This window comes from Peptoniphilus grossensis, from assembly GCF_001940285.1.
Lineage (GTDB): Bacteria > Bacillota > Clostridia > Tissierellales > Peptoniphilaceae > Peptoniphilus_A > Peptoniphilus_A faecalis.
On sequence record NZ_MJIH01000008.1, the window covers coordinates 57,672 to 115,342 of the forward strand.

Genomic DNA, 57,671 nt, shown 5'->3' on the forward strand with positions numbered 1-57,671 from the left:
TAAACCCTATATAAAAATAAGCACAAAAAATAAGACCAGCCCAAATCTTTCTCAATTCAAGCCAGCCTTCTATTATTTTTTGTTAGTAAAAGCAAGGTATTACATCAAGTCATCATATAAATCGTCTACATCATTAGATTCTTCAATCTTATTCATATCTTCTTCTGCATTATCTATATCTTCTTCTATATTTATTTCTTCCTCTAAATCTTCATAACCTTCTTCTATTTCATTATTATCTTGAATTACTTCTTCTTCACCCTCATCTTCATCTTCAACTCCCATTTCTCCTATCTCATCTTTATTGTTTTGACGCTCAATGTTATCTTCAAATACATCTTCCCTATTATTGTCATACAATAGAAAACTTTCATCTTCTATGCCTTCTTCTTTATTTTGTTGGGTTAGATATACGAGAGGGTCAACACTTGTTTCTACCACTTCTTCAATTACTTCTTCTCCCCTATTAATTTCTTCATCATTTTTACTTCTATAAGACCTAATAAGTTTCTTAATATCTTCATTTAAGTCTTTTGGAATAAACTTGATTAAACCCCTACCAGGTGCTTGAAGGGAGTTTTGTTGTATTATCTTATAGTGAACTGTTCCAAAGGGTTGATATATCAAGTCAGAAGGAGAAAAAGACCTTTCAACTTTTTCAGTTTCTCTTATAGTTTCCTTGGCTGACTTATATGGGAATAAATCATACTTGTTTTGTGATAGGGAGATTTGTGTATCTCTTTTCACATATTCGCCAAACTCATCTGAATAATACTTGGCATCTAGGGCGTTCATACCTGGAAATAGGACTAGATTTCTAGCATTGGTAGATACAAGTTCAGTAAAGGCTTTACCTTCAAACCCACTATTCATCCCGATTAACCCCCTATTTTGTGTTGCTAGGGTCGAGGCAACCCTATAGGAACGACCTTGGGTAAGCATATCGGAGAAGCCAGGATTGGCATAGGTTTGAAATTCGTCTATATACAAAAAGTGGTGGACTCTGGAATCTTCATCACCAGGTCTACGGAATACTGATGATTGATAGTTAAGGATAATAAAGTAACCTAGGTATCTGGACAAATCTCTTAAAACACCTTGAGCTGTTGAAATAGCTAATATTTTCTCGTTTTCGATTACATCTGTAAAGTCTATATCAGATTGTCCTGATGGTGGATTTAAAATCCTTCTAAGATACTTGTTAGATACTAGCTTTTGGACTTGAGATCTTACACCAGAACAATGCTCGTAAGTCTTTGACTTTTCATTAAAGTAATCTCCCAAGAACCAAGAGGCAATTTCAGCATTTTCCTTTTCAATATCAGTAGATTCTGGAGATAGTTTTTGAAATTCAGTAATCATCTTCTTACCTATTCCATTAACATTCCAGATAAGATTATATAAGTTTATAATAATAGCATTATTGTCATATAGTCTTTTTAAGACTTTTACAGAGTTCCTAGTTAAGTTGTCATTCATATTGACAAAGTATTCAGAAGAACCAGGTGATAACATTTTAAGGGTGTTGGCAATATTTTCGATTACATCCACTTCATCGCCATACAAGGGATTAAAGTATGGACAATCCTTATGAGCTGGGTCAAAGAATATAACTTCTCTGTTGTAGATTTTACCCATAGCATAGACCTTTTCAGCCAAATCACCTTTAGGTTCGATAACTGTTATCCCCTTACCCCTCTTTAAATCTTGGTTAATCATAGGTAGGATAATTTGAGAAGTCTTACCTGAACCTGTCGGCCCTAAAATTAACATGTGGAGGAACCTATCTTCATCATACAAATAGACAGGTTCTCTATTTTCAGCGTTGTAGCATAATCTTACCCCATTCTCAATCTCATCTTCCCCACTCTCCCCATCCTCCTTACTCTTACCTAACATCTCCTTTAACCTTATAAAAAACATAAGAGCTTGTTCATCTTCTGAATTATATAGTCTTAAATATAAGCCATAAAATAAGATAGCTGATAGTCCTAATATAGGAAGGGGAGATTTATCCAAGGTAGATAGAGGGATAGATAAGGCACTTGTAAGTGTAGCCACCCAGATTACATCTAAGTAGTTTTTTGTTAAGTATTTATAAAAGATGACAAGTAAGATAGTGGTGTATATGAGGGAATAAATGGGGCTATTTATTAATCCAATTATAATTTGCATAATAACTAGAGCTATAATAATTACCCTTCTTTGGTTAAAAGAAGGTTCTTCTTCCTCTAGTATATAACCCATATCCCCACTCATATCATTATGCTCTAACCTATCCTTATCTTTAGCTTGTCTTTTAAAAATTTTCTTCAGCATTTATACCACCCTTTCTTGGTCTTGGTTCCTATAATAAAAGTCTAGGTAGTCTTTAACCTTTATAAACTTATCCTTATCTTTATCACTCTCAGGATAGATCCCAATTAATTCCTTCTTGTCATAGTCTATAGCTATCTTGAACCTAACTATCTCTCCATTATTTAGGAAAGAGAAGGTTTGATTGGTTGGATCTGAGGATATGGGAGCCTTGATGTCTGGTACTACTGAATCTTGATCTTGAGCGAGATAAGCCCTCTTAGACATAGGTAGAGATAAATAGCCATAAAATAGCATTTCCTTAGACTGTAGGTCTTTAAATAAGTCTTTACACTTTTTTAAATCTTCTAGGCTTTCAGTTGGAGAAAAATCCTCAATATTTGCCAATAAAACTGCATCATCTTGGATTGGTTTTAAAATCTTATTAAAAGCTGGAGATTCAGTTGAATTAAAGTTCTTAGATTTTTCAGAAATCTTTGCCTCAAGGTCTGTAAATTTAAAGCTATTAGCAAGTTTCTGAACCTCTCCTACAATAAATTGAGCGTCAGAATCTTCCATAATCTCTTTTTTTGGATTTGAGTAAAATTCTGTAGCTTCTTCCTTTCGCTTGGCTACTTCTTCTTCAGGTAGATAGCTTCCATCTTCTCTTACTGTGAATTTATCTGGTTCCTGTGGCTCTTTAGTGTTTGTCGTATGTGAGCATTTGACTAGTAAAAGAGATAAGAGGATAAGGAAGGTAAAGGATAAGGTCTTTATAAGTTTAGATTTTGTATTATTCAATATAATCACCTCAATAAGTTTTAACATCAACTAGATTAGCAAATACTACTAACCTTTGATTTTGGAAATCATAATCACAAGTGGACAGAGCTATGACTCTTGGATGTGAATGAGCTAACAAGTCAATATCCCTATTAAATCTGGAGTTTTGCCTTATGTTTATAAAATACTCCTGCATTTCTTGACTACTATTAAAGTTGAGAGTCCTATAAGGAAAACTAGCTCCTTTATTTAAAACTGCAAAGATTTCATAATGAAGAATACCCTTATCTGTGTAAATATAGACATCCTTATTGTTATCAAAGAAATCTTTCTTCTTAAACTTAATTAGATTTTGAAACATAAGACCAGATCTAACCCTATGTCCGTATATAATAGAATTATTGTCAGAAAAATCCTTCTTATTATTAACATCTAAAAAGATTGCCCCTAAGTTGTTCCTCTTTTTACTAAAGAGGTGTTTTAAATAGAAGTAATTATCCTTCCCTTGAACAATAGGTTCCTTTATATCCACACTTGGAATATGTATAATCCCTACTAGGTCATTATTTATCTTTTTAAGTTCATCTATCCTGTTCTTAAATTCTAGGTCTTTGTTTTCTTCTTGATTTTCAATAGTCTTATCTTCTGGTTTCTTATCTTCTAATATACTTTGAATCTTTTTATCTTCTATATGAGCTTCTATCCTTGTCTTTAATCTTGGAAAAAGAAGAATGGCAGAAACTATAAAGATAGCAAAGAAAAATAAACTAAATATTAAAAATATCTTCTTCAATTTTTCCACTCCTTTCGTCTAATATTAGTAGTAATCAAGAAAAGTTGGACTTCTATGCTAGGATTTACCTTGACAGATACCTACTTACATATAGACATTTACCAGCAAAAAGAAATGTTGTGCCTGCTTGGTTTGGCAGGGCTTAGTCTAGTCTTTTCTTTTTGCGATTTATCTTGATATGGCTCTGTCTAATATATTTTTAGGTGCTATTAAGGATAGCGTTTACATTAGGACTTGTCTTAAATATTAGAATTTATGATCAAGAAACTGGCGAACCGTGCCAGGAACTCCCTATCTTATAGGTGACTTTTAAAAAACCAGAAAAAACAGTAAGTAAATAGTCCTATTTGCCTGCCTTTGTAGTTAACCTATTTTATATTTTAGTTGACCAGTAAGCAGGGCTTCAGATTGCATATCAAACCAAGCAAACAAAAAAGAAGGCAAGCCTAAATTATTTCAGACAAGCCTTCAGATATACTTCTTTTTTGCAGTAGATGAAAAAAACTAGGTAGGACTTAGCCTACCTAGTTTAAATTCTTATATTTAATTACCTATCTCTATCAATTTTTGTTCCACAAGAAATGCAGAACTTATCATTAGCTTGTAGCTTTGCACCACAGTTTTGACAATATTTAACTTCTGTTTTATCTTCTTGTTTATTCGCTTGTTCATCAGTTTGAGCCTTTTCTTTTTTGGCTTGTTCTTCTGTTTCCCTAGCCTTTTGTTGTTCTGCTTTAATTTTTTCTTTTATCTTTTTGGATTCTTCCCTATCTTTTTTAGCTTTTTCTATATTGTCTAATATAGCCTTAGATCCACCCTTCTTTTTTAAGAAGTATAATAGGGCTAAAAGGCCAAGGGTTACTCCACCTATTCCAATATACTTAGTTATAAGAGCCTTATTATTATCTGCTTTTACTTCTTCAGCTCGTTCTAATATAGTTTTTTTTGATATTGGTTTATTATTTTCTTCTGAGTAGTTTATTTTCTTATACTTTTCTTCTACTTGATATATTGGTTGAAAATCTGACTTAACAATTTTCTTTAAGATAGTCTTGTCTATAGGATAAACTGTAGAATAAACAATTTTAAATGGTAACTTTTCATTTTTAGGATCTTTTTCTACTATTAAATATTTAGTTAAATGTTTTTTCTCAAAACTTTCATTATCAGTTGGCCAGTTAGAGTGAGCTATAGATACTGTTGATGTATCTTTAGCTTCTTCTTCTAGGTTGTATTTATTACCACTAATATTGCCCTCATCCTTCAAAATATCAACTCTCATAGAAGCATAAGATTTGTAAGTTGCTACCTCAGATATAGACATAATGTCTGAATAATCTTTATATTCCTCATAATATATTGAATAATCACCAAGATCTTCATCAAAAGTGCTAGTATAATAATTTAAAAGTTTAGTTTCTAAATTAAGCCAATGTTCAGTAGTTTCCCATGATACGTAATCGCCTTCATCATAAAATTGTCCTGATTGGTCGTTAAGTGCTTCCTCGCTAATCTTGTTTTTATAATATCTTTTTAAGAACTCATTAAAGGGTGTTATATCCAAGTTATAAATATGTATATTTTCATTATTGTTATACATTCTATTTTTCTCTTTTAAAATGGCTTTTTTAATAGGTTGGTAAATGTCTTTTTTTCCAAATAAATATCCTGGTAATTCAGAACTATTATAATAGTAAAATTGTCCTATTTGAGAAAGACCTGCTTGAAAAATGAAATATAAAATATCAGGACTGTCGATTGGCCCATTGTCACTAAGTTCAGATCGGCTTAGTAAAGGTAGCATAGATTGTTTTAGAATATTCATACTATCTTCATTTACACTATTAAAAAATTTATCATACTCTCCCATATCATGAGATTTCATATCTTGGTAATAGCTAAAATAAGTATTAGAAAATATATATTTATTTTCTGTAAAACTTTCATTAGACATTTCATAGTCAGCTGAAAAACCATCAACTATATCCTTATCTTCCCTAACTATTTGAAACTCATATTTTTTAGCTTTTTTAGGGATTTCAGAAACTTCTTCTGCTCCTTTTTCGGTTATTTTATAATATTTTTTATCTCTGAAAGAAATATTTTTTTCTCCTTGACCTTCAGGATCTTCTCTATTGTAGAATAATATTTCAATGTAATCTACTCCATCTTGGCTAAACATATTACATACAGCATCACTATATTCAAGACCCCTGTAATCTGGATGAGATACCTCTAAAAAACATTTTCCTTCATTTCCTGTCCTTCCATATATTTTATAAGTAAGTTCAGAGTCAGGTTTTCTCGTTCTTAGAGCAATATACTTCTTTTTACTATTTTCTAAAGAAAAATGGACAACTTGTTCTAAACAATTAAGATTACCTTCATTTTCCATTTCTTCCTTACTCTTAGTACCATAACAAGCCAGTCTGGTGTTATCAAAGGCTTCATCTTTAACTAGTGGATATATTAAACCTAAAGTAAAATCATCAAAATATCTGTAAAAATATTCTTTTTCCATTCTGTAATGATCTTTTAAACTACCAATCTTATTCTCATAATCTTCAAAAGAATAATTAGTAACATCTACTGTTGCAAAAGCTGATTGAGGTGCTAAAAGCAATAAAGAAAGAGATGTTAATAAAATTCTTTTCTTTAAACTAGTCATAATTCCTCCTATTATAAAATATTTAATATATAAACTATTTTATCATATTAAATAGGTATAAGGTATAGGCTAAATGCAATCATTTTCATTTAAGGTTAAAAAAAACCAAGAATATCTTTCAATTCTTGGTTAAAATCTTTATTTCACAATTATTTCTTTATAAGGTATCCCTACACCCTTAAACATATCTTCTACATCCCCTAACTTAATCTCCTTGTTATCCTTATTATAGTTATTTAGGATATAGGAGAAGGGTCTATTAAAGCCTTGGCTATAAATTCGCCCTAGTTTGTTCAAGGTATATATTAAAACAGCTGGGTCTTGATTGATAACAATATTGACTTCATGACAAGCTAGTAATCCCTTATATACAGCCTCTCTATTCTTATGATTTAAGCTAAGACCATCTAATAAGATAAAATCATATTCAGACATAGCCATAATCTCTGATAAAAGTGACCCTATATCTTCAAGATTTACATTCTCTTTAGTAATCTTCTTGTTGTTTTGATAAGAGAAGATGTCGTAAATAAATTCCTTCGAGAAGAATAAAAAGTCTAAATTATTATAGGCATTTTTAATAATTGACTTGTCTATATTTATCCTCATATCTATAGCATCTCTATTTTGCAAATTTAAAAAAATCTTATCAAGTCCATAAGAATCATTAAACAAATCTAACCTTATTGGTAGAGAAGGTGTTTCTTCATTGAGTTCTATATACAAAACCTTGTAATCCCTACTTAACTCTAAAGCCTCCCCAAAGCATAAGCTAGTTGTTCCCAACCCCTCACTTAAACCAAAATACCCAATTATCTTATTAACCCTAACTAAAGTTCTTAAATCTTGGTTTTGAGCAAGTTTAGGCTTAGTTTTCTTCTTTGGCTTTGGGCTTATTTTAGGTTTAGTAGGTGTGGCTACTATGGGAGCTTGGGTAAAGTTTGGTTGAATAGGAGGGTTGATAGGCTCTGGAATAGGCTCTGGAGGAGTCAAGACTGGACTAGGTAGATCTAGGTTTAGACTAACTTCTTTCTTGGGTTCTTCTATTTCTTGTTTTACTAGTTTTAACCTATCTATCCTATTGTTTCTTGGCTTGACTTCAATTTCTTCAGGCTGACTTTCTTTTTTAGCAAACCTAGAAGGCATAGGTGGTTTATCTTTTTTAATAAACTTCCTAAAACCCTCTAATATACTTGGTTTCCCGATTTCTTGTTTAGTTGAAAGATTTTCTTGAGTATCAACCTCTTGATCTTCTTCAATAGGAATGACTTGTTTTTTGCTATAAGTATCATCTTCTTCGATTTGATAAACTGGCTTTTTATTAAGACCAGTCCTAGCTTGTGGAAGATATTTAACTATATCTGCATAGGCATTGGGTTTTTCTACTAGACTTAAAATTTCTTTTAAGGTTAATGAATTTTCTGTAATTAAAAAATCGTATATACCAAGATTAATTAGAGAGTGGATAAAACTCTTATCTACCTTACTTCCATCTAAGATTAAAAGTACCCTTGTCTTTGAAGATAGGATCCTTACTTCCTGCATAGTTTTTAATAAATCTTCTGATACATTCTCTTGGTCATAGCCTGTTAAAGAATCTATGGTAATAACCAAGTCTATATCATCTCTTAATTTCATCTTCTCAATTAATCCGTCTTTATGTATTGTATTATCAACTACTTCAAAATCATCTAACTTGTTTATACTTTTATAGAGGGCTGCCTCTAATTGCTTAATACCAAGTGCTAACAAGACTTTTTTCATAAATAAACTCCTTTCATTATAAATAGGAGAGGAATCACTTATCCTCTCCATAGATTTCTTTCTCTCTTTGCCTAAATTGTTGATAAAAACTTGTTATCCTTTCTTGGTCAGTTTTTCTTAGGTATTCGTTGACTTTAAGTTTGTCAATTACTTGATTACCAGACCAAGAGAAGAACAAGTTGTAGAGGAGGATAGCAAATATTGTGATAACTGCCATACCTATTAGTTTTTTAACAATAAAGAAAATAGCAAGTATTACAAGAACAATTACTATAAACATACTAAAGGTATTTTCCATACAATCACCTCTTAATATCTAACCCATCTAACAAAATTGTCTAAAATATCTGGGGCAAATAAGATAATTGCATATAACAAACCACAAATCGCCATACATCCAATACCCTTTGGAACAAGTCTTTTATTAAATACTGAACCTGTAATAGCTACAATTCCACCGATGATAAACATAATGATACAGAAAGGTTGAGCAAATCTTTGAAGTATTTCTACAATTTCAAAGCCCTTCTTTTGTGACCATTTATTTATATCGTTAGATGTAACTTTAGGTATTTCTGCACTACCATCTCTACTTTGAGAATACTCCCAGTAAGGTCTTTTATTTGCTGTTTCAGTATTTGCAGCAAAAGTTGCAACTGGTAGTAAAGTAAAGATTAGTAAAAATATCATTACAAAAAGTCTTTTATTCATATTAAATCTCCTTTACTTCTAAGGGAAGTTTTTTAACTAACTTCCCAACAAGGTCAGATTTTTGGATACAACCAAAATATCTGGAATCCGTACTATCGCTATAATTGTCGCCTAGGATATACAAGCTATCCTTGGGAACTGTAAAATTTCTTTCAAGATTTTCATTCCAATAATCAGGTGGAAGAAAACCTACTAATTTATCCCCATTGTATATTTTCTTGCCTTTTTCAGTAATTACATCACCCTCAAGGCCTGCAATTCGCTTAATTAAAAACAAATTACCTTCATGAGCTATGACTATATCACCTAATTTGTATCTAACTAGGGGTCTACTTAACTTGTTATCTTTGATGTAAAATTTATAGTTCCCATTTTCCAAGGTTGGATTCATAGAGGAACCATCAACTTTACATACACCTAAAAATATATTAGCCACCAATAAACTGGTTAATATAATAATTGCTAAATTTATATCTTTTTCTGTAAAAAATTTGCCTTTCATGTAAAACTTCCTTTTTTATGTAATATTCAAACTAATCTTAACTGCCTTTTCTACTTCTTCTAAACTTTCTTTATTAAGACATCCTACCTTATCACCCATAATCCTAGTTTTGTCAATGGTTAGAATTTGTTCCGTTAATATAATACTTTCCTTATTTAATATGTCTGTTCCTACTTTTACATGAGTTGGAAGGTCATTCTTAGTCCTTGATGTAATAGGACAAACTATAAGGGTTGGAGCAAATCTATTTCCAGTATCATTTTGTATAATTAAGACTGGTCTGTAGCCTTGTTGTTCAGACCCCTTGCCTTGTAGTGAGGCATAGTAGATGTCGCCCTTTTTATATTTTTGCAATATTTTCAACTCTCCTTTCTTTAATAGGTAATCAATAAAAATATTGGAAATATACTGCCTTTACATTTACTGCAAAAAAGAAGTAGATTAGGAGGCTGGCTTGGATTTATCTAGGACTGCCCTTCTTTTTTGGTTTGGATTCTTAGATATGACCTTGAGGGCTTAGTTGTTGTTAATCTTTTATATTTTTAGGTTAACCAGTAAGGAGGACAAATCAAATAATATTTTATTTTTAGCACGGTGAGCCAATTTCTTGATTAGAGATTTCTAACTTTTAAGACAAGTCTTAATGTAAACACTCTCCTAGAACGACACAAAAATATATTCACTAGACTCATATCAAGGTAAATCTGCAAAAAGAAAAGACCTGCCTAGGTGTGTTAAGCCCAAGCAAGTCTTATATTTCTTTTTGCCAGTAGATGTGGCAAGTCTATATCAAGTTATCCTAACCCCTGTTGAAAATTTATCCCTATAATATCCGTCATTTAGACTTTTTATAATAACTCCAGTTGATGAACCAGAATGTATAAAGTTACCATTACCTAAATAAATTCCTACATGGGCGTTTCTTCCCACAGTATTAAAGAATACCAAGTCACCTGGAGCTAGGTTTTCTCTACTTATATGTGGCCCTCTATTTATTTGGTCTGATGTACTTCTACCTATATCAATACCTAGGGCATTTCTATAGACATAGGAAGTAAAGCCAGAACAATCAAAGGAAGTTGGCCCCTTAGATCCATAAACATAAGGGCTACCTATAACAGACCTTCCTACTGCTTCTAACTTAGCAACAGCAGAGGCATCCTTTGGTAAACTATCAACTGGATTAGCTCTTTTTTCAATAGCCTTGCCTAGAACTATGTCAGTTCCGTCAATAGGCTTCCCATTAAACCTGACTTCAAAGTGAAGGTGTGGGCCAGTAGACATACCCGTACTTCCAACAGAACCAACCCTCTGTCCTGCTTGAACAGTATCTCCAGTTTTTACTGAAACTGCACTTAAATGACCATAGATAGTTTGATAGCCACCACCATGGTCTATCATTACATAGATACCTAAACCATTTCCCTTAGAGCCTGCGTTCATTACCTTACCTGCCTTAGAAGCATAGACTGGTGTTCCAGTAGGTTTAGGTAAGTCAGTTCCAGAGTGGAATTTTCTGATTTTTTTTACGGGGTGAACTCTCCAACCAAAGGGTGAAGAAATCCTTGGATTCTTGTCATCTAGTGGAGGCAACCAACCACCTTGATTAGCAAAGGCTGAAAATCCACCTTCACCATCTCCGTTGATGTTCATAGCCATACCTGTTAGAAATCCCTCATCCCAAAGGCTAGTTGATGACAAGTCAACTTGTGAGAAAAGTAGCGTATCATCTAAGGCTTTGGCTTCTTTACGAATATCATTAACCTTATCTTCATATATGTTTAACTTATATTCAATAATTGGGTATTCGTCACTATCTCTCTTAGGAATCATACTTTCAATTAAGTTTGTAAATTTAATATTTACTCCTCCAAGGAAACTCTTAAATTTAGCCAAAGGACTCTGATTCTTAAATTTCTCTTGAAAATCCTTATTGTTCCCAGCATAATATTGCAAAACATTTGGTAAATAGCAAATATCTCCTGCAATCCTATTAGATGACTTCTTCAATTCTACTGCACAACGATAAGTTGCAGCTTTTGTTCCAGGAAATTGTGCAGATCTGACTTGTTCAAGATATTTTGGGTCTGTCCAAGAACCATCTTCCCAAGCCTCTGGGAACATCTTTTTAAGTCTGTTCATAGTTCCTGAGCCAAAGTTATATGTTTGGATAGCTTTAAGGACATCGCCATTGTGCATATCTAAGTTGTTCTTCATAAACATAGCCATCCACTTAATAGATATATCTGGATTCTTCTTATCTGCATTAGTTATATTTAAGTGTTGCTTATTGCCAGAAGCGTCTGTTGCTGATATAGAGTGTCCTGCTGCAAAGTTAATTTGTACTAAGCCATCCTTGTTAAGATTAGCATTACCACCCGACTCTTGAGCCACCATAGCAACTAATACATAAGGGTCTACACCAAACTCCTTCCCATACTTCTCAAATATTGGAAAATATTGCATAGTGTTTTTAAGTTTAGAAGAAGTTATAGCTGAACCAACTTGAAAATCTGCCCCGTGTACCTCAAGATTAGGAGAAGGGTTGTTTTCAGTCGATGGATTAATACTTTGACTTGGGTCATTTTGAACAAGTCCACCATTAGGAGCTTCTTCTGTAGGTATATTGCTATTATTTTCTTCAAAGACCTTAGATTCATAATCTATCTTGCCCTCTAGGTCAAAGATTTTTCTAGTATCTTCTGGCATATAGGCATTGAAGTATCTTAAATAGTCATATAAGTATCTCAACCCTTTGTCATCCTTTTTCATCTCTACTGGAACAGGCTTAACCTCAAGGACACCAGCATTAGGATCTTCTATATTTCTATACTTATAAAGAGGAATCTTTTTAGTAACTACTTGTTTTTCTCCCTTGTCATTAGTTTCTTCTACTTCTGCTTCGGTATAACCCTTTAAAATTTTATAAGAAGGGTCTTGTTCGCTAGTAGATTCTGTTTCTGTAAAAGAGCCTATCTTAACTGGCTCTGTGTTATAAGAAAATTCAGCCTCACCTGCAAAGCAAAGCACCTTATCTATAACATTTATTTCAGTTTCTGAACCTGGAATTGGTATTTCAAAATCTTCTGATATTGGTCTTTGTTCAATTTGACCCGTTTCTGGATTATAATAATCTTCTTTGTTATAGGTTCCCTTTAAGAGTCTATAAGTCTTGAATTTATTATATTTAAAAATCGTACCTAGACCATAATCTCTAACAGACTTGTCTTTTTCATTAAGTTTCTTATTATTATCATAATCTCGAACTTCTGACTCAGCCACGAGTAAGCCATTCTCATCTGTCAAATCTTTTAGTTTAAAATTTTCAAGGTCTGCATAAACTGGCTTGATAAATTGGTCTGGATACTTAAATTGGTTATCAAAGACTATCTTATCTAAGGCATATAACATATTTGGAGATAGGTGGAATTGACTTTCACGATTGTATTGGTCGTGTTTAGCGTCAGGGTTATCAAAGTCTATAAGTTCTCCCTTATCATTTATTTGCCATTGAGATTTAAAGGCATAATAAGTATAAAAATCTCTAATTATCCTATTTCTATCATCCATATCTTCATCAGAGCTTTTATATATTCCGTCATCATCCATTTCCACCCTATTTTCTATTCTTGGATTATATTCCTTTTCAGTACCTGTAAATTCAAAGACAACAAAGTAGGCTAGGGTTGCTAAAAGTATTATGGCACCTGCTATTAAAAGGGGTTTTAATAAAAAGGCAACAATAGCTGCCTTTAGTTTAGCCATAACAAACTTTTTAGCTTGCTTGTTTATTATTTTGTTAGCTGATTTTATATTTTTATCTTCAGAATTGTTATTTTGCACTAAATCACATCCTTTCAATGAAAGCTCATATATTTGGTAATCATAAAATATGTAGAGATTATCACTTCATCTACTGCAAAAGAATGTAAATAGATGAGCCTTGCTTAAAACTTCTAAGCCTAGCCCATTCTTTTGGAACATTAAAAAAAGAGTGAATCTACTTCACTCTTTTTCGGTACTTGCAATTAGATCGCACACTTAATTTTATTAAGTTCATCAAATATGACCTTTTTATGACCTCTACTCATAGGCATTTCAAAATCTTTAATCTTATTATTAAGATTTTCTTCTAAGTCTTTTATTATCTTGTCATCTAGTTTTAAATGTCCATTTTCTAAGCTTTCTAAGTTTTTAGATTCCTTAGTAAATAAATTTACACAATTTTTGAAGGTATCGAAGTCTTTTTCATAGGCTGTATATTCCTCCGAAAGCTTAGAATTTTTAGATACAATTTCTTCTTTTCTTAAAAGCTCAATGAGTTCCTTTAAGTCCTTTACTTGAAACTTGGGATTTAAAGCATAGATATAATAAAATCCAGATTGAGTTATAAGGTCAATCTTATTTATAGTAGTTGAAATAGTTTGTAGATTTGAAGATTTATTTTCAAGGATTTTATACATCCTATCTAAGGAAATACCTTCTCCATAGATAGATCTAGGACTGACTGATTTTACATAGACTAGGTTAACTTCTGTCTTGATGTAATTATCATCTTCCCTTGAAATCCCCATAAATATATGCCAAGTGTCAGTTGCTAGTTGTAATTTCTTAACCTTACTAACTTCTATTGGCATATAGGTATTTTTATCTTCATTAAAAGCATTTTCTAGGGTTTTAAAATCTTCCCTAATTTTATTGCCTTCTTCTTCATTGTTACAAAGATTAATAAAGGTTTCTTCATATAGGTTGTTATACAGCCGAGTAGTTATAGCCTCTATTTTGTAATCACTATAATTCTTACTATTTCTTGGAGCTGTGTTCCTAGTAGTCTTATCTAAGATACTTTCTAATATGCGATTTTCACTAATAAACAAGTCTTTTTTAATAACTGTGTCCACTATAAATTTTTTGTTTTGATAATCTAACTTATATTTATCTCTTGCCTCATCTTCGTAGAATTTTGATAAAAAATCATTATTCATCATCGTGTTACCTCCTATTTCTTGATAGTCAACTTTGTTTATATTTCTACTTTTGGTAATCTCTCTTAATTTAAGAAATATCAAAGAAGGCTTTAAAATGGGATATTCACTTGTGATTATTGAAATTCAACTGCTAGGGCAATTTGACCAGCTTGGTTGTAATATTCAGGCAATTTTGCATTATAATATTTTCTAAAATTAGTTGGGATTCTAAGTTCTAATACAGTATGATTATTTGTCATAGCCTTTGGATTAAAAAACTCACTTCTAATTTGAGTTTGACCAAAGTCACAGTTTTCTTCTCCAGCATACTTTTTATTGGCTGTAATATATTTTTCTGCTATACCTAGGTTAGGTTCTTTAAATAAGCCTTTTTCTAAATCCTCAAAGTAAATAGCAGGATATGTTGTTTTAGTGTTTATATTATCTCTAGTAAAGATTTCTTGAGGTATGTCTAAACCACTTTCTTTACATAGTTGATAAACTTCCTTACCTATTGTTTTTTCGCTTTTTATAATTGCAAAATCACAAGCTAGGCAATATTCCTCATCTCTTTTAGGAATTTTAAGACTTCTAATTCTTGAAGTTTCATCATCTAGGCTTTCTGCCCTAGCAACTACTTCTCCCTTTTTATTTAGTAGTAAGATAGATTCAGGATCAATGTCAATTACATTTTCAACAAGTTCCTTATTTCTTCTTACAAATTGGTTATATTCTCTATCTGTTGCAATAGTTTGATTAATTGCCCTATCGGCACTAATGTTATAAACAAGTTCTTCAAAATTGAAATCAATTAATTTATTTGCCTTGAGATACATTAAAATTCTCTTAATTTCACTTACTGCTCTTGAGATAACAGGTTGATTTTTTCCAAGGCTTTCTCCTACTTCACTTTGTCTAATATTTAGGAGCATACATCTTTGTAACTTGTCAATTTCTTCTGAAATGTATTCAGATTCAAAATTGTTATTTACATAATAAGCTAAGTTATCTATTGATTTTTCAAGGCTGTCTATATAGTATTTCAAAACCCTACCATATACCGTATTCCCATCCAGCCCCTTTTCCTTTACATAGCCATAAGCCATATAATAAGCAAGGACTCCATAATAATGAACGATATTTAGACTTTCCTTATTAAATATAAGGTCGACTAATTCATCATAAATTTTATCTGGGAGATATTCGTTTTTAGAAATATTTTGATATTCTTTAAACAAAACTTGGCTTTCAGGGTCGCTAGATATGTCTGCGTTAAAGACAAGTTCACCTAGAGTTTTACCTTCCCCACTATCATTACTATTGGCATTATATGTCATACCAGCTTCTTCTAGGGAGGTGAAGGTAAATTTTTGGTTAAGACCTGAACACTCATTAGCTTTAAACATTTCTCTAATATAGTCAGATCTTCTATACTTTATAATAGAAGAAATATATCTTCTGAAATCTATATAAAGGGCAGGATGAAGAATATAAGCGTCTAGGAAAGACCTCTTATTCTTTTCTATATAAACTCTCTTATTAAACTGACCTAAACTCTTTTCAATAGCAGCTTCAAGTATTTCGTAAGCCTCTATTCTCTTTTCTGGTTCAGGGGAACTTAGACTAATAGGAGAAGAAAACTCTCCATTGATATTTTTTGCAAAATAAGCAATAAAAGAATCTGAATAACAAGCATAGTTACTTTTAATATTCTCTTTAGCTACTGGATAAGGGTTATTCTTGTTGTAAACTTCTAGGATATATTTTTCAGGATCCTTGTAGGCTAATTTAGTTTCATCAGATAATCTATAAGTTAGAAGGATTTCCTTCATAACATCAAGGATATAATTGATTTCTTCTTCCCTAGTTATGTCATATTCATCATTAGGTTTATAAAGGAGTTCGTCTACATCATAATCGCTAGTTCTTTGCATTTTTTTATATTCATAATAGGAATATACCTTCATTACAGAAGGGTCTGCATAAATAAGCCTAAATAGGTGCTTTTCAAGTTCGGTAAAGCCAATAAAACCTTCCTTATTGGCTTTTTTACCTAAAGCTAAATTGCTAACATCTTCTTCAAAATCTAAAATCAGTTTATCTAAATAATCTTTATTCATATCAGAATCTCCCTTATCTAACTTGAACAATTACAGAGCCTGCTTCTACATCTCTAGTTTCTTTGATTTCTGCTGTTTTTAAATCTCTGATGTATAACTTGTCATCTTTGATTGTGTAAACTAGATTTTGGTCTAAAGATATAGCGTTATTTTCCATGTCGCCAACATTGTTTAAAGAAATCATCTTGTTTGTTCTAATGTCAAATATTTGGAGATTCTTACCATCTTTAAAGCAAGCCCTGTCTGCATTACTATTAACAAGTTCAAGTTCATCTGCTTTGAAAGATAGGAGATCTAGTCCTCTAAGACTTTTATTTAAAATGGCTATAGTTTGGTTGCCCTTCATTCCATACCCACTAGAAACAAGCACCTTATCCCCTAGAATAGATATGCTGGAGAGATTTGGGATTCTTTGAAGGGTAGATGAGTTAGTAGATGATAGGACAGTCTTGCCCTTATCTTCTTCGATATAAAATACATCGTCTTTGTCGATAGCAAAATCTTTAACTCCCACTCCCTTTAATTTTTCAGCAATATTATTACTGCTTTCAAATCCAAAGGAGAAGATTGTATTTTGCTTTGTTTTAACAACGACTTTATCTTGATTTCTGTCTGCCAAAACTGGCTCATCATCAAGAATACCTAATTCGGATTTTTCAAGGTTTTCGTTGATTAAGGATAAGGTCTTTGTGCCTTCATCATAGACATAGACATTTCCTCTTTTAGAAATTACTTTTTCTGATTTTCCTAATTTTAATTTTTTGTCGTTAACTTTTAAGATTCTTTTCTCTGGATTGTAAGTCATAAGGTCATAGGTTACAGGATTTTCATTAGTTGTTTCTTCTTTGTTCTTAGATAAAAAAGATGACACAATAAAAAATAAGCCTATTAACAAGGCTATTCCTAATACTCCTAGCCCACCGATTAACAACTTTCTTTTTAATCCTTCATTAATTTTCATAAAAAACTTCCTTTCTTCGTCAATAAAATAAGGTTGCTATATTCACGCTCTAAGTTTTTTATCTCTAATTAATTTTTCTTAGCTAAAAGTTAATTTATTATCTATAATTTTATTTTCTTTACTTCATTTTGTAGTGTAATTATAGCATCACCTAGACAAGAGTCAACTAGAGGCATCTACTGGAAAAAAGGATTTACCCACCCTTAATTAAGGTTTTCTAAGGCTTTTTGCCTTCTTTTTTCTTGGTACTTGCTTCTTATCTTATCGCATTTCGATGTTTTCCTCTTTATTTTTCCGATGAAATTTGAGATAATAATATCGAGGTGAGAAAATGAGTAAAATAATTACAAATGTTATGCCTAAAGGTGGCGTTGGTAAAACAACCGTTTTATTGAATATTGGTTACGAACTCTCCCTTTTAAAGAAAAAGGTTTTGTTCATAGATACAGACGGACAACTAAATTTAACAAGTAATATTCAGTATAAGGATGACCAAGTAATTGCTCTTAAAAATATTTTTGATTTATTTACTGAAGAAGATCCTAAGTTGGATTATTATATTTATGAAACATCTTATAAAAATATAGATATTATCCAAGGTTCTTCTGATTTATATTTTCTTAGAAATGAACGAAACTTTATGGCAGAAGATAAGGATTTTATTCCTAAATTCTTTGATATGCTACATAAGTCTGATTATGACTATGTTTTAATAGATACTAACCCTACTATTTCAGAGTTAAACTTAGCTCTTATACAAAATACTGACTTAAACTTAATAATTATAGATGGGGATATTAATGCTGTTGATACCCTTCAAACCCTTCTAGGTCAATATATTAAAAGCTATCCTATCTGGGCTAAGGGTGAAATTACTCAAGAATCTGTTATTTACTCCTTTGCTACTAGAAATAAGATACTTTTTAATAATATTGCTAAGCAAGAATCTGTTATTGAATACACAAGAAATACTATTATAGATATGTTCCACGAAAGTATGATTTTAGATACTGTTATCCATAGGTCTGTTGTTGCAAAATACGCAAAAATGGATAGAGAACCTATTTCTCAATATGATAAGAAACATACTATGAGTAAGGAATTTAGAAAACTTGCTAAGGAGGTTATTTAATTGAGCAAAAAACCTAGAAAAATGAACTTGTCTGGAAATAACAAGGCTAATATCGACAATTTATTTAACTCAATCTTAAATAAAGAGCCTGAAACTCCAAAAGAAGAAGATCCAACAGTTAATACAGTTAAAACAGAATCTTCAAATCAAGCAAGTCCAGTTAAGATTTCCTTATCAGAAATTCAAAAATCTCCTAAAGATATTAACTTCTTTAGGGAGTTAAATGACAAGGAGAAAACAGCCCTTAAAGACAATATTGACAATACAGATATTGGACTTATCAACCCTATAATCCTGTGGGATTTAAAGAATATTGATAAGACAGCTCCTATTTACAAGGAAATTGAAGAATACAATAAGACTCACAAAGATAAAATTATTTTAGATTCATATTTAATAGTTTCTGGTGCTAATAGATATGATTGTTATTGTGAACTCTATAATGATTACAAGGGTAAAGATAAAGACAAAGAATCAAAATATGAGAAAATACCTTCTAAAATTTTATCTTTTGATGATATAACAAACCTCAACCAGTTAAAATTAATGATCGTAGATGCCAACTATCATCAAAGGAAGTCTTTAAGTATTGAGTTATTTGAAATTGTAGGCTTGTACCAAGCTACTTTAAATAACTTAAAAAAGAATCCTAATATAGATGATTTTGACATTACTGATAAAACTGCTGAATATCTTGGTTTATCAAAAACTAAAGTCATCGAAGAAAAGGCTCTTTATGACCACTTATCAGACCTTAGTAAGTCTTTATACAAGTCTGAAAAGTTTAATAGGACTTTCTTTTATAAGTTGACACGTTTCCAAGATAAGTACCAGGAATTGTTTATAAAAGAACTTACTGACTTTAAAAAAGAACAAGCTATAAATAGTAAAAAAGATACTTACTATATAACAAAATTCTTTAAAAAGTATCCTAAAAACTATAGGAAGTCCAAGGAGGATCCGAGCAAGGATATAGAAAACTTCTTCAAAACAGAATCTTCTGGAAATACAAGTGATGAGATTAAGTTTACTAAAAATCTCTCCATAGCAAATAATGAGCCTAATACAATATTATTTTCACTTCCAAAGGACATGGAAGATTACCAAGAAGAACTTCAAAAGCTTATAATTAAACACCTCCCTGACATAAAAAAGAAAGTAGATTCACAAAAGGAATCTCAAAATAATAAATAATATCCTCGTCTAGCCTCTATACTTAGGGGCTATTTTTAATGAAAAGTTTTTCTTATGATTTTTCTAAAATCAGTCTTAGCGTTTTTTAAGTCTTTTTTAAAAGTATGATTTTTTCTTCAAATTTTATGTAATAAATTTTTTAAGAATTTCAGCCTAGTGTTTGCAAGGCTTGTAGCTATTTTACGTTTTGCCCTAGCTATTTTACGAAAATCCTTTCCTATTTTACGCAAAAATAAAATAGCCTCTTACTTTTACATAAGAGGCTTATACAAAAGAAAAGAGGCATACTCTTTTCTGGGTTTTGGAATCTTTATTAGATAGCGTTGTAAAATACTCCAACAAAGACACCAACAGCACCTAAACAAGCAGCTCCAATTCCTGACCAAACAAGACCAACAAGAAGTTTAGATCTTTCAGCTGGGTTAGAAGCTGAACCTACTAATTGAAGTAATTTTACAATGAAAATTACCACGCAAGTGATAGCAGCTAGGGCAGAAACACCAGTTATAAAATTCTTGTACTTAGTTATAACAGTATTCCAAGCTCCACCTTGTTGTTTAGTTGCCACATTAATGTTTTTACCATTTCCATCGTAAGTAACATCAAAGTTTTCCCAAATATTTTTAGTATTGGAAGCCTTTACTGTTTGAACGATTGGAGCAACTGGCATCTGAACATTTTCAGAGAAGTCTGGAGTTGCAAAAAATGATAAGAACATAACAAACATTAACATTAATACTCCAAACTTGTTGGACACTTTTGATTTATTTAGCATGGCTCTTTCCCCTTTCTTAATACTCAAAAATTCAAATAAATTTTTGACATAGTAATTTTCTAACTATGTATAGAGCCATAAGGCTCTAATAATGCTTTTAAATAACTAAATCAAATTCATTAAACATCTTAATTGATTCTTCGATTAAAGCATTTGTGTCTGGACTTCTTAAATATAGATAAACAAGCTTAGGATCATTCACAGAAACATAGTCACACACAGCTTCTAAAATAACAGCTTCTTCTTCACTACAACGACCTTCATTGTCTAGTAGCTCATTAAACATATCAACTAGATACTTCCAAGCCCTATCTATGTCATCTTCAGTCCAGTCTAAATAATTGTTACTTACTTTAAAAATATTCTTTTTCATTTGTTTGCCCCATTTCTTTAAATTGTTTACAACTTATTTTATTCGTACTGTTATGGGTAATCTAAGTAAATCTAAAAAATATATTGCATATACTAAGAAAGCAGGTATAGTCTTATGCCAAGTCTTTATAACTGACTTTTCTATACCTGCTTTCTAGTAGTTGTTTGTAAAATATAATGCCAAAAATAGATTAAATCTTTAATACAACCTATAAATGACATTTAGATATTGTTAAAAGCTTTCTTCTTTTGGGGTTATGGCTTCTGTCGCTCTTGCCGTGTACCTTATAATAGCAAAGTTGTTAATATCTTGTTCTTCACAAATATTTTTCACAACCTTTTCTGCATAGTCATAGGATTGATATGTTTTAGCCCCAGCTATATGTCTACTACTAACAAATTTTTTCATACCACCACTATGCCATGTTCTAGTATTTTTATTATAGATAACAAAAAAAATAAAATATGGATAACTCACAGATTCTGGTTTTAGCCTGATACTCATATTTGCCCCTTCTGTTTTAAATACAAGTGTATTAAAATATCTATCTATTATTTAATAGTTAAACAAGAAAGTGCTAAGCCAAGGCTTAGCACATCTTCACTATATATTAAGCTAGAGCTTTTTCATTATTTTCAATTAAGTGTTTTGCAACGATTCTGCTTAGCTCATCAGCATTTAGGCTTTCTTTTTTCAATAGAGATTCTGCAATTTCTACATATATGTCTTGATGTTCCAGAATAAAGTTATATGCCTCATTATAAAGCCTTTCAGACATTTTCTTTGCTTCTTTAAGGATTTCTTCCCTATCTAGGCTTGGATCAAGATTATACATACCATATTCAGAGAAGCCATATCTTGTTAGGTAGTTATTAATAATATTTGTAGCTTGTTGTATATCCGAACTTGCACCTATTGTAATCCTTTCCAGGTCTTTTAATAGGAATTGTTCGCCTGCTCTGCCTCCATACATCACACAAATATCATTTTCTAAGTCTTTCTTAGATGTATATGTGCCTTCTTTTGGTAGTGAGAAGGTAACCCCACCATACCCTGATGTACTCGGAATTATAGTAACCTTTGGTACCCTCTTGCCTGCCATTAATAAGCTCAAGACAGCGTGTCCAGCTTCGTGGTAAGCAGTAATTCTTCTAGTTTCTTCTAATTGTTCCTTATCAACTTGTTCATGACCCTTTGTAATAATTTCAAGTAGGGCTTGGTCTATATCTTTTCTAGTAATTACCTTATTTCCGTGATTAACAGCTAGGATAGCTGCGTGGTTTGCAAAAGAAGCAATATCAGCTCCAGAAAAACCTATAGTTTCTCCTGCTATATTTTCTAGGTTAATATCAGAATCTAGTGTCTTGTTCTTGAAGTGAAGTTGTAGCATTTTTAATCTATCATCTTCATCTGGTAGTGATAAAGCGATTTGACGGTCGAATCTTCCACCTCTTAAAAGGGCTGGATCCATAGATTCTAACAAGTTAGTAGCACCTAAGATTACTACTCCATCTCCATTTTTGTTAGCCGTATTTCCAGATAAACCATCCATTTCTGCTAGTAGGGCATTAAGAGTTTGAAGATGTTCACTTGTTCCATTTTGATTGTTTCTATTTCCTGCAATAGCGTCAATTTCATCTATAAAGATAATACAAGGAGCATTTTTTCTAGCAGCTGCAAAGAGTTGTCTTACCTTACTAGCTCCAACACCTACATAGGTATTGATAAAGCTAGAACCATTCATACTTATCATAGGAACCCCAGATTCCCCAGCAATAGCCTTAGCCATTAAAGTTTTGCCAGTTCCAGGAGGGCCGTATAACAAGTAGCCCTTTGGCATTTTAGCTCCCATTTCTTCATATTCTTTAGGATTTTTCAAAAAGTTTACTAAGTTTTTAATTTCAGTTAAGGATTCCTTGTTTCCTGCTATATCAGAGAATTTTATGCTGGATTTTACTGGGGTTAATTGGTCTTTATTTGAGCCTTCATTTCCTTTACCCATAACTGGCATTGTCATCTTAGAGAAGATGTAATAAAAGATACAAAGTGGTGCAAGAACAATTAGAAGGTTTCCAAAGAATTTGTTCATTTGACCTGCTAGTTCTTTTTTAGTTTGGACTTGATTAAAGGAAATATCCTTTTCTAACATCTCTTTTCTAAAGTTTTCATAACCAGGGTTCTCAGTACGATAAGCTCCATTGACTACTAATTCTTGATCCATATAACCCAACTGTTTAACTTCATTATCCTTAACCTTCTTTTGAAATTCTTGATAAGAGATTTTAGGAAGTTCATTTAGGCTCTTAGTTTCAGCACCAGCCATTATATTTACACCTAGTACAAGGATAAGACTGGCAATACCAAAGCTCATTCCAATAGTTTTTAAGTTTAGTGAAGATTTTAGTTTGTCGAAAAACCCTACCCTATAACTAACAACCTCACTTACTATTTCTCCAGTAATAGAATTACTAGCAAGTTCATATAAGAGAAATAATCTTTCTTGAAGATAATCAACTTGTTCAGATGTATTTATTTCAACATCAAGAACATTGTCAAAATATCCATTATCTATGATTAATAAATTTATTAAATCATTTCTTCCTAAGAATAGGGCTAAGTAACAAGCTTGGTTTGTCTTAGTGTTTTGAAGGGGTCTAATAAGAATAGTCTTTTTATCTGCCCTATATCTTCTAGTAACCCTTTTTATAGTATTTTTATCTTCCTTATCTAAACCTTCATAATTCATAAGATCTTTAAAGGTACACCAGCCTCCTGAACTTTTAGTTAGGGCTATGTGATATTCAATAAATTCTAAAGATTTGTTAATATCCTTCACTTTATACCTCCTAAAGCTTCTTCAAGCTCATCTATACTTGTTAGAAATTGCCTTTTGCTAAAGGCAAAGTCAGTAAAATTCTGAATTGCACCTGTCGCAGATACATAGAATATAGCTTCATTAAAGGGTAAATCCCTTAACCTGCTTAGGCAAGTGTAATAAACATTTGACATACCTAAACCATTTATAACTTTTAAATCGTGGATTAAGTCTAACAACTCTCTTTCATCTTTTAAGCAAATAATATATAAAATCTCCCTACCTAACTTTTCCTTGTAGGCTATGTTTGCCTTGGATAAATAGACTATCTTACTCAAGGTGTAAAAAGGTCTGTTATTATATCCGTCAAAGATAAATTCCTGTAATCTTCCATCTTTTCTAAGGACTTCTCCCGACTTTTCTTCTATTAACCTTGCATAAATATCAAAGTGATAATCATTAAAGAGAGGTCTTAATAATTCTCCCTTGGTTACCCTAAAACCTCGATACTCTAAGACATTTATTATCTTGTCTTTGTATTCATTAGGTCTTGTTAAGAGTTCACGCATGATTTGGAGAAGATTTTCTCTGGTGTTGACATAAATGTCAAAGGTTTCATCTATTTTATCTAAGAGATTATTGGATATAGACAAGTTAACTAGGTCAATACGAGTTTGGGGAATATTAGTATTATCACAAATAAAGAGCATTATAATCTTTTTATCCTTAAACTTGTATTCACTTGAATTAATAAAATTCCAATAATTTCTAAACTTTTCATCTAATTGTTTTAAACTTTCTGTAGACATATCTTCTTCAAGGAAGAAGTCAATTTCTGGTGTTGATATAATTCCATCAGGTCTTATATTTACATACTTTGAAGTAAACTTTTCGTCATAATACCGAAACTTCAAACCCAATTCCTTATTCATTTCTATAAAATCAATTAGGAATTGATTGAGGTGGATCTGATGATTGACAAACCTTGGCTGGATTTTTAGTTCGTAGGCTCTGAAATATCCTCTTTTAACAACTCGATTTTCTATATCAAAGATATTTGGGGGTAATTTTTGGGTTGACCTAACTAGGTTAACGCCTAGGGTTGTTAACTGATAGATTTCAAACCTACCCTCATCATTCTTTTCTAATATTTCATAGGATATAAAATCATTTAATTTCCTAGAGCATTGCCTTTCAGGTTTTTTATACTTGTCACCATCTTCAAAGTGTAAGGCAAAAATCTGATTAAAGGTTAAACATCTCAAAGTATATATAGAGTGCAGAATTGCTATGTCTTTTTCATCTAGTCTTTTTAAAATTTCTTCTTTTTTCATATAATCACCCTACAGAATTTCTCTTGGCTTTTAATTCTTTAACTATATAGTCACCTTTTCCAATTTTTTCAAAATCTTCTGGGATTATAGCGTCTTTAAATACTCCGTCTGCCCTTCTAGGTACGAACTTTTTATTTGCTAGATATTCAGCTAATACTTCTGGTGGTAGAGTATATTGAACACCATTTTTAATAGGTATGATATTAACTCCCCTACTTGCATACTTATCAGTAAAATCGTCAATAACTACTACCTTATCCCTACCTGCCACGCTTGCAAACAAAGGATTTTCTTCTAAACAATGTCTTTTGTATTCCTTTTTTTCTTCTTTAGTCATTAGGGGTTTTCTTTGATGGATAAGGGTTGAAGGTTGGGGATTCTCTACTCTTTTATTCTTTTGTTGATTGAAATAAACAGGTTTTGTTACTTCGATATACTCCATAAGAATCTTAGTAGTAGGACAATCAAATTTTTCTAAAGCCTTTTCTAAGTCGCCTTTATACTTATCTTCTAAGGCTCCTGCAACTCTTTCTAAGAGGATACTATCCTTCTTTCTTGGATTAAGAGTTTCAGATTCTAGTTTTTCAATTTCCTTCATTATTATTTTTTCTAGAGCTTGGTCTGTGATTATTAATTTCTTCATAATAACCACCCCTATTAATATTTCATTAATTCACTAATTTGTGAATCTATGCCTTTTTCTAATTTATCTGTAGTCTTGCCTACAGCTTTAAAGAAGTTGCTATATGCCATAATAACTATTGCAATAGTAACTATTATGCCAATAATAGTAATTTTTGTTTTCATAATATACCTCTATCTTTCTCAATATAGTTTTGTAAACAACTTAAAGAAAACTAGTTTTGAAATTTAACTAGTTGGAACAAAGGTATTATCTATAATTTAAAATTCTTTGCTAAATAGTGGGATTTAAGCTCCCTGATTTAATCTATCTTCATCTCTACTCTAACTATATTGTAGATAAGTCCAGACACCGTTCAAGGGCTTTGACAAAAAATCTTAGGACTATCAAATGTGCATTTACCAACAAAACAAGGAGGCTACTTAAAATTTCTAAAATTATTCTTTAACAATTTCCCCTTGTTTTGTAGTAGAGGAAAATAAAAACCCCAAGTGCATATCTACTTGGGGTAGTTTTTAATATATCAAGGATTTTAATTCTTCTACATCGCCACCATTTTCAAGGATTTTAAGAGCTGCCTGCTCTAGGCTAGTATCCATACCTTCATCTTGTTTAATACTTAGGTTTTTTCTTAAAAGACTCTTAGTAGCATATAGGTTAGCCTTGAGATCTATATAATCTTCTATCTTTTCTCTAGTGTCCTGACTGATATATCTAAACCTCTTACCTATTTCTGAATCAGCCTTATAATCAAGACTAGCCTTACCTTTGCCTAGGATTTTATCCTTATTGTTCTTAAAGGACATACCAGCCTTGTTATAAAGCTTGCCTGCATCTTCTTTTCCTTGAGCAATCTTTGATTTCAAGTCATCTTCTCTATTTTGATTGATATTAGAGCCTTCTAAACTTAAACTTCCTCCAAAGTCTATACTGTCAGGATTTTCTCCATTTATATCATTAGGATCTTGGTTAGAATCACCAGTATAATAATTATCTTTATCGCCCAAAGAGTTATCGTAATCAGAAGCTTCAGGATTATTGCTAAAATTATTCCTATTATTATTAAGGTCATTATCAAGGTTATCAGACCCCTTTCTATCGAAGATTCCTAAAAATTTACCATTCTTAGATTTTCCATAGGAACTTTCTCTTGTTAAGCTTTCCCTTGGATTTTGTAGTTCATAGGGTTTTAGGCTATGTGAGAATAAGTAATAATAAAAAGAAAAAATGATTAAGAATATTGAATATGTTATAAGTATAAGCTTAAATATAAGGCTTCTATAAAAATTGGTTTTTTGTTCCATATTTATACTCCTTTCTATAAAATAAAATATGTAAGGGGCAAAAGCCCCTATGATTAAATAAAGTATTTTTTTGCCATAGTATATGACTTGTCAGCAAAGTAAGCCTCTAAGACAGGTTTTGTTACACTTGCAAGTTCCATTAACTCATCAGAAGATAGACCGATTAAAATATCAAGTCGTCTAGTATCCTTCTTGGGAACTATAAGCCCTTGAGGATTTTGGACACCTGGACAAGCGTGAGTAGCTAATAGGAATAAGACCTTATCACCAACTGTTATATTTAAAGTTCTTGATAGGGCTTCTCCCTTTTGTAAAGAGAAATTCAATCCATGTAGAAGGTTGTTCCCACTAGTTTGACTAGCTATAACCTTTTCTGGAGTCATACCACCCATATCTTTAAATAAGTCTGGTAAAGCTACATTTGGATTTTTAGCTTTAAGATCCTTCATCTTTTTAGCAGCATTTAAAATCTGGCCATTTACTACCTTATTACAAAATCCTAAAGCTTTGCTTGGATTAATATAATAGGCAATAAAGCCATTTTGCTTATTACTAGAGTCATACTTTTGAAAATTTATGACAAGTTTATCAATATTAAATAAAGCTGTATTTAATATCTCGACTCTTACTTTTCCATTAGTTTTTTCCCAAATTTTTGTTGCCTTGTTATAGGCATCTCTTTCTTCCTGTGTCATATTTTTAAAATCAATCATAATCTTGTCCCCCTCTTAAATCACCATGATATTGCCTAAACTTCTCTTAACTTCTTCTCTACAAGTTTCATCAGTAATATTTTCTACTACTACTTGCATTAATACATCTTTAGTTGATAAACCTTGGACTGCTATTAGTTCAGAAGCTAATCTAAAGTTACGAATACTAAGTGTTTCTGGTTCTAAAGTATCTAGTTCAATTCCTTTTAAGATAGCTGAATATAGCTTTTGGAATACATCTAGGTCTTTTGATTTCAATTTAACTGGTAATAGATCTTCAATGCTATTGAAGTGATTCATTTTAATAGTTAAAAATCTTGAAAGTAAAGCTTGGTTAAGAGCCATAGTTCCTGCATAACCTTGGTTACCAGTTGCAATAACTACAAAGTTATCAACTGCATTAACCTTTTTGTATTGAGGAACATCTACACTTCGTCTATTATCTAATAAAGCGTGTAAGAAAGAGAAAGTATTTGAACGACCCATATTAAGTTCGTCTAATACTAAGATTCCACCAACTTCTGCTGCTTCAATAATAGTAGATGGTACAAATTTAACTTGTCCATTTTCGTCTAAAGTTTGAGAACCCATTAAGGCATTGTTAGACAACTGAGCATTAATTGAATATTCATATAAAGGTCTTTTATACAGCCATGCTAAAGTTGTAGCAAAAACATTCTTACCTACTCCATAAGGGCCTTCTAAGTAAAGATTTTTTCCTAGATTAATAGTTCCTAGGGCAAAGGCTGAAATGCCTTTAGTATCTTTATATGGAAGTTCTGGCTTAATAGGAATAAGCATTTCTTTATCTTTTGGATATTCTCTCATACTTGAAAATACACCTTTGATGACATTATTATTGATTTCCAAATTTCTAAGGAAATCTAATCTTTCAACTAATTCTTCAAGTTCACAATTAATCCTATTAGCTGTTTCGCTAACTAGGGAATCAATGTCCTTATCAGTTAAAATACTGTCATCCACTTCGATTTCTATACAGGCCTTGAAATAATTCTTTTCAATATTATTTCCAGAAATTGTACCGAAATTTGAAGCGTAGACTTCATCATTTATCACTTTAGCATTTTCAAATAATTCTTCTAAAAATACTTTAAGTTGTGATTCATTATTAGGAATTACATCAATAGTTCCAAGTTGAAATACCTCATCCCCATTAATTTCCATTGGGTCAACTCTAGTTTCAATACCTAATTTTTCAATTTGGTCTTTAGAAACTGTAAATAAGTAATTTGATGGAGATAGATCTTCAAATCTTGAAATATTGTTAGTATTTAACAACATTCCTATAGTAATTTCTTCATCCTTATTTTTTGTCATATAAGGAAATAAAGCCTTTCTAATTTGAAAGATTTGACCTGCTCCAACAATGTTTAATTCTACATTTTTTTTCATATTGTATCCTCCTAAATTTGTTTTGACTAAAACATTTATCTGTTTTCGCCTAGTTTTTTATTTTCGTATAAGAAGTAATCAATGGGAATGAGGATAATATTATGTTTTTACATCTACTAAAGAAAAAAAGTAGTTTGGGAGATTTCAGGTAAATATAGAGGATTCTGCCTTTTTTCTTAAAAACTTTTTGCTAGAGTTGAATTTCTATTTGCTCCTTCTTTTTCAATAATCTTATCTAATTCATCGTAAATCTTGTTATTTCCAACCAAGACTACCCTATTCTTTGCCCTAGTAACACCCGTATATAATAACTGTCTATTAAAGACAAAGTTATAATCTACAGCAATTAATACGCTGGGAAATTCAGACCCTTGGGATTTATGAATAGTGATTGCATAGGCTAGGGTTAAATAGTTTAGTTTTTCTCTTGGATACTTAATATCTTTATTGGGAAATTCTATATATAAATACTTGTCATCATAGTTAACAATATGACCAATATCTCCATTAAAGACATCTACGTCATAATCATTTACAGTTTGCATTACCCTATCACCCAAAGATACATCTTCTCCCAAACCAATCTCTGCAATAATTGGTTGAGGATTGATATAGGCTTTAATTAGGGGATTGAGAGTCCAAGTACCTAAATCACCCTTATTCATAGAGGTTAAAACTTGTATATCTGATATAGGAACATGCTTATCTACTAGTCTTTTAAATTCAGTTAAAATAGTAGAATCCTTAATTTCAAACTTATCATCACACTCTAAATCCCTAGCCTTCTCTTTCGATATTATCTTATGAGAATTGGAGATTATGAGAGATTTTTGGGATTGCCTAAAGATAAGGTCTAGCCTAGTTACTGGGATTTTTTCAGAGTCTATTAGGTCTTTAAAAACATTACCTGCTGATACAGAATTGATTTGGTTGGCATCGCCTAAAAGAATTAAATGACTTCCCTCTTTTAAAGACTCTAAAATACACAAAAATAGTTTTAAGTCAATCATTGAAGATTCGTCAATAACTATATAATCACCTTCAAGGGATTCCTTACAAGAGTCAAAGTATTGGCTTAATCCTAAAGCTTTGTGAATAGTTTCTGCAAAGCAATTTGTCACAGTAACCATTTGTTGAGCTGCCCTACCAGTTGGTGCTAGTAATTGGATTGTTTTCTTGGGTTTGTATTTTGATAAAACTTTGAGAAGGTAAGTTAGGGTGAAGGTTTTGCCTGTTCCTGGCCCTCCAGTTACAATAGATAACTTGTATTTTAAGGCATTTCTAATGGCTTCTTTTTGATTATCAGACAATGGAGATGATTCTAAAAATTTGTCTAAGTCTTTGTCTTGCTTTTTTGAGAAGGATCCATTTATCTTACTAGTCTTTTGCTTTAGCTCTCTTACAACCTTATTTTGTAGATTGAACAAATAACTCAAATAAACCTCTTTATTTCTTGTTATTACTATCTTTCTAGTAGTTGCTAGAGATTCTAAGACTTCTGTTATCTTCATATCTAAGTAAGCCTCCCGACCTTCATAAGTTGAGGTTTTATTATTGGAGGCTGAGTAAACTTTTAGATATTTAGACAAGTTTTTTCTAATATTTGATTCATAAACAAAGGTATGTCCATAAGACTTAACCATTTGACGAATATAGGATAAGATTGCTCCTTGCAACCTAAAATCTTCAGGGATGAAGGCATAGTTCTTTTGAGCAATAGCGTCAACCCTTGTAAAATCAAGATAAAGTTCATCTAATAATATATAAGGATTTTCCTTACATTTTTCTATGGTCTTATCTTTAAAGCGATTGTAAAGTCTGTAAATATCGTTAAATTCAATGTTGTATTCATTTAAGAATAATTGGATTTCAGCAAAATCAACATAACCTAGGGCTTCTTCTTTAAGACGAGTAACTATCTTACTCTTAATGCCAAGACCTTCAATAAAGCCTTCTTCTAAGATTTTTTCAAAAGTATTAGGATAGGAGTTTTCAACTATTTTACTTGCCATAACTGGGCCTACACCTCTAGTCTTTGTTAAGACTTTGATGTGGTTATTTTTGCCAGATTCTACTCTTTTTATAAAAGAGGTCATTTGGAAATTGGTGTTAGAAGTAAATTTTCCCCTTAAAGTTAAAGTATCTCCAGTATTTATTGTTGGGATATATCCACTAACAAAGAAATCTAATATATAAGGATTTGGCATTTTTCTATATTCATTACTCTTAGCTTTAAAAGTAGTTTCTCCAAGACCTTGTTTTATGTAGTTGGTAACTGTTACATCAATAGTTATTTCTTCACTCATCTTTTCGCACCTCCTCCCTGTCTATTTACTAATCACAAAAATCTCCCTATCTATATTAAACATCTGTCCTAAAGCCTTAATAAATGTGTATTTTAAGCCATTTTACTTTTAGCTCTTTTTATATGATCCTGCATACATTTACTACAAAAAAGAAGTAGGTTGGAAGGCTTGGTTGGTTTTACTAGGATTTACCTTCTTTTTTGTTTTGGTCTAAGCCCTGTCTGTTTTTTCTGTGTTTTTAATGGACACATCTAACAAGAACTAAATCTGGCAAGCCGTGCCAAATATTTTATATTGAGAATCTAACTTTTCAGACTTGTTATTATGTAACCTCCATCACCATACAGCAGCAATTTGCTTTTATATACTTCAGCCAAAAAGAAAGACCCACCTAGATTTTATAAATCTAAGCAGGTCTGTATAAATCTTTCTTTTTGCTAGTAGATGCTAAGCTACACAAATGTCCATTTTACCGTAATCTCTTTGGAATTTTCTAAGTCCACTTGCTCCTTCACTAATTAAAACATTGTATAATTGGAAGTTTCTATCCTTTGGGCCTAGAGTTGTCACTAAAACTATAGTATCTTCGTGACTAAATTTATTGTGGTCTGGTGCCATAACTAAAATTAGGTCATCATCCATAATCCAATAATCGTCAGAGATGTGTTCGAGCTTATCGGCATTATCTTGTAACAGCTTGTTTATAGACATCTTATTAGCATTGTGGTCTACCCTTTCTTTAAATCTTTCTTCAAAGTGATCTGTGATGGAAAAGCTTATAATATCTTCTTTCCCCTTATCAAGTGTATTACAGATAGTATTAAATCTATCTCTGTAATATTGCTTGTTAGCTTCTCTTTGTTTCTTAATTTTGTTTCTTTTAAATTTGTTACTTCTTTTCATAATTATTACTCCCTTCAATAATTGATTTCTACTGTTTGTAATCTCTAGGAATTACTAAATTAGATAAAAAAAAGAGAAGGTGTTTTTAGCCTTCTCTTGTTTCCTACCTATATATAAATTTGTTTTACAAATTAACTATCTTGCTTATTTCCTTTGACATCTTGTGTGCCAAATTATCTGCCTTACATATAATTGGTTTAATACCATCGTGGTTATACATTTCCATGTATTTTTCTGTTGATGATTCATTCTCTCTTTGGATATGTGCCAAAAGTTGTCCTTGGTCATTGTATTCGTTAGAAAGAATTAAAATTGGAATTAAGACAATTCCCTTTTTAACTATATCTGTTGACATTTGTTTTACCTTGGCTATAGCTGTTTCCATATCGGCAACACTAAAATCATTAGATCCTTCGCTTTTATGAGAAGGTGAGTTCTTACCAACTATGTTATAAGGTAGTCCGTCTGAAATAATGAACATAATCTTATCTTGTTCGCTTCTTCTCAATAACTGCCTTCTAGCTATATCTAAAGCTATAAAATCAGCATTAGTGTCATCTGGTGCAAAATATCTATTAGCAGATGAAGAAAATGTCTTTTTACCTGAACTTTTATCATTAAACTTTTTAATGATGTTTAGCTTTTGACTTACATCATCACTTGAGTATGATGTATCATTTGTAAATCCAGCTATTTGAAGTGGTACAAAGTCCTTTAATCCGTATTCTAAAAGTGTCAATGCTTTCAAGGCGTGCTTGAATCTACTACCTTCACTATTAACATAAGTACACATAGAACCAGAGAAATCACATAAGATGTTTATAGCAAAAGATCTAGTTTCAAAGGAATCTTCTTCATAGAATACATTCCTAGAACCCATTCCGACCCTATAAATCTCGTCTGTGTCTAACATTCCATACTCTAGGTTATCAACTCGACTATAACTTTCATTAGCTTTAAAAACTCTCTCCATATCGCTTTTGAACCTGTTACAAGCCCCTAAGAGGTTGGAATCAGGTAAAGAAGGGGTTATAAAGTTTTTAATATTGTCATTTTCAAGTTTAATATCAGTACCATAGTATTCAGAAATGCTTTCCTTTTCTCTTTTAGTGATAAAGGAATCTCTTTCAAGATTATCTACTCTTTGTGCTTCAAGTTTATTTAGCGTATTAACAGTTTCTTCTTCTTTATCTAAGTCTTTGGCAATATCTGATAACATATTAGATACACTACCAGACCCAACACCTGAATTACTTTTACTACCTTGTTGACTTTGTTTAGCTTGCTCATTTTCTTGATTTGCATTTTCTCCTTCATCTTCATTATTAGCTTGATTTGATGAAGATTCAGTACCATTCTTTGAACCTTGACCCTTGGCTTCTTTTGATTTTTCTTGAGCCTTATCATCTGAATCTTGATTTTCAGATTCTTGATTTTCACCCCTAGTCTTATTTTCATCACTATTTTCTTCAGAATCTTGACCTTGTGAATCAGCTTGTTGATTTGATTCTTCGCCTTCTTCTGAACCTTCATTAGAAGTTGATGATGATTTAGCCTTTTCTTCAGAATCTTCTTGGTTATTAGAATTTGAATCTTGATTTGAACCAGATTCCTTGTCTGATTCTTCTTTTGATTCTTCATTCTTTTCCATTTGTTTTCTAATTTGTTCTGCTAATTTTCTAAGACTTTCTTTGTTTTGTTCTTGTTCCTTGTTATCTTTCTTATTCTCATTAGACTTATCTTCTTCTGATTCATCTTCAGAATTGATTTGGATTGTATTATTAGCAGCGTGACATTCGTGAGATTCATCCTTAGATTTATCAAGTAAATCTCTTAACATTCTAAGCATTTGTTTATCAAGCTGTCTTTCGTCATGATTTTTAATGACATCTTCTACAAATATAGTTAGTAAAGTGTTATAAATATCAATACTAGCTTGTCTACAAACCTTAAAATCCTTAGAATAAATCGCCTTATCTATATGAGGTGCTATTTCTTCTATGAAATACAACCAGTCACTTGGATAATCCTCTGCCTCTTTACTAAAGAGTCTAAGTTTTGAATAAATCCAAAGATTTGAAAGTACAAATCCTAATCTGTTTTCAAATTCTGAATCTTGAAAATTATTTACATAAAAAGCAAGATTTAGAACTTTTAACTTGTTTTTTATACCTTCATAATCTTGAGATAAGATATACTCAATTCTGCCATCCTCAATTACATTTAGAATATAGTGATAAAAACTTTTCGCTACTTCTGTATCGTAATTGTCTGGATTTTTACCTTGTCTTACAAGTTCCTCTTTAAATAGTTCAATAATTTCATCCATATCTCCAAAACACTTAAAGTCAGAAGATTTAACATGTTGGGTTTCGTGAGCCAATATTGCTTCTAAAAAAGCATATCTTACACTTAACTTATATTTCTCTAACTCGTGAGGTAACCCAATGGTAATTTTTTCACCATTAGTATAAGATTGTCCGAAAGGATTGATCTGTACTTTCATAGGTTCTTGTAAATCCAAATCTCTGAAAAACAAGTTAATTTGACCTCGTAAGGCATCCATAAGTAACTTGTTATCATATAGTTTGTCTGTACTTTCATCCTCAGTATCGTAAAGACTTTCTAAGAAATCTTGGATACTTTGATATTCGTCATAAGTTTTCATATTGTGTTCCTCCTAAATTTTGTATTCGCCCTTTTATTTGACGGACTACTATGTTTTTTACTTATGTAGTTAGTAATCAACTTGAAATCTTTAAATATAAACAAAAAAAAGATAGGCTAAATTGCCTATCTTCTTTAATTACGCATATATACTTTCAATATATGCTAGATCTAAGACTTCATCAGCCTTTGGATCTACTTTTAGGTTATCATAAAAACCTAATTCCTTTGCAGTTTTAATTACATAACCTACAAACATTTCGTTTTGGTCTACGAATTGATATAAGTCATCTTCATTAGCACATGCTAAAAGTTCTTCAAGTTTACTTGCTAGTTCAGTTAGAGTGTCATCTTGAATAAAATTACTCTTTATAACTCTTTGGTAAGCATAATTGATATTTTTATTTGTTGTAATTTTCATAGCCTTACCTGACTGAATAGCAGTATTAATAGATAAAGCATTTTTTTGTCCAAGTACAAAAGCTTGATCAAACATATTGAAAATTATGTCATTATAAATATCATTATAAGAATCATCCATAGAGTCATTAAGTATATCAAGCAATTCTCTAGCTTCTTCTTCATCTAAGTATCCATCAACATTTAAAGATTCTGGAGTATTATAAGAAATCATTTGAACATTACATTCAAAAGAGAATTGTCCTCTAATTTCTTCCATACTTGGATAACTTTCCTCATACCTTTGAAGTATATACTTATTTCTTCTTTCATATTCCTCTTTTTCTTCTTGGCTAATTGTTTTTGGAATTAATCCATTGAGATAAGAAGCTGTTTCATTAAGAAAACTTTCTTTTAAGCTATCATAAGAAGCTAGAACAGTTTCTAAAAGATTAAAATATTCAACCCTTTGCTCCTCAAAAAACTTTCTGTATTCAACATAATCGCTTAACAACATAAATGTGCCGTTAAGAGCTATGGATAAATCGTCAAGTCTTTTTCTAACTCTAGTCTTGATATTTTTAAATAGCTTTGTATTTTCTTTACCAAGGACAGCTATATATCCTGGATTTTTGAAATCCTTATAAAACTTAGCAGCACCTGGTAAACTTTGAGAGCTGATGTCTGCAATCTTTGCTTCTCCACCCCTAAGTTTAATGTTTACTACTACACCTGATTGAGCTATAGTTTTAAGATTCTCGTTTCTCATATAAATACCTCCTAATATTTTGTTTACTACTGTATTTTTATTCTTTGTATAAGGTAATCTATGAGAACTTAATAAATATTAAAAAAAAGAGAACTTATCCTAAGTTCTCCTCTTTATAGTCATATTCAAAATATTCATCTATACTTTCAACAAGAATAGCAAAATCTTCTTCAAGACTTACTAATCCATATATAGTAGATAATCCACCTACTTTTTTTATGTTGTTTTTATCAAGATACCTATTAACAATAGTATAATTATCAGTTAGAAAATAGAATCTTCCCTTTTGAATAGTAACTATTCCTGCAAATTTAATATCATAAGTACCAAATTTTGCTCCTATTAATGTTTCTGTTTTAAGTTTTTCCCAAGCTTCTTTTTTACTAATGCCTTCTCTTTTTGCAGTAAAATTAATCTTGTCTATGATATTTTCCTGTAGATCTACAATATAGTTGTTTGTAATACTGTTAAGAAAAGATTTCAATTCTTTCTTATTTTCTTCTGAAATCCCTGTGTCGTAAGTTATAAAATTATTTAGCATAGTTGTTGTCCTCCTATTTCATATTTTTATATTAATAGTAATCAAGGGGAATAAGATGAGTATAAACCACATCTGCCAACATCTACTGCAAAAAAGAAGTAGATTTAAAGGCTTGGAAAGGCTGGCTAAGTTTTGCCTTCTTTTTTGTTTACTCATTGTGATATTCAACTTAAAGTCCTGCCTACTGGTTAACCTTTTTTATTTTTAAGTTGACTAGTAAATGGGTTAAAATAGGATTATTCCCTGTCTGTTTTTCTGCATTTTTAATAGATACTTCATAAGACGAGAGTGTTCATGGCACGGTGAGCTATTTTAAGCTGAGGCTTTTCTAACTTTTAAAACAAGTCTTAATGTAAACGCTACCCTAGAACGCAGCTAAATTATCTTCACAAACTTCAGCCAAAACAAGCCAAAAAGAAAGACCCACCTAGGTCTTACCAACCCAAGTAGGTCTATATATATTCTTTCTTTTTGCTAGTAAATGTAAGGACTAAACTTTACTTTTTACTACCAGCTCCTCCTCTACGCCCTACCCTCTTTGCTCTAAATTTGTCTTTAGAGGTTGTAGCGTAGGACAATGGAAGATATTTTTTATTCATCAAAATATTTCCTCTGGCTTGCTTACCTTGAAGGGATATTTCATCAACTTTTAGTCTTAATATTCGACTATCGCTTTCTACTTCAACTTCTTCAACCCCTTCTAAAGGTTGAACGAAAATTATCTCATCATCATTATCAAGATTTGAAGCTTTTAGTTTCTTAAATTTAGACTTGCCACTTGGTTTAAAGACTTCTCCACTTAATCTCTTGCCAAAGCCATTCTTAGTTATAATTAAGAGTTCTGCTTTAAATAAATCTTCTTCCTTAATTATTAACCTAATAGAAATCTTTAATTTTTTATCATAATTGATTAAGTTTTCTAAAGGTTCCTTTGAATTTTTAAAGCTGGCTAAGTTTATCTTGTCAAAATCTATAAAATAACAATCTCCAAAGTTATCAAAGATTGCTAGTCTTTCATTAGACTTAATATCTATCTTCTTATAATCATCCTTGTCTGGTAATTTATTGTAATTTGATATGTCCAATATTTTTACATAATTAAGAGAGTCTAATAAAAATACCAAGTCAATAACTTCTTTTTCTTCAGTTTGAATAATTATTTTATCGACTTTTTTGCCAATATCTTCAGAAATTTCTGTCTTTCTTCCAGTATCTAGCTTTTTAAGTTCTCTTAATATCTTAATTATTTCAGCATTTTGATTAGCTTCTGAACTTAAAAGTTTATTTAAGTCTTTAATTTTAGCTACCTTATCCTTTAATTCTTCTCTTAGTTTTAAAGTTTCTAAGCCAATAAGACTTTGTAACCTCATAGTTAGAATAGCCTCTGCTTGAGCTTCTGACAGCCTAAGTTTACTTGCCCTATTTTCTAAGGTTTTAGTTTTAAACTTAATCCCCTTAGTTTTACCTTCTATCATACAAGCCTTAGCAGAATCCCTATCCTTAGACCTAGTAATAATCTCAATTATAAGCTCGATGTTTTCAGTAGCATAGATTAAACCATGTAGGATCTCTTGCCTGTCAAGAAGTTTTCCTAAGTCGAACTTCCATTCACGACTTTTGATTTCTTTAATAAAGTTTACATAAATCTCTAAATATTCACGAAGATTAAACTCTTTTATCTCGTCTTTTAAAACCCCAGTAAAATTAAGGGTCACAGAGGATTTTAGAGGTGTATATTTATATAGTTTAGTGATTACTTGGTCTAAGTTAGATGAAGCCTTACATTTTAAAAATATCTCAATATCCTTAGCTGACCTATCTTCTATACTTACGATTTCAGTTATTTTTCCAGAGTCGACTGCTTTTATAATTTCTTGGATTAGATCTAACTTGTTACCTGAATAAGTATAAGGAATCTCACTTATAACTAAATTTCCTTTAGTCTTATTTATTTTTGCATAAATATCAAAACTTCCCCTACCAGTTTCATAAACCTTGTTTATATCCTTTGGATCTAAAATTGCACCAGTTGGAAAATCTGGGCCTTTTATAATATTAAATAGGGTTGAATCTCTGCAATTTGGACTTTCAATTAATTTAATCGAAGCATCTAGTAGTTCTTTTAAATTAAAGGGAAGAATATTTGTAGCTATTCCAACTCCTATCCCTGATGAACCATTTAGGAGTAGGTTGGGAAGGATGTTGGGTAAAACTTCGGGTTCCTGCAAAGACCCGTCAAAGTTTGGTATGAAGTCTACGGTATTCTTATTTAAAGATGATAAGGCTAAGAGAGAAGTCTTATTTAACCTAGCCTCTGTATATCTCATAGCAGCAGGTGAATCACCGTCAATAGACCCAAAGTTTCCTTGACCATCTATAAAAGGATAATTCATAGTATAATCTTGACTCATATTACACATAGTTTCATAGATACTAGAGTTGTGAACACAAACCAAAGATATACTATTGTCGTTGATACTTACTGGAATCATCATATTTTCTAAGTCAACAACTGTAAAATCATACATAGGTCTTTGATTTACCTCTAGGATTTCAATATTTGTTATAAAAACCTCTAATTCAGTAAGTTGAAGATTATCAATAGCCTTTGTAGAAAAATCTTTAAGATTTAATATTCTACCTAAGAGCTTGTCCTTAATTTCTAAATCTTCAGCTTTTTTGTAGTTTTCATTATTTAATAAAATAGGGTGATTATTAGTACCTCTAATCTCACCTTGGTTATTTAAGGATATTTTATATACCTTATCTGTATATTGACCTATCCTAAAATGATGAGCCTTTTTTATACAGAAAGTTTTATTTTTTACATCATAAGCAATTATATCTACATCCTTGCCCTCTTGGTAAACTTCTTCTATTGTCTTTATTTCGCCAGAGGCTAAAAATAATTTAGTGCTTGAATCTAGGCAATCACCATGAGGATGGTATTTACCCATTACATCGCCAACTATCCTTGCTGACTTTCTATATGGCTTATCATTTGTATTTCCATTTTTATACATAGAGTATAAAATTCTTCTTTGTACTGGCTTGAGTCCATCTCTTATGTCTGGCAAGGCTCTATCTATGGCTACTGCTTTTGCATAAGTCTTATATGAATTTTCAAGCTCATCTTGAAAGTTAATTTTTAATATATCTCCCATAAAAATCTCCTTATACATCTACTGGAAAAAAGAGGGCAGATAGGCTATAAAACTTTAGTGCATATCTTTAAAAGCCTTCTTTTTTCTTGGTACTTGCTCTTTATGAAAATAGTAAATCTCGTCTAAGAGCTGAATCTTTACCCATTAAATCTTCAGTTATCTTTTTAGCCTCTGCTAAATCTTCAACTGTGATTTGCTTTAATTTTCTAGTCTTTATATCCATAGTTGTAGCCTTCAGTTGCTCTGGATTCATTTCTCCTAAACCTTTGAACCTAGATACATGGCTTACCTTGTTTTTCTTTAAATATTCTTCAAGTTCCTTGTCATTATATAAATATTTATCTCCAGCCTTGTATAAAGGAGGTAATGCTGCGTATAGGTGTCCTTTTTCTATAATTTCTGGAAAGAAGTTAATAAATAGAGTTATTAATAAACTTCTAATATGGTCGCCATCAACATCGGCATCGGTCATAATAATTATCTTGTGATATTTCAAGTCATTTATATTAAAATGTTCTTTATATCCAGCACCTAGGACTTGTATAATTGTTGCTATTTCTTGATTTTTTAAAGCCCTATCCAAACCCGTCTTTTCAACATTCAAAACCTTACCCCTTAATGGTAATATTGCTTGGGTCTTTCGATCACGAGCCATTTTTGCAGAACCCCCAGCTGAATCTCCTTCAACCAAGAACAACTCTTTTTCTTGAGGGCGTTTAGATGTAGCGACAGCCAACTTGCCATTAGCCTCTGCTAAAAGTTTTTTAATCTTTGTCTTTTTAAGATTAGTATTCTTCTTTTTAAGGCTTTCAACTTCTCTAATATGGTTTAAGATTTCTATTAAACTATCCCTATTCCTATCAAAGAAAAATTCTAATTGCCTACTAATTAAGACATTAAAGTTTCCTCTTTCATTAGGGGTTTCTAGCTTGGACTTAGTTTGACCTACAAAGGAAGGGTGTGCCATTTTTACATTGATAACTGCCCTAAGTCCTGACCTAATTAAATCTCCAGAATAGTTTTTCTTAGATTTATTAATGTTTAAGTCTTTTGCGTATTGGTTTAACAACCTAGTTAAAGAGGCTTTAAATTCTTGTTCGTGAGTTCCTGCCTCAAGAGTTGCAATATTATTAACATAAGATTTGATTTTCTCATCTTCTTCGTCTAGGTATTGCAAATAAATCTGGATAAATAGATTTTCATTAGGATCATCGGGATTAGAAAGCACAGGAATTTCTAACAAGTCAGTTATCTCACTTGTACCTTCACTTATCTCTAAGTTTATATCCGACTCGATTAGGCCTTTGAGTCCTTCATCAGACTTATAGATATATTCCTCATCTTCGTGATTTTCAAGGTTAGTTAAGTTTAATATCAAGGTCAAACCCTTATTTAAGTAGGATAATTCTTTTAATCTCCCTTTTACCCTATCAATCTCGAAACTTACTTCAGGAAATATAGTATCATCTGGTATGAAAGAAATTTCCGTACCCTTTTCTGACTTAGGGCATTTACCTATTGGTTTAATTTCGCCTTGGGATAGGGTAGTAAGGGGTTTACCAAAGGCATAGGTATCTTGATAAATTTGTCCATCCTTATATACCCTAGCCTCAAAAGATTTAGATAGGGCATTAACTACACTTGAGCCAACCCCGTGTAAACCTCCTGCAAAGTGATAATTATTGTTGTTAAATTTACCCCCTGCGTGAAGGGTAGAAAGGATTACTCTCAAGGCTGACTTCTTTTCTTCTGGTATCTTGTCTATGGGAATACCTCTACCATTATCCCTAATAGTAACCCTATTCTCTTTTAAATCCATCGTAATTTTTATAGTGTCAGCAAAGCCAGCTAAAAACTCATCAAGAGAGTTGTCTAATATTTCCCAAATTAGGTGATGTAGACCATCTTTGCCAACAGAACCGATATACATACCAGGTCTTAGTCTAACTGGTTCCAAGTCCTTTAAGACCTTTATATCTTTTCCTGAATATCCTGTCATGAAATCTATCCTTTCTTCTTATATGTAGAAAAGATTGTGCCTAAGACACAATCTAGTTTAATAATTCACTATTTTCCTTATTGACAGCCTCTACTAAAGATTCTATCTCTTGTCTACTCATTATGACAATTCTTTTTTTCTTTTCACAAGCTCTTTTCATAAGTTCCTTACATTCCTCATCTTGAGGGTCTGTGCCTACGGCAAAGCAAACCCAAAATTCATCGCAAGAATCTATTAAAGATTTCTCTCTTTCAATAGTATCTTGTCCGTCTGCAAATAGCATATCATATTCGCTATTGTCAATTAAGGTTTTTGGTAAAATTGGTATCCTATTATTTGCTTGTAGATACAAACCCATTACCCTTTCAAGTCCTACTAAGTTACTTAAAAGTGCTTCTGGTATATATACATAAGATTTAATTTCTGGCATATTATTTACTCCTTTTCTCTTTTCTTTGAAAACCTAACTGAATCATTTAATGAGTTGGGTTAGGTATTCAAAGGGTATGAAGTATAATTCAAGACCTAAGTCCAATGCTTCTTTGATAATGTCCATAGTTTCTTCATCTAAAAAATATTGAAGTTCAAAGAAGCAAACCCATATCTCTTGACAAGATTTCATCTTTTCTTTGTTTATTGCTCGTTTTAAGTCTTTGTTTATGAGATTTTCTGAGCTTAAAAGGGATAAGTCTTGGTTAAGATAGGTGTTGGGTAAATAAGCCTCCTTACCCTCACTAGCTAATATTTTAGATATTTTTTCTTCTAACATTATTGCTCCATCTTTACCCTTGATAACTAGTCCACTAATTTCAAAGTTATTAGATGGTATGTGTATATATGTTTTAATCATAATTATCCTCCTGTGGTAAAACCCTTATTATCTCATCTCTATTGTCATATTAACAAAGTCCAGACAAGATAAAAGTTATTGAAGATGCACTCTTATTAAAAGAAATCTCTGCAAAAAGGCCAAATATATTTACGACACCTATAAGCTTTGATTTTACTAGCTTTGATATGTAGTTTATTTTTGTATCTAACACTTACTGTAAAAAAGAAGTAGATTGGGAGGCTGGCTTTTCATATATAGACTTGCCTTCTTTTTTGTTTTAGTCTTTGCATCTTCTGTTTTTACTGGTTTTTCTTCTGGGCTAATCTTTGTAAGACTCTTATTTACTGGCTTAGAAGTTGGTGGAATAATTTATGTAATAAAGGCTGCTTAAAATTTCTATTGGGAAGGATTCTAACTTTTATGACTTGTTCTAATGTAAACACTATCCCTTGTTAAGCCTCATCCAAATGCCAACTCAAGTGCATATAAAAATAAACACAAAAAAGAGGACTAGCTTGGCTTTGGTCGCCTAAACTAATCCCCACTCTTTTTTGTTAGTAAATGCCTTAACTAATCTTGGTAAAATTTATCTTACCAGTCTTGTTGTTAAATAAGTCATCAATGCCCTTACCATCTTCTTCTTGCCATTGAGCTTGAAAAATATTTACAGAGCAAACTTCTTGAATCATTTTAATTAAGTTATTTTGAGCCTTCTTTACTGCCTTGTTGGACTGAATATCACTATCAAAGGCTATTACAATTGATTTAATAGGATATATCTTATTGTATTCTATTAAAAATTCATCTAAACCCTTAATTGCATTTACTCCTTGTAGTGAAATACAAGGACATTTTAAATATTTGCCAATACTTAATGATTTAAAAACTCCTTCAGTTATAAATAGATTAGATAATTTGTATGAACTATCCATATTAATATCTAAAGCATTTCCTGACCCTATTCCAGTTTTTATAAAGGAAGATGAAAACCAAACATATCTTGACCTATTTTCTGTAACCTTATCTCGTCTAATTTGAAGTCTAATAATTTGATTGTGTAGATTAAATATTGGAATGATAATTCCCCTATTACTAGCAATCTTTAATTCGTCATCTTCAAAATAGAATCCTGGTACACATTGAAGGTCATCTAAAGATATATCTGACTTCTCTTTTAAGTTCCTTATAAAATTAGGAATAATTCTGTTATTGGTCATAGTTCTAAACATTCTTTTAGATATTTCTTCATTACTTAAATGTCTTTCATTTTTTAGCATATCTAAGTGGTTTTTTGATAATTTACACATATCTAAGAATATCCTATAGACTGTATCTAGCTTATCATCTGCTAGTAAGGTTTTTTCATCTTCCTGCTTTGGAACATATTTGACAGAACCCTTATAATTCTTATCTTTATTTTTATTTTGGCTACAAATATACTCAATAGCGTCAACAAAAGATAAGTTTTTATATTTTCTTACAAATTCTATTCCGTCACCAGTTTCATTACAGGCAAAACATTTAAAGATGTTTTTTGAAGGACTAATAACAAAAGATCCCATAGAAGTATCGTGATGAAATGGACAAAGTGCCTCATATTTGTCATCACTAACCTTGTGAACTTCAATAAATTCTTCAATAATATTTAGGACATTTATTGACTTTGCATAAGCCAACTTCTTTTGAAAATCTACATTTTTTGACATTTGAATACCCCTTTCTTTGAATACTACTTTTTTCTTATAATCTTATGTATGGTAATCAATTTGAAATAGAGGAATATTAAGTATTAGTATTTTTAAAAATATATATTTGTTAATTTTTTGTTACTTTTATGGTTTATAGTATTGACTATACTATGCAATATACTTAAAATGAAAATATAGGCTTTATTCTTGGAAGTATACATTATTATATATAAACTTAGTGGACTATATATTAACTTTCAAGAATAAAAATAAACATGAAAATATATATAAAAGGAGATTTTATGAAATTTAAGAAGGTAGTTATAACTTCCTTATTATCTAGTGTAATGATGACATCAATGCCAATCTATGCTGCTAAGACAGATACAAAGGATGTTGCAAATGATTTTTGGGCGAAAAAACAAATAACTTGGACTTATAACAAAAATTACTTATCTGGTTATCCAGATGGAACTTTTAAGCCACAAGAAAATATGACTAATGCAGAGTTTATATCTCTTGTTATAAGAATTTTAAGCAACGATACAAAGCTTGATGTCAGCAAGGATAATGGAAAAATGTGGTATAGTAAGTTCCTTACTAAAGCTGAAGAACTTGGTATTATTAGTAGTGCTACAAATATTGACCCTAATGCAAAAATAACTAGAGATGAAGCTTTTAGATTATTAGCTTTCGCTTATTCTGTAAAGGGAAATATTACTACACTAGACCAATTTACAGATAAAGATTTGGTTAAAAATAAAGAAGCTGTTGCTGGTCTATTAGAAAAGAAAGTTGTTAGTGGTTATCCTGACAAGACTTTACGACCTAATAATTTAATTACTAGAGCTGAAGTATCTAACCTTGTTTATATAGGTGAAGAAGTTGCTAGATTAAGCAAAATAGATATTAATAAGCCAGTAGAAAAAACTAAAACTACTGAAGAAAAACCTAAAGCTAATGTAAGTAAATATAGTATTCCTGTAAAGGAAGCTGAAAAATCTTCAAGTTCTAGTAGAAATTATTTTAATAATTATTTCTGGCATCCTTCAGAAGAAAAAACTGATGAAAAGCCATCTAAAGATAATAATAAACCAGAAGATAAACCAGGAACTAAGCCAGGTACAGAACCTGAAGCTCCAGGCAAGGATACAGAAAATCCTAATATACCAGGTACTCCAGGCACAGATCCTGAAACACCAGGAACTGAACCAGAAACTCCTGGAACTGAACCTGAGACTCCAGGTACTAAGCCAGAAACACAAGATGATTATTATAAAATATTAAGAGGTTTAATAGAAGATCAGAATAATATCATAAACTCTGATGTTTACAAAAATTCTAGTAGGGTGAAACGAAAAGATTATGATTTAGCTATAGAAAGAGGAAAAAAACTAGATCAATGGAGCCGAATATCTGAATGTCAAGAGGCCATTGATAGAATTAAAAAAGCTCTTAAAAAATTGTCAGCACCTTCTCAAGGTGAATATACTTTCGATAAAGCTACTGGTAAAATTATTCAATATAAACAACCATATATTGATAGAGGTGAAAACCTGGTAATTCCAGATACAATAGAAGGGTTTTCAGTTAAAGAAATAGATGCTTCTGCTTTTGAATTTTCTGAATTTAACTCTATAAAAATGCCAAACACAATTACTAAAATTGGTGCTGGTGCTTTTAGTGAATCAAAGGCAACTTCAGTTCAATTAAGTGCAAACTTAGAAAGTATTGGAGGAAGTGCGTTTTTAGCTTGTAACCTAACTTCTATCTCTCTTCCAAATACTCTTAAAGAAATCGGTCATGATGCTTTTTACGGAAATAAATTAAGTAGTATAAGTATTCCTGATAGTGTTACAACAATAGGTAGAGGTGCTTTTAGAGATAATGAGCTAACATCAGTTAAATTATCAAAAAATCTAACTGAACTAAGTGATAGTTGTTTCTTCTCAAATAAGTTAAAATCTATTGAAATACCAGGATCTGTAAAGACAATAGGTGCGAACTGTTTCTTATATAATAAAGAGTTAGAATCTGTAACTTTTGAAAGTGGCTTAGAAAGAATAGAAGAACAAGCTTTCCGTTATTTAAAAGTAAAGTCTGTTGAGCTTCCTGATACTGTTAAGTATGTAGGAGATCACGCTTTTGCTAATAATCATATTTCAAATTTAAAATTAAGTAAAAATATTACTGAATTAGGTTATGGTGCATTTAGGGATAACTTAATAAGCCATGTTGATATACCTAATGGTTTGAGAGAAATTCCTCTTAATTGCTTCAGAGAAAATGTATTAAAAACTGTAGTAATACCTGGTGGGGTAGATATAATTGGATCATCTGCTTTTGCATATAACGAATTAACTGATGTTACCTTCCCAGAAAAGAATCTTGATGTTTGCATGTATTCTTTCATTGGTAATAAATTAACTTCTGTTAAGTTTTATTCATCTATAGAACCCAAATATTTAACAGAAAGATTTGACGATGATGTAATTATGTGGGTAAAAGATTATAATAAAAAATAAAAAATAATTACTTTAAATTAAATAATTTATAATAAAAAACTGACCTTTATTAGTTTTAACTAGATGGGGTCAGTTTTTTTATCTTAATATTTAGATAAGAATAATAATCGAGTAGGGCTAAATAAATAGCCCTCTCACACCACCCGTACGTGCCGTTCGGCATACGGCGGTTCAATATTTTCTTGTATCATATTGTTTATTTCTGATGAAACTATTTAACTTTATTCTTTTTGTATCCGAACCTTTAGGAATGAATACGTCATTCCTTGTATTCCATCAAGTCATAGTTCATCCTTTTCAAATATTACAATAAATATTGTTCCTCCCTTCGCTCCATTTCCATTACAAAAACTTCCTCGCTACTATGGATTCTGCTGACTTCTCACTATTAGTTGTTACTACTGTTTCGCTAGTGAGACCTCACGGGATAAGTCCTAATACTTTCATCGTTTACTTGCAGAATTTACGCCTTGGGTTTACGGTTGTCTTTCGGGTCTTTGTTACCTTTTGCTAACTTGCCCACCTTTTACGCCTTATATTCTGTTCCTGTTCGTCAAGCCACGATTTCGCTATTGCTTCTTCTCTCCTAGATGTCACCATCTAAAACTTGCAAGTCGCTATTAGATTCGTCGGTAACTACGCTCTGTAGGGATTTTCACCCCAGCATTAGAACATGCCCGTCATACTAAAAAAGTAGGTGTCTTACACACCTACTCTTAAATTACATTCTTTTACTAAAATCTACTCTCTTTATATCTTCAACTGTAAGGTTTACCTTATCTACTCCCCTAAAGGAATTAATTGAAAATTTTCCAAGGCAATCAATATATTCATTTATATTTTCTTTTTCCATTTTTTTAGCCATATTCCAAGCTAGAATATCAAGATTTGAGAAAATCATCTTAGAGTGTTGAGATTCCTTACCCAAAGTCATAATTCTTTGAGGTTTGCCAGCTACCCTAAAAACAGGTTTTTCAAAACTAGCTCCATAAGGTTTTAAAGACTCTAAAGTTTTAATTAATTCAATATTAATTTCACTTGGTTTTAAGTAAATTAAGTAATTCAATTCTTGCTTGAAATCAAAATTTAATGATTTCTTATAAATTTCTTCCTGTAACTTTTTAAAGTTTTCTTCTTTTATGCTCATCCCTGCTGCCATAGCGTGACCACCTAAGTTAACAAACAAATCATCAGGTAAGTCATGTAAAAAGTTAAATAAATTAAATCCATTTACACTTCTGGCAGAGCCTGACATAATGCCATTACTTGCTTCAGCAAATATAATAGCTGGTTTTTGATTTAAGTCTTTGATTTTACCTGCAACAAGACCAACAACTCCAGATGTTTCTAAGCTAGATTCATAAGGAATTTTTTCGACAATGATTTGATTTTTAGAATTTACATAGGTATCATCTTGCATTAAATCCATAATATTTAAAACAAGTTGCTTTCTTAATTGATTTTCATTGATGCAGTAAGCTATATTGCTTTTTATAACTTCTTCATCATCAGAAATAAAGGCTTGGATTGCCTTTTCAATAGATCCAGTCATTCTTGTGACTGCATTTATAGTTGGTGCAATTTGAAAACCAATTATTCCCTCATCAATATCTTCTTTAATTCCTAGTAGGGATTTAAAGCACTCTATGGCTAAAGGTGGGTTTTCATTTATTAATTTCAAACCCTCTTTAACAAGTATCCTATTATCATCAATAAGAGGAACAAAGTCTGCAACAGTTGCTATTGCAACATATCCCAAATACTTATAAGCCTCTTTCTTTTCATTGTAAAGATTGCTTAAAATCCTCCACAATACGCCACAACCACATAATTCCCTAAAAACTAAGTTCTCATTTTCTTTTAACTTTAAGTCTAAAACTGCTTTCGCAGGAATTTTATACTTATCAGGAATTGGCTCATGGTGATCAGTAATAATTAAGTCAATCTTACCTTGTGCATATTCACAAGCCTCGTAAGCAGCTATCCCATTATCAGCTGTGATAATTAGTTTTGCACCCTTATCAATGGCTCGGTCTATATTTTCAACTTTTAAACCATAACCTTCTTTAAACTTATTGTTGGACATTATTTCTACCTTGTAACCCAACTCACTTAACATTTTATAACCTACTACTCCAGACATACAGCCGTCAACATCATAATCTGTCATTAGGATAATCAAATCTTCCTTATGACTTTTTATAATATCCAAAGCCTTATCCAAATCAGCTATATCAAATTCCGATAAATCTTCAATAGTTCCTTTTAAAAATTTATCCTTATCCTTGATATGATGATAGTCTAAAATAAGGTCTACCAAATCTTTTGGATTTCCTGAATATCTGTCATTACTGCTTGCTTTCCAAACTTTTTGCATAATACTACCTCCTGTTTAATATGTTTCGCCTATTTTTTTTCTTTGTAATTGTGGTAATCTTTATTAATTCAATAAATATCTGCCTTTCATCTACTGCAAAAAAGTAGATTTGGAGGCTTGCTTAAAATTATTTAGGATTGCCTTCTTTTTTGTTTTTTTTGTTTTTGATATAAATTTGATTTTTATTTACTGTCTGTTTTTTTCTGTGTTTTATTAGACGGCACACTAAATCAAGATGTTCCTGGCACGGCGAGCCAATTTATGCTGAGGCTTTTCTAACTTTTAAAACTTGTCTTAATGTAAACGCTATCCTTGATTCAGCCTGATTTAAGTGCATAATCTAGTGCATATCAAAATAAGCACAAAAAAGAGGACTAACCAAGGCTGGTCGCCCTAGCTAATCCTCTACTCTTTTTTGTTAGTACCTGTTATCTAAGTCCTAATAAATATAAACCATATTTTGCACGAGATAAAGCAACATATAATAGTCTTAAATTATCTCTTTCTGCACTAATGTCTAGTGTATAAAAATGACTAGCACTAGCTTTTTCTAACTTAGCTACTACAAAGACAAAATCAAATTCAAGACCCTTGGATGAGTGCATTGTTAGTAAATTCAATGCTCCATTATCCTTAGTTTCAATACTCATATCGCTACCATACTTATCTATTGTCGCATATTTCTTGTAAAGTTCATCAAAGGTCAAATCTTCGTCATCTTTTAGTATATCAACCCATACCTTCAACTTATCTTCCCCCATCAAAACTTCCAGTAATATAGACTTCAAATCTTCCTTAGCAACCCTAACCTTCAACTCATTTACTCTCTCATCTATTTTTTCTCTAAAATAATCTAAATCCTTATCTTCTTCTATATCTTTAATTTCATCTTCCATTAAAAGAATAGAAACAAGAGCAGATAAATCTGGGATTTCCTTATCTTCTTTTAGAGCCTTTAAAATAGACATAAGACCAAATAAAGTTTTAAAGCCAGCTAGACTGTCTATAGTTTGTGAATAGTTTGATTTATAAGGAATCTTCATCATAGTTAAGATTTCTGATATTATATCAAGCTCTCTCTTAGACCTTGCAAGTATAGCAGTTCTATTTAACTTATCATAGTGCTTTAATAAAAATCCAAGGAGCCTATATAGAAATACTTCGTTTATATCTTTAGAAGATTCAGCCAAGTCCTTAATTTGACTTGTCAACTGACCCCTAAATTCAACTTCTGTTAACCCCTTATCTTCTAAATCCTTGCAGATTCTAAAGATTTTACCATAGTTAACTATGATACCTTGACTTAATACAGACATTGAATAAGGAGTTATGCCGTCAAAGTCTTGCATAATCTCAATTTCAGCTTGATTGTCCTTCATTTTGGATTCAAGTTCTTTGTAATCCTCGAAGGGATAAGTTGAGTTTTGAGCAAGGGTATTGACTTCATCTAAGACAGTTTGAGTAGACCTAAAGGATTGATTTAAGTAGATGTAATGAACTTTAAAGGGTTCTATTTCTTCTAATACTGTTAATCCTTGTATAGTAGTTCTCTTGTATCTTCTTGATAGGATTAAATCTTTTTCCTTGAGAGATTTACTACAAGCACCTCTAAAATCATAGATTCTTTGGTTTTCATCACCAACTAAGAATAATTGATAGAAGTCCTTGCTTTGAATAATACTATTGACAAGGTTTAAATCTTCTTCAGAACAGTCTTGAGATTCATCTATTAAGACATACTTGAAATTAAAGGCCTCTGGATATTTTCTATCCATATCATTTAATAATCTTGAGTAATTACTAACCCTAGGAATCATACTGTCAAAAGATATAAGACCTTCTTCTAAAAGAATGTTGTAATATATTACACAAATTTGTTCTATAGTACCACAAAAGGCTTTGTATTCTTGTCTTTGGTTTTCATACTTTTCACTTATTTTGTTAAATAAGACCTTTAATAGTTGGTCTACAGCTCCTTGTTGACTTATATATCTTGGAGTTGAATCTATGATAGACATATAAAGATTTGTCATCTCTATAAATTTAACAAGACCACCTGACCTATTAAAGGCATTAGAAGAAAATTCACTAGCAAATAGGTCTTTCTTTAATTCTTCAAAGAAATAGTATTTACCTATACCTGCTTTACTAGGGTCGTCAACTAAGTTTGCCTTTACCTTATTATATAAACCTTCTATTATTTCATAATTCTTTTCTTGACTTAAAACTGTAGGTTCCTTGTCAAAGTAAAATTCCTTATAATATTTTTTGATTATATTAAAGCAAAAAGCGTGAATAGTTGAGATATTAAACTTGTCTATATCTAAGTCCTCATCTAAATTTTCTTCAGCAATCGAAGAAATGATTCTACTTTTCATTTCATCACTAGCTGCATTAGAAAAAGTTAAGAATAAAACTTCGCTAGGATCTATTCCATAGGATAATAGATTGACTAGCTTGCCAACTAAGACCTTAGTTTTTCCTGCTCCTGGGCCTGCTACAACTCTGTAAATGCCTGCCTTATCACCTAAAACTGCTTCTAGCTGATTTGGAGTATATTGAACAATTGAGCCTTGACCTTCTGTAGCTTCTTCTTCTTGAAGTTCTACTGATTGATTTGAAAAAGTAGGACAACTTGTCTTATATTTACAATCAATACATCTAGCCTTTGGTTCAAGTTCACTTTCATCTCTAAGTTCTTTTTCCAAATCTTTTACTTGTTGATTTACAATTGCTTGTGTTCCTACATCATAAAGATTTCCATACAAATCATATTGAACAACATTTAATTTGTTCTTATTGATTTTGTCATTCTTTTCTGACTCTGTAGAATTTATCAAGTATATAAACTTTAAGCTTATTCCCTTTTTATCAAAATCTTCTTTAAAGTTTTCCTTTAAAACTTGCTTTAATAAGAATCCGTCTACATCTTGTCTATAAATTGACTTTTCTCCATTATTAAAAGACTTGTTATAAGGTGATTTCTTAGCATATATCTTATATGCAATAAGATCTCCGTGCTTATCTTCAATAATGTAGTCTACCTTAATTGAACTTGAAATATGACCATTTATATTAGTTACAAAAGTTTTATCTTGAGCAATAATCTTATTGTTCTTGTCTAAAATTACTGTATCTAAATAGTCATAATACCTCACAGCAAGGTTTTGCAAAAATTGGCTTACATACAAATTGGATATTGAGCCTAGCTCAAATTTTTCTGCCACAACTTCTTGGATTTTATCTAAGTCAGTTAACTTTTTACCTACAACCTTTCTAAGTAGCATATTATTAGTAATATACTTGTTTTCAGATAAAGTTTTGAATAAAAATTGCTTTTTACACTTTAGATAAGACCTAACATTCCCTGATTGAATCGTAATCATATTACTACCTCCTAATTATTTGTTTTTCAACTTTAGTTCTTTTCTTATGTTCTTTGTAATCAAGAGGATTTCTTTGAAAATATGAAAGGCATCTACCAGCAAAAAGCAGGGAAAAAAGATTTAGGATTGTGGACTAAGACCTGCTGGCTTTTTGCCACCCTTACCTGCCCCAATCTAAAACCCAATAGGTTTGAAAGATTCTTAGAATACGCAGAAAAAACAGAAGATACAGAGAAAACAAAAAATAAGACTGTAAACCTATGCTTTAGCACAGGGGCTAGAGTTATATAAATTAATAATGAATCTATAAAGACAGGGGATTTATATAATATAACTTTTCAAACAAGTCTGTTTAATCTCCTAAGCCCTTTTAATAAAACTAAAAAAGAAGGCAGAGCATCTCTTAGCCCTGCCTAGATTGTCTATAACCCTTCTTTTTTACAGTAAATGTAGAATCTAATTGTATGTAAAAAAATCGAGAGTTTAAAACCCTCGATTTAAAAAATTGTTAAAACGACCAATCAAACTCATAAGATCTATTAAAGTCTGTTGGATAAAACCAATCAGGAAGTTCTGTGTAGATATAATCTCCTACTTGTTCCTCTGTGATTTCAAAGCCATCTTCTTTAGCTTCTTCTACACTTTCATAATAAGTGGCTACTAAATTTCCAACATCTTCTATAATGCCATTTTCATCCATTTTAATATGTTCTGAAAATGAACATCCACATTCTTCTGAAAATATTTTCATTTTTAAGCTTGGAAACTTTTCATGGACATTTTCAAGACAGGTTCCCTTAAACCAATCTTGTCCTTCATAGCTTTTCCAATCTTCATAGTATCCTTCATATAAAAGAGCTGAACTTGCACTCCAAGCACAAGATCCAAATAGGGTCATAGAAAAAGTTCCGTCTTTATTATAGTCTGTATCTGCTACATCCACATCAAAGATTCTCCAAAAATGAGGTGCCTTTGGTAGGTTTTCTTTTACTTCATCAGTAATCACTAAAAGTTTCTTAAATTCCTTTAGTTTAAAACCTTTTTCAAATTTCTTCCATTCTTGGCTAAATAACTTCTTACTTTCCCTATAATCATCTTCGTGTTTATATTCTTTAAGTCTGTTTGTCATAAACTTTTTTATAATCTTCAAGGCATCAGCTTTTCTAGTGATGTCCTTAAAAAGATCTAACTTCACAATTTCTGAAGCAATAGAATACATACTCATTGATACATTTACAATCTTATTAGTTTGTACTAATCCTATTTCTTTATAAAATTCTTGTATGCTTTCATTAAATTTTTGCCAATCTAATAATTCATAAGAATAATATTCAAAGAAATATTGAGCTACTTCTCTTACTTCTTCTTCTTTACCTACTAGTCTTACATCAAAACTACAATCATTTGCCATATTATTACTCCTGTTCTCTACCTTAGTTACTTGTTTACTAGCCTTTTTAATTACGCCGACTTATTTCTCATCAAAATATTTTTCAAAATAGTCATAAAGTTCTTCTGGACTACAAACCGATAAAATTTCTTCACCATATTTTGATAGTGTAAAAGTTGTTTCAGCGTTATCGTAGTCAATAACTTGCCTTGACTCATCTGTTAGATATATATTGCTATTTTCTAAATCTTCCAAAGTATAGGTTGATTTAACCCCAGATAAAATAACTGGTTTCTGAATAAGTGTATAGTGTGTGTTTTCTGTAATAGAAAATCCTTCTTTTTCAATCATTGACAATAAAATTTGCCTGCCACTTAATTTGTTGCTCATAAAGTTCCTCCTAATGTTTTTTTTAATAATTTTTCTCACTTGTTAACAACTATTTTTCTAAATTTCTATAATATGTAATCTCTTAGAATGTTTCCAATATCCCATCTTTACCAAACCCACCCCTAAAAGTTTCTGTTTGTGTCACCTATGGGAGTTGGCAGATGGTTCTAAGGTAGGAGGGAGATTGGGGGTTGAAGGATAGGGTCGGCAGACATTAAAAAAAGCACCCTTAAAGGTGCTAATTAAACTATTATAGAGTTTTACTTACTTCTTCCCAGTCAAGATTTCCTCCAAAGAGGATATTTCGCATAATTTCAAATTCAGTAGAAAGATCAGCTAAATCGCCATATTTTCTAATGAATGTGTTATATTTCTTTTTAACTGTAGGACTAGCTTGAAGAATATTACAAATATAATCTTCGTCATTTAATATTAGTAAATCGTCAATGACTCTATTAAAAGTGTTTAAAGTTTTTTTGATTTCTTCCCTATCTTCTTGATCTGTGTATTCATTCCAAATTTCTTTTTGCATAATTGCCTCCTTAACTTACCTTGGATATAAAATAATTTTTGATAACAGATTTTGGTATGATATTTTTATGTCCATCCTCATATATTTGCTCCCAGGCTGTTCCTTTCTTCCAAGTTGATGTTACTAACTCACTTGAAGTGTATTGTAAGAGATTGATTACATTAACTTCTAAAAAGTCAGCTATTTTTTTACTGAATCCCTTTCTGTAGTTAATATTTTCTACCTTGTTATAGAAGATTAAATCCCATACATCGTTATATGGTCTAACCCTTTCTAGTCCAAACATGGAAAAAAGAGTATAAACTTCTGGGATTCTTGGCCCATAAGCCCAAGCTTCAAAATCATCTTGAAAAAGAGGTTTGTTGTAACAGATATATGAAAACCCTTGAAGGTAATAAAGTATAATATTTACCATAGTATTGTTTACAAACTTGCCTTTACTGTTAGCATAATTCACAATGAATTTTGCAACATCTTTTGCTTCATATTGCATATTTTTACTCCTTAATTATTAACACTTATATAGAGTTTATAATTTTCACATAAAGTCTTTTCATCATATTCTAGTGTGAATTTTAACAAGTCATCCATAACTAAAAAGAATTGATTAATCATTGTATGATTCTGGAAAACTAAATTAGAATATAGTGATTTATTATCTTTAATTGCAAATAGAAAGTCTAAATCTTGAATTAGGCTATTTCTATCTGTAATCCTATCTATAAATTTCCACCATTCTGTCATGAAATTTAGTAAAGAAATTTCGGTTTCTTCTAATTTACCTTCCATCCAATCTATATTTAAGTTTAAATTTTCATAAAACTCCTTATCAGCTACAATATTTCTATTAAATATTCGCCTTCTATAAATTGTTTTGTTGTCATCTTTAATCTCTATAAAGTGTCGGATATTTTGTTTGCTCATTGTGTCCTCCTGTTTAATTATTTACATCTGTTAAAATGAACTGTATCTAGTGTTTGAGTTTTTAATTCTTCCCATCTATTTTTAAAAGTGTTAGGAAAATCAATCGCTGGTTGTTTCTTTAGTTGTGGAATAACACCTAATATAACATTAGGAAAAGTCATTTCCTCATTATAGTTATATGGTGGTAAGTGAGGAAAATTCAAATTTAATCCTTTAAGGTTATAATCTTTATCCATAAAGATTTTTATTTTCGCCAAACCATTATCAATAGTAATGGTGTATCCTAACCCAAGTGCTTGCATTAAAGTTGAATAATCTTCAAAACTAAATAGTTCATCCCTAGTTTCTAAAATACAATTATCTATTTTTGTCATTGTTATATCCTCCTCAAATACTATAAAAGTAGGAAGTTGTTAATAACTTAATTATTTATTAAGCAACCCTGTTCCTACTTTTAAAATCTATATTGCTTATTCCTTAGATTCAAAATATTCTTCAAGATATATTTTTACTCGACCCATAGTTGTGGATAAAAGCACATTTTCACCCTTTAGATATACTGAAAATAATGTATCAGAGTTATCAGTATATACCTCTTGTTCATCCATTTTTATATCATAAGATCCTTCTTCAAAAGAATCTAAAGACATATCTTGGATGTCATCTAAGTTTACGGGTGCTTCAACATTTGCTCCATATACTTCTTCAATAATTTCAAAACCTTCGTCTATAATGTCTTTCATTGTAATTTGCATAATGTACCTCCTAATTAATTTGTTCATAAGACCAATCAAGTCGGTCTTTGATATACTCCCAAAGTTCTTCTTCAACTTCTTCTTGGCTTAAATTGTCAGCTAATTCGACTATTTCATCATCGCCAATATCAACCAAGACATTGATTTTAAAAGATTTACTCATTTTCTTGTTCCCCAAGATTTTCTAAATTATCAGAGGATAAATAGTCATCTACAAGATCTTGCAACCTTTCAAGTTGATCTTGAAACATATTTATAAATTGCATTTCAAAAGATCCTATTAAACCTCCACGAGATAATAAATCATAAAAATCACTTTTCATTACTTCATCATCAAAAATCTTGTATAGATTTTCTACTTCTTTTTGAAACTTATCTTTAGTCATTGTTAGCCTCCATATTTTCTGGAACAATTTTTGTTCTTCTTCTAAACATCTCATCCATTTCCATTTGATTTAAAAAGATTTTATTAACTATACTAATCGCCCTTAAATCTTCTATACTAATGTTTTCTGGATATTTGATAAAAGCTTGATTTTCATTTTGTCTACTTTTGTCTTGCATATTATCCTCCCAGTTTTTCAACTACATCTTCACCATAAATAACATTTAGATTTGAGCCATTATCCCATTGGACTAAAATTGAAGCCATATCATCTACGCCTCGAACTGTTCCAATCGTATTGATTGGAGGAGCTTGAGGATCATCCATTCTGACAAGTCTAACTTTTGTGCCTTTTGGATATTCTTTTCTCAAATCCTGAGCTATTTTTACTAATTCTTGAAAACTATAATTGTTTGGCATAAAATGTCCTCCTACTTAAATTTTGCTAATTAATTTTTCTAACATAACCTGCAATTCTT

General features: G+C 31.2%; 52 protein-coding genes (1 of these 52 only partly in view). 5 read left to right on the forward strand and 47 right to left on the reverse strand.

Features of this window, described 5'->3' with window-relative positions; all coding sequences use genetic code 11:
• Nucleotides 1-99: 99 nt before the first annotated feature.
• The 13 genes from BIV18_RS09945 to BIV18_RS10005 form a co-directional block, all read right to left on the reverse strand.
• Nucleotides 100-2,319: a type IV secretory system conjugative DNA transfer family protein gene (locus tag BIV18_RS09945; RefSeq protein WP_075660469.1), complete on the reverse strand. Its 2,220-nt coding sequence runs from the start codon at nucleotides 2,317-2,319 to the stop codon at nucleotides 100-102.
• Nucleotides 2,320-3,096: a hypothetical protein gene (locus BIV18_RS09950; protein ID WP_075660470.1), complete on the reverse strand. Its 777-nt coding sequence runs from the start codon at nucleotides 3,094-3,096 to the stop codon at nucleotides 2,320-2,322.
• Nucleotides 3,097-3,106: 10 nt separating this feature from the next.
• On the reverse strand, nucleotides 3,107-3,871 hold the full coding sequence (srtB, locus tag BIV18_RS09955) for a class B sortase (RefSeq protein WP_075660471.1): 765 nt from the start codon (nucleotides 3,869-3,871) through the stop codon (nucleotides 3,107-3,109).
• A 547-nt stretch (nucleotides 3,872-4,418) separates the two neighbouring features.
• A complete protein-coding gene (locus BIV18_RS09960) occupies nucleotides 4,419-6,539 on the reverse strand; it encodes a zinc ribbon domain-containing protein (protein WP_075660472.1) in 2,121 nt (706 codons plus the stop codon).
• 138 nt (nucleotides 6,540-6,677) lie between these two features.
• Nucleotides 6,678-8,303, reverse strand: a complete 1,626-nt coding sequence (locus BIV18_RS09965; RefSeq protein WP_075660473.1) for a P-loop NTPase family protein — start codon at nucleotides 8,301-8,303, stop codon at nucleotides 6,678-6,680.
• A 34-nt stretch (nucleotides 8,304-8,337) separates the two neighbouring features.
• Nucleotides 8,338-8,583 (reverse strand): hypothetical protein, encoded by a 246-nt coding sequence (locus tag BIV18_RS09970; protein ID WP_144015237.1) that lies wholly within the window; start codon nucleotides 8,581-8,583, stop codon nucleotides 8,338-8,340.
• A gap of 29 nt (nucleotides 8,584-8,612) precedes the next feature.
• The gene (locus BIV18_RS09975; RefSeq protein WP_075660475.1) at nucleotides 8,613-9,014 is read right to left on the reverse strand and encodes a hypothetical protein; all 402 of its coding nucleotides are present in this window, start codon (nucleotides 9,012-9,014) and stop codon (nucleotides 8,613-8,615) included.
• A gap of 1 nt (nucleotide 9,015) precedes the next feature.
• Complete coding sequence (lepB, locus tag BIV18_RS09980) at nucleotides 9,016-9,516, reverse strand: signal peptidase I (protein ID WP_075660476.1); 501 nt, start codon at nucleotides 9,514-9,516, stop codon at nucleotides 9,016-9,018.
• 15 nt (nucleotides 9,517-9,531) lie between these two features.
• The gene (locus BIV18_RS09985; protein WP_075660477.1) at nucleotides 9,532-9,870 is read right to left on the reverse strand and encodes a type II toxin-antitoxin system PemK/MazF family toxin; all 339 of its coding nucleotides are present in this window, start codon (nucleotides 9,868-9,870) and stop codon (nucleotides 9,532-9,534) included.
• A gap of 435 nt (nucleotides 9,871-10,305) precedes the next feature.
• Nucleotides 10,306-13,359, reverse strand: a complete 3,054-nt coding sequence (locus BIV18_RS09990) for a peptidoglycan DD-metalloendopeptidase family protein (RefSeq protein ID WP_075660478.1) — start codon at nucleotides 13,357-13,359, stop codon at nucleotides 10,306-10,308.
• A 185-nt stretch (nucleotides 13,360-13,544) separates the two neighbouring features.
• On the reverse strand, nucleotides 13,545-14,504 hold the full coding sequence (locus tag BIV18_RS09995; RefSeq protein ID WP_075660479.1) for a hypothetical protein: 960 nt from the start codon (nucleotides 14,502-14,504) through the stop codon (nucleotides 13,545-13,547).
• Nucleotides 14,505-14,617: 113 nt separating this feature from the next.
• Entirely contained in the window at nucleotides 14,618-16,603 is a 1,986-nt protein-coding gene (locus BIV18_RS10000) for a hypothetical protein (protein ID WP_144015238.1), read from the reverse strand.
• Between the two features lie 13 nt (nucleotides 16,604-16,616).
• Nucleotides 16,617-17,564 carry a hypothetical protein gene (locus BIV18_RS10005; protein ID WP_075660481.1) on the reverse strand — a complete coding sequence of 316 codons (948 nt, stop codon included), beginning with the start codon at nucleotides 17,562-17,564 and terminating at the stop codon, nucleotides 16,617-16,619.
• A gap of 331 nt (nucleotides 17,565-17,895) precedes the next feature.
• Here BIV18_RS10005 and BIV18_RS10010 point away from each other — a divergent pair, with 331 nt between their 5' ends.
• Together BIV18_RS10010 and BIV18_RS10015 are read left to right on the forward strand one after the other, a co-directional pair.
• Nucleotides 17,896-18,696, forward strand: a complete 801-nt coding sequence (locus BIV18_RS10010) for a ParA family protein (RefSeq protein ID WP_075660482.1) — start codon at nucleotides 17,896-17,898, stop codon at nucleotides 18,694-18,696.
• Nucleotides 18,697-19,890: a hypothetical protein gene (locus BIV18_RS10015; RefSeq protein WP_075660483.1), complete on the forward strand. Its 1,194-nt coding sequence runs from the start codon at nucleotides 18,697-18,699 to the stop codon at nucleotides 19,888-19,890.
• A gap of 313 nt (nucleotides 19,891-20,203) precedes the next feature.
• Here BIV18_RS10015 and BIV18_RS10020 read toward each other — a convergent pair whose 3' ends face one another.
• The 19 genes from BIV18_RS10020 to BIV18_RS10105 form a co-directional block, all read right to left on the reverse strand.
• Nucleotides 20,204-20,665 (reverse strand): hypothetical protein, encoded by a 462-nt coding sequence (locus BIV18_RS10020; RefSeq protein ID WP_075660484.1) that lies wholly within the window; start codon nucleotides 20,663-20,665, stop codon nucleotides 20,204-20,206.
• Between the two features lie 97 nt (nucleotides 20,666-20,762).
• Complete coding sequence (locus BIV18_RS10025; protein ID WP_075660485.1) at nucleotides 20,763-21,038, reverse strand: hypothetical protein; 276 nt, start codon at nucleotides 21,036-21,038, stop codon at nucleotides 20,763-20,765.
• 231 nt (nucleotides 21,039-21,269) lie between these two features.
• On the reverse strand, nucleotides 21,270-21,542 hold the full coding sequence (locus BIV18_RS10030) for a hypothetical protein (RefSeq protein WP_075660486.1): 273 nt from the start codon (nucleotides 21,540-21,542) through the stop codon (nucleotides 21,270-21,272).
• Nucleotides 21,543-21,648: 106 nt separating this feature from the next.
• The gene (locus BIV18_RS10035; RefSeq protein ID WP_083635599.1) at nucleotides 21,649-23,874 is read right to left on the reverse strand and encodes an ATP-dependent metallopeptidase FtsH/Yme1/Tma family protein; all 2,226 of its coding nucleotides are present in this window, start codon (nucleotides 23,872-23,874) and stop codon (nucleotides 21,649-21,651) included.
• Nucleotides 23,871-25,187 carry a replication-relaxation family protein gene (locus tag BIV18_RS10040; RefSeq protein ID WP_075660487.1) on the reverse strand — a complete coding sequence of 439 codons (1,317 nt, stop codon included), beginning with the start codon at nucleotides 25,185-25,187 and terminating at the stop codon, nucleotides 23,871-23,873. The genes BIV18_RS10035 and BIV18_RS10040 overlap by 4 nt, the downstream gene beginning before the upstream one ends.
• Before the next feature lie 4 nt (nucleotides 25,188-25,191).
• Nucleotides 25,192-25,830: a hypothetical protein gene (locus BIV18_RS10045; protein WP_075660488.1), complete on the reverse strand. Its 639-nt coding sequence runs from the start codon at nucleotides 25,828-25,830 to the stop codon at nucleotides 25,192-25,194.
• Nucleotides 25,831-25,844: 14 nt separating this feature from the next.
• The gene (locus tag BIV18_RS10720; RefSeq protein WP_178385805.1) at nucleotides 25,845-25,994 is read right to left on the reverse strand and encodes a hypothetical protein; all 150 of its coding nucleotides are present in this window, start codon (nucleotides 25,992-25,994) and stop codon (nucleotides 25,845-25,847) included.
• 351 nt (nucleotides 25,995-26,345) lie between these two features.
• Nucleotides 26,346-27,134 carry a hypothetical protein gene (locus BIV18_RS10050; RefSeq protein ID WP_075660489.1) on the reverse strand — a complete coding sequence of 263 codons (789 nt, stop codon included), beginning with the start codon at nucleotides 27,132-27,134 and terminating at the stop codon, nucleotides 26,346-26,348.
• A gap of 53 nt (nucleotides 27,135-27,187) precedes the next feature.
• A complete protein-coding gene (locus BIV18_RS10055; RefSeq protein WP_075660490.1) occupies nucleotides 27,188-27,847 on the reverse strand; it encodes a hypothetical protein in 660 nt (219 codons plus the stop codon).
• A gap of 15 nt (nucleotides 27,848-27,862) precedes the next feature.
• A complete protein-coding gene (locus BIV18_RS10060; RefSeq protein ID WP_075660491.1) occupies nucleotides 27,863-29,260 on the reverse strand; it encodes an AAA family ATPase in 1,398 nt (465 codons plus the stop codon).
• A 176-nt stretch (nucleotides 29,261-29,436) separates the two neighbouring features.
• Nucleotides 29,437-31,566 carry an SF1B family DNA helicase RecD2 gene (recD2, locus tag BIV18_RS10065; protein ID WP_075660492.1) on the reverse strand — a complete coding sequence of 710 codons (2,130 nt, stop codon included), beginning with the start codon at nucleotides 31,564-31,566 and terminating at the stop codon, nucleotides 29,437-29,439.
• A gap of 447 nt (nucleotides 31,567-32,013) precedes the next feature.
• Nucleotides 32,014-32,469 (reverse strand): hypothetical protein, encoded by a 456-nt coding sequence (locus tag BIV18_RS10070; RefSeq protein WP_075660493.1) that lies wholly within the window; start codon nucleotides 32,467-32,469, stop codon nucleotides 32,014-32,016.
• 124 nt (nucleotides 32,470-32,593) lie between these two features.
• Nucleotides 32,594-35,137, reverse strand: coding sequence for a hypothetical protein (locus BIV18_RS10075; RefSeq protein ID WP_075660494.1), 2,544 nt, complete (start codon nucleotides 35,135-35,137; stop codon nucleotides 32,594-32,596).
• Between the two features lie 138 nt (nucleotides 35,138-35,275).
• Entirely contained in the window at nucleotides 35,276-36,304 is a 1,029-nt protein-coding gene (locus BIV18_RS10080) for a hypothetical protein (protein WP_075660495.1), read from the reverse strand.
• Nucleotides 36,305-36,398: 94 nt separating this feature from the next.
• Nucleotides 36,399-36,845 (reverse strand): hypothetical protein, encoded by a 447-nt coding sequence (locus tag BIV18_RS10085; protein ID WP_075660496.1) that lies wholly within the window; start codon nucleotides 36,843-36,845, stop codon nucleotides 36,399-36,401.
• A gap of 497 nt (nucleotides 36,846-37,342) precedes the next feature.
• Nucleotides 37,343-40,009, reverse strand: coding sequence for a DNA gyrase subunit A (locus tag BIV18_RS10090; protein ID WP_075660497.1), 2,667 nt, complete (start codon nucleotides 40,007-40,009; stop codon nucleotides 37,343-37,345).
• A gap of 100 nt (nucleotides 40,010-40,109) precedes the next feature.
• Entirely contained in the window at nucleotides 40,110-42,008 is a 1,899-nt protein-coding gene (locus BIV18_RS10095) for a DNA gyrase/topoisomerase IV subunit B (protein WP_075660498.1), read from the reverse strand.
• 52 nt (nucleotides 42,009-42,060) lie between these two features.
• Entirely contained in the window at nucleotides 42,061-42,438 is a 378-nt protein-coding gene (locus BIV18_RS10100; protein ID WP_075660499.1) for a hypothetical protein, read from the reverse strand.
• Between the two features lie 42 nt (nucleotides 42,439-42,480).
• On the reverse strand, nucleotides 42,481-42,858 hold the full coding sequence (locus BIV18_RS10105) for a hypothetical protein (RefSeq protein WP_075660500.1): 378 nt from the start codon (nucleotides 42,856-42,858) through the stop codon (nucleotides 42,481-42,483).
• A gap of 214 nt (nucleotides 42,859-43,072) precedes the next feature.
• Here BIV18_RS10105 and BIV18_RS10725 point away from each other — a divergent pair, with 214 nt between their 5' ends.
• The gene (locus BIV18_RS10725) at nucleotides 43,073-43,231 is read left to right on the forward strand and encodes a hypothetical protein (protein WP_178385806.1); all 159 of its coding nucleotides are present in this window, start codon (nucleotides 43,073-43,075) and stop codon (nucleotides 43,229-43,231) included.
• A gap of 175 nt (nucleotides 43,232-43,406) precedes the next feature.
• Here BIV18_RS10725 and BIV18_RS10110 read toward each other — a convergent pair whose 3' ends face one another.
• Nucleotides 43,407-44,546, reverse strand: coding sequence for a CHC2 zinc finger domain-containing protein (locus tag BIV18_RS10110; protein ID WP_075660501.1), 1,140 nt, complete (start codon nucleotides 44,544-44,546; stop codon nucleotides 43,407-43,409).
• A 284-nt stretch (nucleotides 44,547-44,830) separates the two neighbouring features.
• On the opposite strand from BIV18_RS10110, the gene BIV18_RS10115 reads away from it, so the two are divergent.
• A complete protein-coding gene (locus BIV18_RS10115; RefSeq protein WP_075660502.1) occupies nucleotides 44,831-47,053 on the forward strand; it encodes a leucine-rich repeat protein in 2,223 nt (740 codons plus the stop codon).
• Between the two features lie 721 nt (nucleotides 47,054-47,774).
• On the opposite strand, the gene BIV18_RS10120 is transcribed toward BIV18_RS10115, so the two are convergent.
• Both BIV18_RS10120 and BIV18_RS10125 read right to left on the reverse strand, forming a co-directional pair.
• A complete protein-coding gene (locus BIV18_RS10120) occupies nucleotides 47,775-49,430 on the reverse strand; it encodes a single-stranded-DNA-specific exonuclease RecJ (RefSeq protein ID WP_075660503.1) in 1,656 nt (551 codons plus the stop codon).
• Nucleotides 49,431-49,858: 428 nt separating this feature from the next.
• Entirely contained in the window at nucleotides 49,859-52,816 is a 2,958-nt protein-coding gene (locus BIV18_RS10125; RefSeq protein ID WP_075660504.1) for a UvrD-helicase domain-containing protein, read from the reverse strand.
• Nucleotides 52,817-52,897: 81 nt separating this feature from the next.
• Here BIV18_RS10125 and BIV18_RS10130 point away from each other — a divergent pair, with 81 nt between their 5' ends.
• On the forward strand, nucleotides 52,898-53,107 hold the full coding sequence (locus tag BIV18_RS10130) for a hypothetical protein (protein WP_075660505.1): 210 nt from the start codon (nucleotides 52,898-52,900) through the stop codon (nucleotides 53,105-53,107).
• Between the two features lie 217 nt (nucleotides 53,108-53,324).
• Here BIV18_RS10130 and BIV18_RS10135 read toward each other — a convergent pair whose 3' ends face one another.
• The 12 genes from BIV18_RS10135 to BIV18_RS10185 form a co-directional block, all read right to left on the reverse strand.
• Nucleotides 53,325-54,227, reverse strand: coding sequence for a hypothetical protein (locus tag BIV18_RS10135; RefSeq protein WP_075660506.1), 903 nt, complete (start codon nucleotides 54,225-54,227; stop codon nucleotides 53,325-53,327).
• Nucleotides 54,228-54,287: 60 nt separating this feature from the next.
• Complete coding sequence (locus BIV18_RS10140; RefSeq protein ID WP_075660507.1) at nucleotides 54,288-54,596, reverse strand: hypothetical protein; 309 nt, start codon at nucleotides 54,594-54,596, stop codon at nucleotides 54,288-54,290.
• 250 nt (nucleotides 54,597-54,846) lie between these two features.
• Nucleotides 54,847-55,128, reverse strand: coding sequence for a hypothetical protein (locus tag BIV18_RS10145; RefSeq protein WP_075660508.1), 282 nt, complete (start codon nucleotides 55,126-55,128; stop codon nucleotides 54,847-54,849).
• Nucleotides 55,129-55,138: 10 nt separating this feature from the next.
• Complete coding sequence (locus BIV18_RS10150; protein ID WP_075660509.1) at nucleotides 55,139-55,621, reverse strand: Panacea domain-containing protein; 483 nt, start codon at nucleotides 55,619-55,621, stop codon at nucleotides 55,139-55,141.
• An 11-nt stretch (nucleotides 55,622-55,632) separates the two neighbouring features.
• The gene (locus BIV18_RS10155; RefSeq protein ID WP_075660510.1) at nucleotides 55,633-56,052 is read right to left on the reverse strand and encodes a hypothetical protein; all 420 of its coding nucleotides are present in this window, start codon (nucleotides 56,050-56,052) and stop codon (nucleotides 55,633-55,635) included.
• Between the two features lie 17 nt (nucleotides 56,053-56,069).
• A complete protein-coding gene (locus BIV18_RS10160) occupies nucleotides 56,070-56,426 on the reverse strand; it encodes a hypothetical protein (protein WP_075660511.1) in 357 nt (118 codons plus the stop codon).
• A 96-nt stretch (nucleotides 56,427-56,522) separates the two neighbouring features.
• Nucleotides 56,523-56,807 (reverse strand): hypothetical protein, encoded by a 285-nt coding sequence (locus tag BIV18_RS10165; RefSeq protein ID WP_075660512.1) that lies wholly within the window; start codon nucleotides 56,805-56,807, stop codon nucleotides 56,523-56,525.
• A gap of 10 nt (nucleotides 56,808-56,817) precedes the next feature.
• Nucleotides 56,818-56,970 carry a hypothetical protein gene (locus BIV18_RS10730; protein ID WP_178385807.1) on the reverse strand — a complete coding sequence of 51 codons (153 nt, stop codon included), beginning with the start codon at nucleotides 56,968-56,970 and terminating at the stop codon, nucleotides 56,818-56,820.
• The gene (locus BIV18_RS10170; RefSeq protein ID WP_075660513.1) at nucleotides 56,963-57,193 is read right to left on the reverse strand and encodes a hypothetical protein; all 231 of its coding nucleotides are present in this window, start codon (nucleotides 57,191-57,193) and stop codon (nucleotides 56,963-56,965) included. The genes BIV18_RS10730 and BIV18_RS10170 overlap by 8 nt, the downstream gene beginning before the upstream one ends.
• A complete protein-coding gene (locus BIV18_RS10175) occupies nucleotides 57,186-57,371 on the reverse strand; it encodes a hypothetical protein (RefSeq protein WP_075660514.1) in 186 nt (61 codons plus the stop codon). The genes BIV18_RS10170 and BIV18_RS10175 overlap by 8 nt, the downstream gene beginning before the upstream one ends.
• A gap of 1 nt (nucleotide 57,372) precedes the next feature.
• Nucleotides 57,373-57,612: a DUF4314 domain-containing protein gene (locus tag BIV18_RS10180; protein ID WP_075660515.1), complete on the reverse strand. Its 240-nt coding sequence runs from the start codon at nucleotides 57,610-57,612 to the stop codon at nucleotides 57,373-57,375.
• 15 nt (nucleotides 57,613-57,627) lie between these two features.
• A protein-coding gene (locus tag BIV18_RS10185) for a hypothetical protein (protein ID WP_075660516.1) crosses the window boundary here: on the reverse strand, nucleotides 57,628-57,671 show its 3' portion. It continues 259 nt past the right edge of the window; the window shows 44 of its 303 coding nt (coding positions 260-303); the start codon falls outside the window, past its right edge; the stop codon is at nucleotides 57,628-57,630.

Coding starts and splice junctions, on each gene's coding strand:
- BIV18_RS09960 (WP_075660472.1), bottom strand. CDS start 6,539: ATGACTAGTTTAAAGAAAAGAATTTTATTAACATCTCTTTCTTTATTG.
- BIV18_RS09945 (WP_075660469.1), bottom strand. CDS start 2,319: ATGCTGAAGAAAATTTTTAAAAGACAAGCTAAAGATAAGGATAGGTTA.
- BIV18_RS10105 (WP_075660500.1), bottom strand. CDS start 42,858: ATGATTAAAACATATATACACATACCATCTAATAACTTTGAAATTAGT.
- BIV18_RS10125 (WP_075660504.1), bottom strand. CDS start 52,816: ATGATTACGATTCAATCAGGGAATGTTAGGTCTTATCTAAAGTGTAAA.
- BIV18_RS10130 (WP_075660505.1), top strand. CDS start 52,898: ATGAAAGGCATCTACCAGCAAAAAGCAGGGAAAAAAGATTTAGGATTG.
- BIV18_RS10730 (WP_178385807.1), bottom strand. CDS start 56,970: ATGAGTAAATCTTTTAAAATCAATGTCTTGGTTGATATTGGCGATGAT.
- recD2 (WP_075660492.1), bottom strand. CDS start 31,566: ATGAGTGAAGAAATAACTATTGATGTAACAGTTACCAACTACATAAAA.
- BIV18_RS09995 (WP_075660479.1), bottom strand. CDS start 14,504: ATGATGAATAATGATTTTTTATCAAAATTCTACGAAGATGAGGCAAGA.
- BIV18_RS10085 (WP_075660496.1), bottom strand. CDS start 36,845: ATGCTAAATAATTTTATAACTTACGACACAGGGATTTCAGAAGAAAAT.
- BIV18_RS10150 (WP_075660509.1), bottom strand. CDS start 55,621: ATGCAATATGAAGCAAAAGATGTTGCAAAATTCATTGTGAATTATGCT.
- BIV18_RS10030 (WP_075660486.1), bottom strand. CDS start 21,542: ATGAGTATCAGGCTAAAACCAGAATCTGTGAGTTATCCATATTTTATT.
- BIV18_RS10165 (WP_075660512.1), bottom strand. CDS start 56,807: ATGCAAATTACAATGAAAGACATTATAGACGAAGGTTTTGAAATTATT.
- BIV18_RS10140 (WP_075660507.1), bottom strand. CDS start 54,596: ATGAGCAACAAATTAAGTGGCAGGCAAATTTTATTGTCAATGATTGAA.
- BIV18_RS10090 (WP_075660497.1), bottom strand. CDS start 40,009: ATGGGAGATATATTAAAAATTAACTTTCAAGATGAGCTTGAAAATTCA.
- BIV18_RS10180 (WP_075660515.1), bottom strand. CDS start 57,612: ATGCCAAACAATTATAGTTTTCAAGAATTAGTAAAAATAGCTCAGGAT.
- BIV18_RS10115 (WP_075660502.1), top strand. CDS start 44,831: ATGAAATTTAAGAAGGTAGTTATAACTTCCTTATTATCTAGTGTAATG.
- BIV18_RS10110 (WP_075660501.1), bottom strand. CDS start 44,546: ATGTCAAAAAATGTAGATTTTCAAAAGAAGTTGGCTTATGCAAAGTCA.
- BIV18_RS10155 (WP_075660510.1), bottom strand. CDS start 56,052: ATGAGCAAACAAAATATCCGACACTTTATAGAGATTAAAGATGACAAC.
- BIV18_RS10060 (WP_075660491.1), bottom strand. CDS start 29,260: ATGAAAAAAAATGTAGAATTAAACATTGTTGGAGCAGGTCAAATCTTT.
- BIV18_RS09970 (WP_144015237.1), bottom strand. CDS start 8,583: ATGTTTATAGTAATTGTTCTTGTAATACTTGCTATTTTCTTTATTGTT.
- BIV18_RS10160 (WP_075660511.1), bottom strand. CDS start 56,426: ATGACAAAAATAGATAATTGTATTTTAGAAACTAGGGATGAACTATTT.
- BIV18_RS10120 (WP_075660503.1), bottom strand. CDS start 49,430: ATGCAAAAAGTTTGGAAAGCAAGCAGTAATGACAGATATTCAGGAAAT.
- BIV18_RS09965 (WP_075660473.1), bottom strand. CDS start 8,303: ATGAAAAAAGTCTTGTTAGCACTTGGTATTAAGCAATTAGAGGCAGCC.
- lepB (WP_075660476.1), bottom strand. CDS start 9,516: ATGAAAGGCAAATTTTTTACAGAAAAAGATATAAATTTAGCAATTATT.
- BIV18_RS10010 (WP_075660482.1), top strand. CDS start 17,896: ATGAGTAAAATAATTACAAATGTTATGCCTAAAGGTGGCGTTGGTAAA.
- BIV18_RS10075 (WP_075660494.1), bottom strand. CDS start 35,137: ATGAAAACTTATGACGAATATCAAAGTATCCAAGATTTCTTAGAAAGT.
- BIV18_RS10170 (WP_075660513.1), bottom strand. CDS start 57,193: ATGACTAAAGATAAGTTTCAAAAAGAAGTAGAAAATCTATACAAGATT.
- BIV18_RS10080 (WP_075660495.1), bottom strand. CDS start 36,304: ATGAGAAACGAGAATCTTAAAACTATAGCTCAATCAGGTGTAGTAGTA.
- BIV18_RS10020 (WP_075660484.1), bottom strand. CDS start 20,665: ATGCTAAATAAATCAAAAGTGTCCAACAAGTTTGGAGTATTAATGTTA.
- BIV18_RS10135 (WP_075660506.1), bottom strand. CDS start 54,227: ATGGCAAATGATTGTAGTTTTGATGTAAGACTAGTAGGTAAAGAAGAA.
- BIV18_RS10000 (WP_144015238.1), bottom strand. CDS start 16,603: ATGAATAAAGATTATTTAGATAAACTGATTTTAGATTTTGAAGAAGAT.
- BIV18_RS10145 (WP_075660508.1), bottom strand. CDS start 55,128: ATGCAAAAAGAAATTTGGAATGAATACACAGATCAAGAAGATAGGGAA.
- BIV18_RS10025 (WP_075660485.1), bottom strand. CDS start 21,038: ATGAAAAAGAATATTTTTAAAGTAAGTAACAATTATTTAGACTGGACT.
- BIV18_RS10720 (WP_178385805.1), bottom strand. CDS start 25,994: ATGAAAACAAAAATTACTATTATTGGCATAATAGTTACTATTGCAATA.
- BIV18_RS10005 (WP_075660481.1), bottom strand. CDS start 17,564: ATGAAAATTAATGAAGGATTAAAAAGAAAGTTGTTAATCGGTGGGCTA.
- BIV18_RS10050 (WP_075660489.1), bottom strand. CDS start 27,134: ATGGAACAAAAAACCAATTTTTATAGAAGCCTTATATTTAAGCTTATA.
- BIV18_RS10100 (WP_075660499.1), bottom strand. CDS start 42,438: ATGCCAGAAATTAAATCTTATGTATATATACCAGAAGCACTTTTAAGT.
- BIV18_RS09975 (WP_075660475.1), bottom strand. CDS start 9,014: ATGAATAAAAGACTTTTTGTAATGATATTTTTACTAATCTTTACTTTA.
- BIV18_RS10175 (WP_075660514.1), bottom strand. CDS start 57,371: ATGCAAGACAAAAGTAGACAAAATGAAAATCAAGCTTTTATCAAATAT.
- BIV18_RS10040 (WP_075660487.1), bottom strand. CDS start 25,187: ATGAAAAAAGAAGAAATTTTAAAAAGACTAGATGAAAAAGACATAGCA.
- BIV18_RS10045 (WP_075660488.1), bottom strand. CDS start 25,830: ATGAAGAAATTAATAATCACAGACCAAGCTCTAGAAAAAATAATAATG.
- BIV18_RS10055 (WP_075660490.1), bottom strand. CDS start 27,847: ATGATTGATTTTAAAAATATGACACAGGAAGAAAGAGATGCCTATAAC.
- BIV18_RS10070 (WP_075660493.1), bottom strand. CDS start 32,469: ATGAAAAGAAGTAACAAATTTAAAAGAAACAAAATTAAGAAACAAAGA.
- BIV18_RS10095 (WP_075660498.1), bottom strand. CDS start 42,008: ATGACAGGATATTCAGGAAAAGATATAAAGGTCTTAAAGGACTTGGAA.